The organism is Microcoleus harperi Pol14_C6, from assembly GCF_036701295.1.
Taxonomy (GTDB): Bacteria; Cyanobacteriota; Cyanobacteriia; order Cyanobacteriales; family Microcoleaceae; genus Microcoleus.
Genome location: NZ_JAUBQN010000038.1, coordinates 1 through 57,671, shown reverse-complemented (window position 1 = coordinate 57,671; position 57,671 = coordinate 1). Strand labels below are relative to the sequence as shown.

At 44.6% G+C, this 57,671-nt stretch carries 50 protein-coding genes (1 of these 50 running past the window's edge); 27 read left to right on the top strand and 23 right to left on the bottom strand.

From position 1 onward, the window contains the following. Both QUA27_RS21870 and QUA27_RS21865 read right to left on the bottom strand, forming a co-directional pair. Positions 1 to 101: the 5' portion of an N-acetylglucosamine kinase gene (locus QUA27_RS21870; RefSeq protein WP_333070454.1), read on the bottom strand. Its footprint begins 865 nt before the window's first position; 101 of the gene's 966 nt are visible here — the first part of the coding sequence; its start codon is at positions 99 to 101; its stop codon lies beyond the left edge, outside the window. Positions 102 to 302: 201 nt separating this feature from the next. Further along, the gene (locus QUA27_RS21865) at positions 303 to 659 is read right to left on the bottom strand and encodes a zinc ribbon domain-containing protein (protein WP_333070452.1); all 357 of its coding nucleotides are present in this window, start codon (positions 657 to 659) and stop codon (positions 303 to 305) included. Between the two features lie 215 nt (positions 660 to 874). On the opposite strand from QUA27_RS21865, the gene QUA27_RS21860 reads away from it, so the two are divergent. Then, positions 875 to 1,201 (top strand): phasin family protein, encoded by a 327-nt coding sequence (locus QUA27_RS21860; protein ID WP_006634797.1) that lies wholly within the window; start codon positions 875 to 877, stop codon positions 1,199 to 1,201. Positions 1,202 to 1,479: 278 nt separating this feature from the next. Continuing rightward, the gene (locus tag QUA27_RS21855) at positions 1,480 to 2,067 is read left to right on the top strand and encodes an FKBP-type peptidyl-prolyl cis-trans isomerase (RefSeq protein WP_333070450.1); all 588 of its coding nucleotides are present in this window, start codon (positions 1,480 to 1,482) and stop codon (positions 2,065 to 2,067) included. 94 nt (positions 2,068 to 2,161) lie between these two features. Here QUA27_RS21855 and QUA27_RS21850 read toward each other — a convergent pair whose 3' ends face one another. The 4 genes from QUA27_RS21850 to QUA27_RS21835 all read right to left on the bottom strand — a co-directional run bounded on the left by QUA27_RS21850 (position 2,162) and on the right by QUA27_RS21835 (position 10,976). After that, the gene (locus QUA27_RS21850) at positions 2,162 to 4,777 is read right to left on the bottom strand and encodes a replicative DNA helicase (RefSeq protein ID WP_333070447.1); all 2,616 of its coding nucleotides are present in this window, start codon (positions 4,775 to 4,777) and stop codon (positions 2,162 to 2,164) included. A 166-nt stretch (positions 4,778 to 4,943) separates the two neighbouring features. Further along, positions 4,944 to 5,402, bottom strand: coding sequence for a 50S ribosomal protein L9 (gene rplI, locus QUA27_RS21845; protein ID WP_006634794.1), 459 nt, complete (start codon positions 5,400 to 5,402; stop codon positions 4,944 to 4,946). 243 nt (positions 5,403 to 5,645) lie between these two features. Continuing rightward, positions 5,646 to 10,745: a PAS domain-containing protein gene (locus QUA27_RS21840; protein WP_333070444.1), complete on the bottom strand. Its 5,100-nt coding sequence runs from the start codon at positions 10,743 to 10,745 to the stop codon at positions 5,646 to 5,648. A 21-nt stretch (positions 10,746 to 10,766) separates the two neighbouring features. Next, positions 10,767 to 10,976 carry a hypothetical protein gene (locus QUA27_RS21835; protein ID WP_333070442.1) on the bottom strand — a complete coding sequence of 70 codons (210 nt, stop codon included), beginning with the start codon at positions 10,974 to 10,976 and terminating at the stop codon, positions 10,767 to 10,769. A 388-nt stretch (positions 10,977 to 11,364) separates the two neighbouring features. Here QUA27_RS21835 and QUA27_RS21830 point away from each other — a divergent pair, with 388 nt between their 5' ends. Beyond that, entirely contained in the window at positions 11,365 to 12,204 is an 840-nt protein-coding gene (locus QUA27_RS21830; RefSeq protein WP_333070440.1) for a glycosyltransferase family 8 protein, read from the top strand. A gap of 2 nt (positions 12,205 to 12,206) precedes the next feature. On the opposite strand, the gene gloB is transcribed toward QUA27_RS21830, so the two are convergent. Next, positions 12,207 to 12,980: a hydroxyacylglutathione hydrolase gene (gene gloB / locus QUA27_RS21825; RefSeq protein ID WP_333070437.1), complete on the bottom strand. Its 774-nt coding sequence runs from the start codon at positions 12,978 to 12,980 to the stop codon at positions 12,207 to 12,209. 224 nt (positions 12,981 to 13,204) lie between these two features. On the opposite strand from gloB, the gene QUA27_RS21820 reads away from it, so the two are divergent. The 12 genes from QUA27_RS21820 (at position 13,205) to QUA27_RS21765 (ending at position 26,573) form a co-directional block, all read left to right on the top strand. Beyond that, complete coding sequence (locus QUA27_RS21820) at positions 13,205 to 13,408, top strand: hypothetical protein (RefSeq protein ID WP_190659093.1); 204 nt, start codon at positions 13,205 to 13,207, stop codon at positions 13,406 to 13,408. 200 nt (positions 13,409 to 13,608) lie between these two features. Continuing rightward, a complete protein-coding gene (gene galE / locus QUA27_RS21815; RefSeq protein ID WP_333070435.1) occupies positions 13,609 to 14,610 on the top strand; it encodes a UDP-glucose 4-epimerase GalE in 1,002 nt (333 codons plus the stop codon). Positions 14,611 to 14,702: 92 nt separating this feature from the next. Continuing rightward, a complete protein-coding gene (locus QUA27_RS21810) occupies positions 14,703 to 15,632 on the top strand; it encodes an alpha-1,2-fucosyltransferase (protein WP_333070433.1) in 930 nt (309 codons plus the stop codon). Positions 15,633 to 15,644: 12 nt separating this feature from the next. Then, positions 15,645 to 16,481 carry a hypothetical protein gene (locus tag QUA27_RS21805; protein ID WP_333070432.1) on the top strand — a complete coding sequence of 279 codons (837 nt, stop codon included), beginning with the start codon at positions 15,645 to 15,647 and terminating at the stop codon, positions 16,479 to 16,481. Between the two features lie 279 nt (positions 16,482 to 16,760). Further along, a complete protein-coding gene (locus QUA27_RS21800) occupies positions 16,761 to 17,912 on the top strand; it encodes a glycosyltransferase family 4 protein (protein WP_333070430.1) in 1,152 nt (383 codons plus the stop codon). A gap of 92 nt (positions 17,913 to 18,004) precedes the next feature. Further along, positions 18,005 to 20,008: an ABC transporter ATP-binding protein gene (locus QUA27_RS21795; protein WP_333070429.1), complete on the top strand. Its 2,004-nt coding sequence runs from the start codon at positions 18,005 to 18,007 to the stop codon at positions 20,006 to 20,008. Positions 20,009 to 20,071: 63 nt separating this feature from the next. Continuing rightward, positions 20,072 to 21,313: a glycosyltransferase family 4 protein gene (locus tag QUA27_RS21790; RefSeq protein ID WP_333070427.1), complete on the top strand. Its 1,242-nt coding sequence runs from the start codon at positions 20,072 to 20,074 to the stop codon at positions 21,311 to 21,313. Between the two features lie 57 nt (positions 21,314 to 21,370). Beyond that, positions 21,371 to 22,336 (top strand): glycosyltransferase family 10 domain-containing protein, encoded by a 966-nt coding sequence (locus tag QUA27_RS21785; RefSeq protein ID WP_333070426.1) that lies wholly within the window; start codon positions 21,371 to 21,373, stop codon positions 22,334 to 22,336. Then, positions 22,333 to 23,442 carry a formylglycine-generating enzyme family protein gene (locus QUA27_RS21780; RefSeq protein ID WP_333070424.1) on the top strand — a complete coding sequence of 370 codons (1,110 nt, stop codon included), beginning with the start codon at positions 22,333 to 22,335 and terminating at the stop codon, positions 23,440 to 23,442. Before QUA27_RS21785 ends, QUA27_RS21780 begins: the two co-directional genes overlap by 4 nt. A 107-nt stretch (positions 23,443 to 23,549) precedes the next feature. Next, positions 23,550 to 24,524 carry an Npun_R2821/Npun_R2822 family protein gene (locus tag QUA27_RS21775; protein ID WP_333070422.1) on the top strand — a complete coding sequence of 325 codons (975 nt, stop codon included), beginning with the start codon at positions 23,550 to 23,552 and terminating at the stop codon, positions 24,522 to 24,524. Beyond that, positions 24,521 to 25,393, top strand: coding sequence for an Npun_R2821/Npun_R2822 family protein (locus QUA27_RS21770; RefSeq protein WP_333070420.1), 873 nt, complete (start codon positions 24,521 to 24,523; stop codon positions 25,391 to 25,393). Before QUA27_RS21775 ends, QUA27_RS21770 begins: the two co-directional genes overlap by 4 nt. Positions 25,394 to 25,550: 157 nt before the next feature. Beyond that, on the top strand, positions 25,551 to 26,573 hold the full coding sequence (locus QUA27_RS21765) for an Npun_R2821/Npun_R2822 family protein (RefSeq protein WP_333070418.1): 1,023 nt from the start codon (positions 25,551 to 25,553) through the stop codon (positions 26,571 to 26,573). Positions 26,574 to 26,576: 3 nt separating this feature from the next. Here the strand turns inward: QUA27_RS21765 and QUA27_RS21760 are convergent, their stop codons facing one another. The 4 genes from QUA27_RS21760 to QUA27_RS21745 form a co-directional block, all read right to left on the bottom strand. Then, complete coding sequence (locus tag QUA27_RS21760) at positions 26,577 to 27,527, bottom strand: NAD-dependent epimerase/dehydratase family protein (protein WP_333070416.1); 951 nt, start codon at positions 27,525 to 27,527, stop codon at positions 26,577 to 26,579. Between the two features lie 194 nt (positions 27,528 to 27,721). After that, positions 27,722 to 28,096, bottom strand: a complete 375-nt coding sequence (locus tag QUA27_RS21755; RefSeq protein WP_333041041.1) for a hypothetical protein — start codon at positions 28,094 to 28,096, stop codon at positions 27,722 to 27,724. Positions 28,097 to 28,244: 148 nt separating this feature from the next. Beyond that, the gene (locus tag QUA27_RS21750) at positions 28,245 to 29,921 is read right to left on the bottom strand and encodes an ABC1 kinase family protein (protein ID WP_333070414.1); all 1,677 of its coding nucleotides are present in this window, start codon (positions 29,919 to 29,921) and stop codon (positions 28,245 to 28,247) included. A 416-nt stretch (positions 29,922 to 30,337) separates the two neighbouring features. Next, positions 30,338 to 31,495, bottom strand: a complete 1,158-nt coding sequence (locus tag QUA27_RS21745) for a DegT/DnrJ/EryC1/StrS family aminotransferase (protein ID WP_333070412.1) — start codon at positions 31,493 to 31,495, stop codon at positions 30,338 to 30,340. Positions 31,496 to 31,622: 127 nt separating this feature from the next. Here QUA27_RS21745 and QUA27_RS21740 point away from each other — a divergent pair, with 127 nt between their 5' ends. Both QUA27_RS21740 and QUA27_RS21735 read left to right on the top strand, forming a co-directional pair. Then, complete coding sequence (locus tag QUA27_RS21740) at positions 31,623 to 32,402, top strand: ABC transporter permease (RefSeq protein ID WP_190742169.1); 780 nt, start codon at positions 31,623 to 31,625, stop codon at positions 32,400 to 32,402. 181 nt (positions 32,403 to 32,583) lie between these two features. Further along, a complete protein-coding gene (locus QUA27_RS21735; RefSeq protein ID WP_333070409.1) occupies positions 32,584 to 33,222 on the top strand; it encodes a Uma2 family endonuclease in 639 nt (212 codons plus the stop codon). A 59-nt stretch (positions 33,223 to 33,281) separates the two neighbouring features. Here QUA27_RS21735 and QUA27_RS21730 read toward each other — a convergent pair whose 3' ends face one another. From QUA27_RS21730 to QUA27_RS21710, 5 genes are all read right to left on the bottom strand, one after another. Then, positions 33,282 to 35,171, bottom strand: coding sequence for a hypothetical protein (locus QUA27_RS21730; RefSeq protein WP_333070404.1), 1,890 nt, complete (start codon positions 35,169 to 35,171; stop codon positions 33,282 to 33,284). 159 nt (positions 35,172 to 35,330) lie between these two features. Next, the gene (locus QUA27_RS21725; RefSeq protein ID WP_333070403.1) at positions 35,331 to 36,005 is read right to left on the bottom strand and encodes a nitroreductase family protein; all 675 of its coding nucleotides are present in this window, start codon (positions 36,003 to 36,005) and stop codon (positions 35,331 to 35,333) included. A 148-nt stretch (positions 36,006 to 36,153) separates the two neighbouring features. Continuing rightward, a complete protein-coding gene (locus tag QUA27_RS21720) occupies positions 36,154 to 37,137 on the bottom strand; it encodes a GntR family transcriptional regulator (protein ID WP_333070401.1) in 984 nt (327 codons plus the stop codon). A gap of 208 nt (positions 37,138 to 37,345) precedes the next feature. Continuing rightward, positions 37,346 to 38,908, bottom strand: coding sequence for an adenylate/guanylate cyclase domain-containing protein (locus QUA27_RS21715; protein WP_333070398.1), 1,563 nt, complete (start codon positions 38,906 to 38,908; stop codon positions 37,346 to 37,348). A 184-nt stretch (positions 38,909 to 39,092) separates the two neighbouring features. Then, positions 39,093 to 40,502, bottom strand: coding sequence for an aminopeptidase P family protein (locus QUA27_RS21710; protein ID WP_333070396.1), 1,410 nt, complete (start codon positions 40,500 to 40,502; stop codon positions 39,093 to 39,095). A 396-nt stretch (positions 40,503 to 40,898) separates the two neighbouring features. Between QUA27_RS21710 and QUA27_RS21705 the strand changes: the two genes are divergently transcribed. Together QUA27_RS21705 and QUA27_RS21700 are read left to right on the top strand one after the other, a co-directional pair. Continuing rightward, positions 40,899 to 41,342, top strand: coding sequence for a DUF4332 domain-containing protein (locus QUA27_RS21705; protein ID WP_333070394.1), 444 nt, complete (start codon positions 40,899 to 40,901; stop codon positions 41,340 to 41,342). A gap of 78 nt (positions 41,343 to 41,420) precedes the next feature. After that, the gene (locus QUA27_RS21700; RefSeq protein ID WP_333070392.1) at positions 41,421 to 41,780 is read left to right on the top strand and encodes a Spx/MgsR family RNA polymerase-binding regulatory protein; all 360 of its coding nucleotides are present in this window, start codon (positions 41,421 to 41,423) and stop codon (positions 41,778 to 41,780) included. A 2-nt stretch (positions 41,781 to 41,782) separates the two neighbouring features. On the opposite strand, the gene QUA27_RS21695 is transcribed toward QUA27_RS21700, so the two are convergent. The 4 genes from QUA27_RS21695 to QUA27_RS21680 form a co-directional block, all read right to left on the bottom strand. Further along, entirely contained in the window at positions 41,783 to 42,211 is a 429-nt protein-coding gene (locus QUA27_RS21695; protein ID WP_333070391.1) for a GNAT family N-acetyltransferase, read from the bottom strand. Further along, positions 42,201 to 43,811, bottom strand: coding sequence for a cyclic peptide export ABC transporter (locus tag QUA27_RS21690; protein WP_333070389.1), 1,611 nt, complete (start codon positions 43,809 to 43,811; stop codon positions 42,201 to 42,203). Before QUA27_RS21690 ends, QUA27_RS21695 begins: the two co-directional genes overlap by 11 nt. 144 nt (positions 43,812 to 43,955) lie before the next feature. Beyond that, entirely contained in the window at positions 43,956 to 44,561 is a 606-nt protein-coding gene (locus QUA27_RS21685; RefSeq protein ID WP_333070387.1) for a Uma2 family endonuclease, read from the bottom strand. Between the two features lie 143 nt (positions 44,562 to 44,704). After that, complete coding sequence (locus QUA27_RS21680) at positions 44,705 to 46,276, bottom strand: NAD(P)H-quinone oxidoreductase subunit N (RefSeq protein WP_333070385.1); 1,572 nt, start codon at positions 46,274 to 46,276, stop codon at positions 44,705 to 44,707. Between the two features lie 41 nt (positions 46,277 to 46,317). Between QUA27_RS21680 and QUA27_RS21675 the strand changes: the two genes are divergently transcribed. Genes QUA27_RS21675 through QUA27_RS21640 form a run of 8 tightly spaced genes read left to right on the top strand, consistent with a single transcriptional unit; the run spans position 46,318 to position 52,389 of the window. Further along, positions 46,318 to 46,527 (top strand): hypothetical protein, encoded by a 210-nt coding sequence (locus QUA27_RS21675; protein WP_333070383.1) that lies wholly within the window; start codon positions 46,318 to 46,320, stop codon positions 46,525 to 46,527. Positions 46,528 to 46,541: 14 nt separating this feature from the next. Continuing rightward, on the top strand, positions 46,542 to 46,787 hold the full coding sequence (locus QUA27_RS21670) for a class I SAM-dependent methyltransferase (protein WP_333070381.1): 246 nt from the start codon (positions 46,542 to 46,544) through the stop codon (positions 46,785 to 46,787). Between the two features lie 5 nt (positions 46,788 to 46,792). Further along, positions 46,793 to 47,773 carry an ABC transporter substrate-binding protein gene (locus QUA27_RS21665; protein WP_333070379.1) on the top strand — a complete coding sequence of 327 codons (981 nt, stop codon included), beginning with the start codon at positions 46,793 to 46,795 and terminating at the stop codon, positions 47,771 to 47,773. A 9-nt stretch (positions 47,774 to 47,782) separates the two neighbouring features. Further along, entirely contained in the window at positions 47,783 to 48,757 is a 975-nt protein-coding gene (locus QUA27_RS21660) for an ABC transporter substrate-binding protein (protein WP_333070377.1), read from the top strand. Positions 48,758 to 48,766: 9 nt separating this feature from the next. Further along, on the top strand, positions 48,767 to 49,744 hold the full coding sequence (locus QUA27_RS21655) for an ABC transporter substrate-binding protein (RefSeq protein ID WP_333070376.1): 978 nt from the start codon (positions 48,767 to 48,769) through the stop codon (positions 49,742 to 49,744). A 9-nt stretch (positions 49,745 to 49,753) separates the two neighbouring features. After that, positions 49,754 to 51,847 carry a SpoIIE family protein phosphatase gene (locus tag QUA27_RS21650; RefSeq protein WP_333070375.1) on the top strand — a complete coding sequence of 698 codons (2,094 nt, stop codon included), beginning with the start codon at positions 49,754 to 49,756 and terminating at the stop codon, positions 51,845 to 51,847. A 24-nt stretch (positions 51,848 to 51,871) separates the two neighbouring features. Further along, positions 51,872 to 52,024 (top strand): hypothetical protein, encoded by a 153-nt coding sequence (locus tag QUA27_RS21645; RefSeq protein ID WP_333070373.1) that lies wholly within the window; start codon positions 51,872 to 51,874, stop codon positions 52,022 to 52,024. Then, the gene (locus QUA27_RS21640) at positions 51,979 to 52,389 is read left to right on the top strand and encodes a helix-turn-helix domain-containing protein (RefSeq protein ID WP_333070372.1); all 411 of its coding nucleotides are present in this window, start codon (positions 51,979 to 51,981) and stop codon (positions 52,387 to 52,389) included. The genes QUA27_RS21645 and QUA27_RS21640 overlap by 46 nt, the downstream gene beginning before the upstream one ends. Positions 52,390 to 52,620: 231 nt before the next feature. Here the strand turns inward: QUA27_RS21640 and QUA27_RS21635 are convergent, their stop codons facing one another. The 3 genes from QUA27_RS21635 to QUA27_RS21625 all read right to left on the bottom strand — a co-directional run. Continuing rightward, positions 52,621 to 53,619: an alpha/beta hydrolase family protein gene (locus QUA27_RS21635; protein ID WP_333070370.1), complete on the bottom strand. Its 999-nt coding sequence runs from the start codon at positions 53,617 to 53,619 to the stop codon at positions 52,621 to 52,623. 231 nt (positions 53,620 to 53,850) lie between these two features. After that, positions 53,851 to 55,227 carry a hybrid sensor histidine kinase/response regulator gene (locus QUA27_RS21630; protein WP_333070368.1) on the bottom strand — a complete coding sequence of 459 codons (1,377 nt, stop codon included), beginning with the start codon at positions 55,225 to 55,227 and terminating at the stop codon, positions 53,851 to 53,853. After that, positions 55,224 to 57,671: PAS domain S-box protein (locus QUA27_RS21625; RefSeq protein ID WP_333070366.1), on the bottom strand; the 2,448-nt coding region annotated here is incomplete at its 5' end. The genes QUA27_RS21630 and QUA27_RS21625, both read right to left, overlap by 4 nt.

Below are 57,671 nucleotides of genomic sequence, written 5' to 3'. Positions count from 1 at the left end.
GACGGTCCTGCTTCACCGCGTCCTAAAACAAGGTGGTTGTCATCCATTAAAAGGCAGATAGTTTTAGTGCCGCCGCCGTCGATGCCGAATACGTAGCTCATGAATAATTTAGAGAATAATAGAGCAACCCAGATTAACAGAGATATCTCTATTCTAGGCTTTGTACAATCCGAGTGAACAGAGATGTTGCACCATTGTCAATAAGCCTTTTATGAACAGGCAAGATGCCTGTGAAGCGAGAAAATCTACTCTTTGTGGAACAGGCATCTTGCCTGTTATTGAAAATGGTGCAAGATGTGAGATTAAATCGACAGAGCAATGCTAATAATAATTAAGCCTAATAAAGCTAACCAAACGAGATGGCGCTGACACCAATTTTTGATTGATTGCGGCCAGCCGCTGCTGATATAATGGCTTGTCTGTGGCACAAGTGGCTCAGCTCGATCGTGATAAAGCGTGCATTCTTTGGCAAACGGACGCTGCGGGTAGTTGCAAGTGTCGTCTTCGTGATAAATACAGGTAGGGCAGAGAAATTCTTCGGGTTTTGATCGATAAAGAGGGATACCCGGATGACCGAAAGCTTTGAGGGGGATTTTGCAGTGCGGACAGGCAAGCGCTTGGGCGTCTACAGGTTGGTGACAGCGGGGGCAATCAGGCATAGACAGCAAGGTTATGGGGTAATGTGGTGGGTAGGCTCATTAGCGGGTTTTCCGAACGCCGATTAGCGCGATCGGCTCGCCATCAGGCGGCTGGATGCTCCAAAATAGAAAGGTAGGTGTGCGCTGATGTAACTTTAAGTTTACAGATGGTTTCGCAGCGACAGCAGGCGACCTGAGCCGATCGGGCATGAAAGGGCAAACATTAGGAAAAATCTATGGATAACAATAGCAACTTACTCAAACAACTGGTAATGCTGGGCATTGGTACTACCTCTCTCGTAGCCGAGAAATTGCAGGAAGCTAGCGAGCAATGGGTCAAAGATGGCAAAATCAATCCTGAGCAAGCCAAAACCTTTGTCGATGACATGACTGAGCACCTCAAGTCTGAACAGGGCAATTGGGATACGCAGTTGCAGCGGCAATTGCGGAATATTCTCCAAGATATGGGAGTTCCCCGACAGTCCGAAATGGATGAGTTGCGGGGAAGGCTCGATCGTTTGGAACGTCAGATGCGGGATTTAGAAAACCGTAACTGGCGCTGAGTTCGATCCTCTTCGAGGGCTTCGCTAACGCCCGCAAGGAGTTCGCTGCTATCTTGTGATAAAATTGTCACCCGAAGGCTGAAGGCTAAAAAAGGCACTTATGTAGAAGCCATTTATGTAGAATTACAAACATTCTGACTTCATACTTTTGCCTTTAAAATTATCTGGAATCTGCCGTTTTTTGGTGGAAAAGTTCAGATAACATTTGGTAGTTCTTGTTGTACTAGATGTCTTAGATATCTGAGATATCACGGTTAAAAGTATTAGGAGGATTAATTTTGCGAGGAGTTCTAGTCAGCTTGGGAGTAATGCTGGTTTGCTTTGTGTTTTTGATAGTCGCTCAAATGGGCGGTTCTGGGTCCCAAGCAGTTGCAGCCGAATTGAACAATCTTTTACCAGAGACTGCTATTGAGAAGTTGTCAGCGCAGTCTTTGAATGAAAATAACTTGCTAGTAGCTGATGCTACTTTACCGGAGGTACCAGCTACTATCGCTGGCAATAACATGACTGATAATACTGAGAAAACTGTCACCACAGATTCAGGTCTGAAATATGTGGAATTGAAAGAGGGTGATGGGGCGACTCCAAAAACCGGGCAGACGGTTGTGGTACATTACACTGGGACTTTGGAGGATGGCACGAAGTTTGACAGTTCGCGCGATCGCAATTCTCCTTTTCAGTTCAAAATTGGCGTAGGTCAAGTAATTAAGGGTTGGGATGAAGGTGTCGGTACGATGAAAGTTGGAGACCGTCGCAAGTTGATTATTCCCCCTGAACTCGGTTACGGTGCTCGCGGTGCGGGCGGGGTCATTCCTCCTAATGCTACGCTGATTTTTGATGTGGAATTGTTAAAAATTGCTGGCTAGGTAGGTCAATCTAATTCAACGTAAAACTTTTACGGTGTTTAGAAACCCGGTTTTTTTATTAAGAAACCGGGTTTCTGTGTATGTCCTGGTTGATTTACGATCGCTTCGGAGATGCCAGATTGCGAAAGCAGGTATATTGGGCGTCAAATAATAGTTTGATGATTCCTGTGGGGCCGTTTCTGTGTTTGGTAATAATTACTTCTGCAATTCCGCGATCGGGGGAATCAGGGTTATAGTATTCATCGCGGTAGAGCATAATTACTAAATCTGCGTCTTGCTCGATACTATTATGAGCGTACAATCCTTGTGTAACAAAGTTTTCAACTTTCTCTACCGTTAGATCGTAAACCATTTCTTCGCCGATGAAATGAATTTTTTTTATTTTATCCCAATAGATATCGCTAACAGCAATTTTCAGGATTTCTTCAGATTCTAGAAGAGTAGCTAACTGCATAGCTCGTTCTCGACTGATATCACATTGATAGGAACTGTCGCCACAATAGCGCACGCCCAAACTTGCTTGAATTTGTTTAGTTGTTAAACCCAAACGTTCTCTGGCCATATTAACTTGGGTTCGCCAAACTTGGTTGGGAATTAAATCTCGGTTGGTATTAGCCCCTCCCGCTTTTTCTAGATATATTTTGACTGCGGCTAAACTTTCTTGTTTATAATTGCCAACGGCACCAATCCGATATACAAATTTTTCTAGCTCTTGCTTCCCACCTACCCATACTTGATATTGAGTTCGTCCTTTATTTCCTTGGCCAATGGATTTCAAAGAGGCATTAATATTCAATTTTAATAATAACGCTCGAACTCCCCGCGCTAGTTTTTCGCTACTAGATCCATAGTAAACACTGGGATAGTGGGAATTGTCTTTACTCGTGCGGATACAACCATCCGTTGCCCATAGGTGTCGAAGGAAAAGAGCGATCGATTCTTGCGGTTGGGTAAATACTAAACTGGGAATAAATTTTTCATAGGAACGTAAACCAAATATTTCTAATTGTTCGAGCCATTTAGTAATCGGATTTTTAATATTGGGAGCGAGACTATAACTAGCGGGGAGATAAACTTGATACCAATCGCGTTCCCGTTTAATGCGGGGATTAATTTTATCACCAAATACTTCTCGCGCCAAATGTGCAACTAATTCAGCTAAATCTAATTCTCGCGTCGTGTACTGAATAGTATGTCGGGGTAAAGTACAACCATCACCAATTAAATGTCCTAGTAAAGCTAATTCAGCATGACCCATCGTCTGCACTTCAGTACAAGGAATTGAGCGAGGTGTAGCAATTCGATCGCCTATTTTTAATTCATCTAAACGCTTCCAACCATCTGATGTAAAGAACTTATGATTGCCTGTTGCTGTAATCGAATTTCCCAAGCAAGTCGTCATCTCCCAGACGGGCTTGACTCCAGTACAAAAAGCATTAGTCACCATCGCTTTTTCCTGTTTCAGGGTATCTGAATTTAATCCCCAAACAGCAAAGCCAGATTTGCCGACTAAATCACGGATCGGGACTTCTAATCCACTATCCGCCAGGATAACTAAACTATCGCCACCGAGACATCCGCTTTCTCTCAAATCAGACATCATCGGTCGCTTGTTTGTCCTCGCTTCCACACCCCGACTCAACTGAGATAAGGCAATAATCGGCACGTTGAGTTCGCGGGCTAAACCTTTAAGACTTCTGGTAATTCGAGATAGTTCTTGCACGCGGTTGTCGCTGGTACCTTCCATTAATTGCAGGTAATCTAGCAAGACTAATCCTAGGGTTCCGCCTTGTTCTGCTTGGAGGCGGCGGACTTTCGATCGTATTTCTGTGACGGTAATATTTGGAGTATCGTCAATAAAGAGTGGTAGTTCTGATAAATTGCCAATGGCTGTACTGATTGGTTCCCATTCGTTTTGACTGATTCTACCCGATCGCAACCTGTTACTTTCTATTTTGGCTTCGCTGGACAGGATACGCTGCACTAGCTGTTCTTTCGACATTTCTAAGCTGAAAACGGCAACCGGCAATTTTTGCTGTCCGGCGGCGATGTGGTGGGCGATATTGGTACAAAAGGCTGTTTTGCCCATCGCCGGCCTAGCTGCAACGATGATTAAATCCGATCGCTGAAAGCCTCCTGTCATGGCATCTAAGTCATAAAAACCGCAGGGAATACCGGGAAGTGTCAGGCCTTCATTGCGATTTTCTAGGTCTTGAAATGTTTGGTTTAGTGTTTCGCCGATCGACACTAAATCCTGTTGCGGGCGTTCTTGAGTTATGCTGAAAATTTCTTGTTCGGCGCGGTCTAAGACTGTTTCTAGTGGTGTTGCCGTCTCGTAGCCTAATTGTACTATGTTGTTGCCAGCTTCGATTAATTTGCGGCGCTGATATTTGTCTTCAACTAAAACTGCATATTGGTCGATGTTGACTGCGGAAACTGTGCGATCGACTAATTGTGCTAATTTAGTTAGTCCTCCTACTTGCTCTAACTGGTTGCGGTCGGTTAGCGCCGTTGTTACCGTCATTAAATCGGTAGGTTGACCCTGTAAAAATAGCCCTAATGCCGAGCGATAAATGACTTGATGAGCGGTGATGGCAAAAAACTCCGGTCGCAGCAGTTCGGCAATTCGGGAAATAGCTTCGGGGTCAATTAAAATCCCGCCCAAAATTGCTTCTTCTGCCTCTATATTTGTCGGCATCAAATCGCTCATTAGTCAATTGTTCTCTGTCATTAGTTATTAGTTGCCACTTATTAGTAATCAGTTCTCAATGTCTAAGTTAGCGTAACTCACTTTTCAAGTTAGCAGTGCTTAGTTGTTAGCTAATGACTAATGACTAACAACTAATGACTGATGACTGATGACTGATGACTCTTAATTACATCGGAACAACTTGAATATCAACTTCGGCGGTAACTTCTGCGTGTAGTTTGATTTCAGCTTTGTATGTACCAGTTTGGCGAATTTCGGGCAGAGTGATGCCGCGCCGATCGACTTCTTGACTGGTAGAGTTGAAAATCAGTTCTGCTACTTCTTGGTTGGTGACAGTACCAAAAATCGCGTCAGCTTCGCCAACTTGCTTGGAGATGATAAAAGGCCCAGCCGATTGGAGGGCGGTTTTGCGGACTTCAGCTTGCTGCTTGAGCTCTAGCTGGCGCAGTCTTTCTTCTTCACGGCGGCGTTCTGCTTGCTTGAGAATGCCAGGAGTGGCTCTAAATCCCATTCCTTGGGGTACTAGGTAGTTGCGGGCGTAGCCCGGGGCTACTTCTACTACGTCGCCAGCTTTACCGAGTTTGCTGACATCTTTATTTAAAACTAATTGGACGCGCTTGGCCATGATCGTGGGTTGTGGGGTTTTAACTGCAACTTTTTATAATAGCGAAGTTTGAGGGGCGATCGCAAGGAAGTTCGGCAACGGATGTAACGGATGTAACGGATATAACGGATGGATGTTGAGATTGGAGGTTCTAGGGAAGAAACAGGAATAATATTTTTAACGGGCAAATTCAGTTTGAAATTACGCAAAAAGGGGGTGCTGTAATGAGCCAAATCAACTACAGTGCCATGTATTACGGAGCACTCAGGCTTTATTTTCAAGGCGCTTGGCGGTGATCGATCGCGCTACAGTAGCAACTAACTGGGTCGGATCGATCGGCTTGGCTAAGTGTTTGTCAAATCCGGCTTGTAAAACTTGGCGCTGGTTCCCTTCTCCAGCATAGGCCGTTAAGGCGATCGCCAACAACTGCCGATACTCAGGCGCAAGCTGAGTGCGGATGCGATTTATCAACATATAGCCGTCCATCTGGGGCATTCCGATGTCGCTGACGAGCAAATCCGGTGCAGTTTGTTTGATCGACTCTAGAGCCTCAGCACCAGATGACAGGGAAATCACCTCTGCACCCGCTTCCTCAAGCACGAAAGCGACAAAATCTCGCGAGTCGAGTTCATCATCTACCACCAAAATTCTCAATCCACCTAGCGGCAAGAATGGCATATCGGGACAAGCATCCCCATGACGTTCTTCCTCCTCCTGCCTTCTAGAACCATCATTTAATAGCGGTAATCTCACCGTAAACGTCGTTCCTTGACCTTCTCCGGCGCTTTCTGCAAACACCGTTCCGCCGTGAAGTTGGATCAGTTGGCGGACGATCGCCAATCCCAGTCCCAAGCCACCAAATTTACGAGTTGTGGCGCCATCTTCTTGTCGAAAATGGTCAAAAACATAAGGTAAGAAATCGGGATTAATGCCTTTACCAGTGTCTATGACTTGAATTTGAGCTTGGTGTTCGGCTTGCTCTAATCGAACTTCAACTCGGCCGCCTTCGGGCGTGAATTTAACCGCGTTTGACAGCAAATTCCAGACAATTTGTTGCAAGCGACTTGTATCGCCTACAACTTGGCCGACATCGAGATTTAAAATTATTTTAATTTTAATTTGTTTAGCTTCTGCTGCTAATTGTACGGTTTCCACAGCAGACGGAATAATGCTTGCCAGATTCATCGGAGCGACATTCAATCTGAGTTTTCCTTGCAGAATCCGAGACACGTCAAGCAAGTCTTCGATTAGTTGAGATTGCAGTTTGGCGTTGCGCTCGATCGTCTCAAAAGCCTTGGCACTTTGAGTCGCGCTCAGCTTGCCGCCGACGAGGAGTTGCGACCAGCCTAAAATCGGATTTAAGGGCGATCGCAACTCGTGAGAAAGCACCGCCAGAAACTCGTCTTTAATGCGGTTAGCTCGCTCGGCTTCCGTGCGGGCAGTTTGTTCTAATTGCAGAACCCTATCGCGCTCAGTTTCCACTTGTTTGCGTTCTGTAATGTCGATAACAGAGCCGATATAACCCTCAAATTGTCCCCTTTCGGAAAATCTGGGAGCAGCCGCATCTATCACCCAAGAATATCCGCCATCCTTACGCCCGAGGCGAAATTCCACGCGGTACGATTCCTGGCGTTCGTTGGCGGTCAAGAACGCATTTTTGGCCTGTTCTCGGTCTTCTGGATGCAGCGCGTTAACCCAACCCAATCCCAAACCTGTTTCCTCACTTTGACCTGTGAATTCATACCAGGTTTCGCTCAAGAAATTGCAATAGCCTGTCGAGTCTGTTACCCAGACCATAAAAGGAGCATTGTTAGCCATATTGCGGAATCGTTCTTCGCTTTCTTGCAGCGCTGATAAAGCTTGTTTGCGTTCTGTGATATCCCGACAGACAATCACTCCGCCTGTGATTTCGCTGCTAGTATCAACTACCGGATAACCGCTGATACTGATCCAGCGATCTGCGACATCTTTGCGGCGCACAAATACCTCTACATCATTGACATATTCACCTTTGATTGCTCGGGCTATAGGTAGTTCAGCGTCGGGAAAGAGGGTTTTTTTGTCTGCCATAAATAGTCCGTAAGTTCTCGACCATTTCTCATGGGATTTTTCATTCGATAGCTGACCGAATATCCCCACGGCGGCTCGGTTAAACAACACAAACTGCCCTTGTTGGTTTGCCAAAATTAAACCATCACCAATGCTGTCAATGATGACTTGCAGTAACTTAGTTTGTTCTTGTAGGGCGACTTCCGATCGTTTGCGATTTGTGATGTCGTTGGAGATGCCAATCAAGCCGATGACTTCTCCCGCCTGATTGCGGTAGGGAGCTTTCATTGACACAAATGTCCGAATGCCATCGGGAGATTCTTCGACGACTTCTGTTTGTCCGGATTCCATAATGCGCCGATCGTTGCCCGTGACTGTGGCTCCAAGTTCTGCTATTGGGTATAAATCGCGATCGCGCCGGCCAATTACTTCAGCAGCAGGTTTTCCCAGTACGTCCAGCGTGGCTGGATTTGCATAAATAATCCGTCCTTCTCGATCTTTGACAAAAATTGGCGTGGGCGCTGACTCGTTAATTAGATTCAAAATCGCATTTTTTTGCCGCAGTTCTTCTTGGGTGCGTTTGCGATCGCTAATATCGCTCCAATAAACCGTAAGTCCTTCGGCCGCTGGATAGGCGCTCACTTCTATATACATTTGGAGTGAAGGCGAAAACTCTTCAAACTTGACAGAAACTTGCTCGTTAACGACTCGATGAAATTCTTGATATACCATCGAATTGGATTCTCCCTCGGCGGGGAATAGCTCCCAGATCGATCGACCTAACAAGTCGTTTCTCGATCGAGAAAGCAGTTTTTCAGCAGTGGCATTAACGTAGGTATAGCGCCATTGTGAATCGATTGCCATAAAGGCATCGGTAATACTTTCTATAATATTGCTAACTTGCTGGTTTGCAGCTTGCACCGCTAGTTCAGCGTTTTTGCGCTCGGTGATTCCTTCGGAAAAAATCATGATGCCGCCAATCTCACCGCTGTTGGTTCGCCAAGGGTGAATTTCCCAGCGCACCCAGTCGATCGAGCCATCAGCGCGGGGAAACGGATCTTCTTGGGACATTTCGACTGCTCCCGCCAGACACCGCTGGTGGATTTGTTTCCAACGATCGGGCAATTCCGGAAAGATGTCGTAGTGCGATCGGCCCACAATGTTTTGAGCACCGATCCCATAACTTGATACCCAGCGGTCGCTCACCAGCATATACCGCATCTGGCGGTCAAACATCGCCACTCCCGCAGGCGAATGTTTGACGAACAGCCGCAGTTGTTCTTCCTGTTGCCGCAGCCGATTCTCCGACTGTTTGCGATCGCTGATTTCTTTGAAAAGTAAGGCGACTTTTCGGCTCTGCGGCTCAGGAGTGCGGAACGCCGAAACCTCAAACCAGCGGTTCATGACTTCAGAGCCATGCTCGAAGCGCAAGGACTCCCCCGTCAGCGCGACTTTGCCGTACATCTCAAACCAATAATCTTCGAGTTCAGGAAGCATCTGTCGCGCCGTTTTACCCACAGCTTGTTCGAGTCCGGTTTGTTTGACAAAGGCCGGATTAACTTCCAAAAAGCGGTAATCGATCGGCTTTTCGTTGGCGTCAAACAGCATTTCGATGATGCAAAAACCTTCGTCTAGGGACTCAAACAAAGTGCGATAGCGTTCCTCGGAACGGCGCAAAGCAGCAATAGCTTGTTTCCGCTCGCTAATATCCATAAACGCCGCCACACAGCCACGAACTGCACCCTGCTCGTCAAATAACGGCACCGCATTCACCAACCAATCAAAGGCAACCCCGTCCTCGCGCACCATTTGAATTTCCATATCTCGCACTTGGACGCCGGAAGCCACGGCTAGTTGCATGGGCAGTTGTTCTCCGGGAATTTCTTCTCCGTTGCGGAATCGTCTAAACGGAAGGGCTGCAGCTTGCTCTCCGGTTCCAGAAACATTTGTATCGGGTGGCACTATCAACATCGACTGGGCAAACCGGTTAGCACGAATTACTTGACACTGTGGGTCGTCGGCGATCGTAATACCGACGGGTACAGCATCAAGTATCGATTGCAGTTCATTAACTCGTCGCTCTAGTTCTTGGTTGAGGCGTTGAATTTCTTTTTTGGTAGCTTTGCGTTCGGTAATTTCATGCACCGTTACATTCACGCCCAAAACGCGATCGTCCTCGGCTTTCAGCGGATAGAGACTCAACAGCCAATCCTGTTCTCCTCCCGGCTGTACTGAGTTAGTCCTCCGAACTTCGAGCTGTTTTAGTGGAACTTTAGTTTCAATAACTTGTCGGTAAAGCGGCTCTAAATCATCTGCCATTTCTGGCAAGATTTCGCGCAATGTTTTGCCGACGTGGGCGGCGGCTGGAACTCGGTTAATTTCTGCGAGGCGATCGTTGATGCGGACAAACCGCAACTCGGTATCAAGGAAGCAAAGTCCGATCGGCGCACTAGCATAAATCGCCTCGATTTCTGCTAGTTGTTGCTGCGCTGTTTGCGCTTGTTGAATAAAAGCAGCCCGATCCGCCTTCTGCTCGGTGACATCTTGAAAATAAACGGCAAGTCCCGATGGGATAGGATAAGCTCGTACCGCATACCAAGCATTGAGTGGCGGATAAAAAGATTCAAAACTAACTGTAACTTGGAAGGTGGCGGCGTGGCGATATTCCTGCTCAAACAAACTGCCCACTGATTCGGGAAACTCTTCCCAAATGCTGTGGCCAATCAAATCTTTCGAGGGTCGATTCAGCCACCGCGCCGCTTGCGAATTGAGGTAGGTAAATCGCCAGTCTCGATCCAAAGCAAAGAACCCGTCCGAAATACTTTCGAGGGTGTCTGACAGTTGTGGCGCGGGCGCATTACAGACTGGTTCGGGCTGAGGTTGAGCGATAGGAGTGAAGGTTGTTACTACCGCATAGGGAGTCGATCGATCTCCCTGAAATAAAGGTTGAGAATTGAGCGTCAACCAAATCAATTCTCCCTGTGGCCGATAAAAGCCCATGATGACATTTAAACATGGTTGCCCGGTTTGCAGCGCCACCATCGCCGGATGCGTCTCGCGGGGAAAATCCGAGCCATCTTCACGCACAGTCTGCCACCGACTGTTGATTGAAGTGCATAAGAGCATCTGTTCTGCTGTCATCCCCAACAGATCCTGGGCGTGACAATTGCAGCCCTGAATGCTACCGTCTGCCAATTGCAGAAGCATCCCTACATCGGTTGGCAAAGGCGCGGCTGGGTAGAACACTTTGTTAGAATCCGTTGAAACAGAGGGGTCGATTTTTGCTTGGGGTTCAGTATTGCGTGGGTTTTGCATCGGTTTCTAACAACGCTCATTTTACTTTTGGCAAAGCAAATCGCGATCGATAATAGGGAAATAAGCAGAGGAACTTTTGATTTGAGCAGGGTGACACTTCAAACCTAAGATGGATGTCGATCGTTGTGCGGTAATATCGATCTCTAGACAATTTATTTTATCGTAGAGTCCCACGTCTGAACCAGTTGCGGGATTCAGCACAGGCGACGGGGAATTTTCTGGCTGTTTCAAATGGCAGGTTAGTCCGTCTCATTATTTTTCGCGTTGCTGCATATTACCAATGGCTGTTGCTCGTTTTCGGGTGCGAACAGATGGTACTTGCACACAGATAAATAAGTAGATGAAGCTTGCAAATACATAACCCCTCTCTCGCAGCGAGTGAAACGAAGCAATCGCTCTTGTTATGCCCGCCTTACATTCTGTTACATGGTAAACTTTATTTGCGCCTAACTACTTAGAATCCCCGTTTGTTTGTGTAAATCTAACCGGAAATTTAGGCAAGATTTTGTTCGTCTCAACGGTAAATGGGCGATCGCATTTACCTCAATACAGGGTCGCCTACTTGCTCAATTCCCAACGTTTGTGTCACCTTTGCCGTTCATCTCACAAACTTAATCCTATGCACATATTCACAGCAGCAGATCGCACCTATATTCTCGGGTTAGCAGCACTTCTCAAGTCTGTAGATCTGAATGTTAGCCAATCTGGGAAGGAGCAGGTCAAAATTAGCGTTGTATCTACCAGGATATATTCACCGCAAAAGGAACAGTTACAGAATTGCTGCAAATACCAGATTGAATGGCAAGAATTGCAATCTAATTACGACCAACTTCTTTCGGTATCAGGTTCTAAACTTCCTTACGTTAAATTGGAGCCGCGAAAATATACTAAAGAAACAGAAAGGCTGATTTGGCTCGACAGCGATACGATCGTTCTGGGCAGCTTAAAGCCGCTGTGGAACCTAGATTTTCAAACTCTGCCGATAGCAGCCGCAGCCAACACCTGGGGAAATCCCAACAATTATCAAGATCGAAACCCTTATTTCAACAGTGGTGTTTTAGTTTACAACATGAAGCATTGGGAGGAAGAGCAACTGTCGGAAAAGTTGCTCCAAAATGCTAGAACCCACGTTTGGGGCGATCGCGATCAAGGTGCATTAAATTCAGTTTTAGTGGGAAGGTGGAAGCAATTAGAGCAAATTTGGAATAACCACAAGACTGATGATATGTCAAGTAAAGTGATGCACTTTATGTCAAGACCGAAACCGTGGGAAAGCACTGCCCCCAATCAATTATGGCTTGATATGTTGTCTCAGACACCGTTTAAGGACGAACTGGAAAAAATTCCAAATAAGTTTAAGGGGCTGTCGAGCTTTAACGTAAAATACAAAAGACTTGACAGGTGGTTGAGCGAACCGATACTCAAGTTTAAGAGTTACCTAAAACAACAAAAACGTTAAAGTTAAAATTGGTCTTTCATGCCGCGCAATCGAGCGAAGGTTTGCACTGGATCGCGGGTGTTGGCGGCTGATTGGATGTTGGGAAAATCCCAGCGCAAAAATGGGTTTGTGCTTTTTTCGAGCCCGATCGATGATGGTATTGTAGGTTGCGATCGACTCCGCGCTTCCTTGACTTCGGCGAAGCGCTGCTGTAAATCGGGATTGTGGCCATCCACACTCAAGGCAAATAGCAGGTTGTTCAGCGTGTATTCGTGGGCGCACCAGACTCTCGTACTATCGGGCAAGTTTCGCAGTTGCCCCAGAGAGGCTAACATTTGGGCGGGAGTGCCTTCAAATAGTCGGCCGCAGCCTCCGGCAAATAAGGTGTCGCCGCAGAACAATTCGCCGGTTTCCCCTGGGTTGCTGGGGGGGAAATAGTAGGCGATGTGAGCTTTTGTGTGGCCGGGTACGAAGAAGACTTCGGCGGTTCTGTTGGCAAAAGAAACTCGATCGCCCGCTTGTAAAAACACTTGCTGTCCGGGAATTCTGCCTCTATCTTCTGCGCCACCGTAAACTTTAATTTGGGGAAAGCGATCGATGAGTTCCTGATTGCCACCTATGTGGTCGCTGTGGTGGTGGGTATTGAAAATTGCGGTTAATTCGGCTCCGAGTGCTTGCAGTTGCTCTAATACTGGCTGCGACCGTGCTGGATCGACGACTGCTGCTGTGTGGCGATCGGGGTCGTGCAGCAAGAAAATGTAATTGTCGGACAGTACCGGAAGCCGATAAACCTGCATAGAAAAGTGCCTCTCTCGGAAAAATATTATATAATTAAGTTAGTCTGAACGCTATCCGAAGGCTGATTGCAGATTTATTAAGTCCGCATATCTATCTTGGGAAGTAAAACTCTGATACGTTATTTCTGCTATTGATCCAAGTGATTTACGGTTGGGTACGCAATATTTTTGGGTCAAGAACTGCAATCCACTTTAATTATTTTAGCGTAAAAGCGATCGAATAAATGCGAACATCTCACAACAAATCGAACTTAACAATTTCTCAAAAAGTCGATCGGATTGTAGCGTCTGGTAAGATTACTCGCCGGGAACATTTAGTTTTGACTTCGGCTATCCTGTCAGATGATAAAATTTCAGAAGAGGATCGACATCAGATTAATCGCATATTTGATTATATCCAAATTGGTCGCCTCAAGTTTATCGATTGAATAGAAAGACTTGCACAGTCAGCATCTATCTGGAGTGTAAAAAGCGTTTTTTAGGAGTGCGATCGTCCCGTCTCGCACAGCAAAGCCTATATATTTTGCTTTAATTCTCCGGCTCACGCGGAGCGTGAAAGCGTCAGATGTGGAAGTCTCAAATTAACAAGGCTATTGGCAATCCCAGCTACAAAAACAGGCAGAAGAAAATGAGTGCAGAAAAACAAACTATTTTGGTGACAGGCGGAGCTGGATATATTGGCTCTCACGCGGTATTAGCGCTGAAAAACGCCGGTTACGGTGTGGTGATTTTGGATAATTTAGTTTACGGTCACAGAGATTTAGTAGATCGGGCTTTGCAGGTAGAGTTAGTAGTTGGCGACACGAACGATCGCACTCTCCTAGACAACTTGTTTGCTACGCACAAAATTGATGCGGTAATGCACTTTTCTGCATACGCTTACGTGGGCGAATCTGTTACCGACCCCGCTAAATATTACCGCAACAATGTCATCGGTACTATTACCCTTTTGGAAGCAATGCTCGCTGCTGACGTGAAGAAATTTGTGTTTTCTTCTACTTGCGCGACTTACGGCGTACCGCAGAAAATTCCGCTCACCGAAGACCACCCACAAAACCCGATCAATCCCTACGGTGCTACTAAGTTAATGGTAGAGCGGATTTTGTCTGATTTTGACGCTGCGTACGATTTCAAGTCTGTTTGTTTCCGCTATTTTAACGCGGCTGGGGCCGATCCTAATGGGTTGTTAGGAGAGGATCACAATCCAGAAACTCACTTGATTCCGCTGGTGTTGTTCGCTGCTTTGGGGAAACGAGATTCGATCGCGATTTTTGGCACAGATTACGATACTCCTGACGGTACTTGCATTCGGGATTACATTCACGTTAACGATTTGGCATCTGCTCACATTTTGGGATTAGAATATTTGTTAAATGGTGGCAAATCTGATTTCTTTAACTTGGGAAACGGCGGCGGGTTTTCGGTGAAAGAGGTGATAGAAACGGCTCGTCAAGTGACGGGAAAAGAGATTAAAGCTGTTGAGTGCGATCGCCGTCCTGGAGACCCGCCTGCTTTGGTTGGCAGCAGCGAGAAAGCCATCAAAACCTTGGGTTGGTCTCCAGAATATCCCGACATTAAGAACATTATCTCCCATGCTTGGCAGTGGCATCAAAAACGCCACAGCTCTTAGTATGTATGGTGGGCATTGCACACCTTACCATTACAGCAAAGTTTGATTAAATTGTTGTAGGGTGGGCTTCCCGCCCGCCCCAAAAATACAATATGCTAATAATATCTGCTAAGTCGGGGCAACTCGGAAATCGACTGCTGCTTTTTGCTAATTTCATTGCTTGGGCGATCGAGCATAATTTGACTGTTCTCAATCCGGCTTTTGACGAATATGCAGAATTCTTTGTGGGAACCGCGGGGGATTTTTTGTGTTGTTATCCTCCTCCATGTTTTACCACAGCAGGCAACAACTTTGTCAGAAGTAAATATTATAATTTTATTAATTTATTAAGAAATAAAAAAATATTAAAAACGCAAGAAATAACCCGAAAAGAACCTTTTAGCTGGCTCAAATATCAGGAGAGAGAACAAATCAAGCAGGGTTCAATAGTTTGTTTTCAAGGCTGGCTGTTTCGAGATGGCTGGTTTGTAGAAGATGTTTCCAAGTTACACAAGTACGCCGACCCGATTAGAGCCTACTTTGAACCATTAGAGCGATATAGAATCAATGTAGATCGTTTGATATTGAATTTAAAAAAGAACTCTGATATGCTCGTCGGAATTCACATCCGCCAAGGGGATTATGCTCAGCATCAAAAAGGGAGGTACTTTTACACAACTGAGCAATATTTACAAGTCATGAATTCTGTGGTAAGGCTATTTGAAGGAAAAAAAATTAAGTTTTTGATTTTTTCTAATCTTCCGCAAAATCAGAGTTTATTTGATAATTTTAACTGTGGATTTGGCAGCGGTCATTTAATTGAAGATATGTATGCTCTGGCTGAGTGCGACTATGTTGTCGGACCGCCTAGCAGTTATACTATGTGGGCTTCTTTTTATGGAGATAAACCTCTTTACATGATCGTAAATGTCAATAAAACAATTAACCTGAAAGATTTTGTACATTTTTATGAATGGCAAGGAATTTTTCACTATCGAGATGACTGGAGTGAGAGCTTTTGGGAGTGGACCCACGCTCGGTAAATAAGTAAATCAATGAATTCAAATAAATTAGCAGTCAAGGGATTTATCACTATTTTAACCGGTCTTTACTCTTTCCAGGATTGCGTTCATTTTCTGGCGTCTGTCAGGAAGTTTCACCGCGAACCCATTATTATTTTAATAGATAGAGTACCTCTAATTTTATATCCTTTACTTCAGGTGTTTGGAAATGTCATATTGAAACCTGCACCGTCTCACGAAAACCCTGTTTTAGCGTCGCGGCAAGCTAAGCTGGCTTTGTACGGGGAATCTTTATTTGAGAAAACTATTTATATGGATTGTGATATTTGTTTGCTGTCGCCAATAGATGAGGTATTCGAGTTTCTTGATGGGGTGGATTTGTTGGTGACGGAAGATGTGCAGCCTGCGATTGCTAAAGCTGCAAATTTATTAAGAGTCAAGCAGGATATTCTGTCAACTTTGCAGTCTGTCGGGTTGCCGCTAAACGAAAATAGCATTCAATACAATGGCGGATTTATCGCTTTTACGAAAAGCAGTAAAACTCAGGAATTGTTCACAAACTTTAAGAAATATTTCGATATGGTAGTAGCGCATCAAAATGTGTTACTCTTGAAAGATCAGGGCGCTTTTGCGGCTGCTGTTGAATCGGTGAAACCGAAAATGACAACTTTGTCCCCGGTTTACAACTACTTGGATAAGTGGAAAGATGTTTATACGATCGACAAACCGATTAAAGTAATGCACTGCACTTATCCTTACCGTCCTCAGTACGCCAAAAACGTAACGCGATCGCTCTTTACTAGAATAGTCGATCGCACGGCTAAAGTATTTTTACCAAATCAACTTAACAATCCCTGGCGTTTAAAATAATTAAAGTTGCTTGGCAAACTGCATTAAAAGCAATAAAAATCCGCCCCAAGTAAAAAAATTAGCCTCTACATATCCGAAAATTTACCTAGAAGAATTATTGCTGGTCTGAATAACAGTCTTGGATTCATTAGTGTGTTTTTTTACCAAAATACTTCGTTGCTGCCCTTTGCCCTGGTTAAAAACCTGGTTGCTGTGGTCGGGAGTACGTGAGTCCCCATCGCCTTGACAAAAGCTCGCTTAAGCCGGAAAATTAAACAAATGTTTTAAACAAAATACTCAGTGAAAGTTTCATTAGTAGTGAGCGATTTGTCAGGAGGAGGTGCAATTCGTGCTTTTTTATTAGCTCAAGTCTTGATAGAGCTTAAATGTGATGTAGAAGTTGTTGGATTTCAGTTTGGCAAGGAATTGTATGCTACTCCTCCCAGAGATATCCCGGTATGTGCGATACCGGGTAAAAATTATCCGGGGTTTTTAATGGATGCTCAAAAACTTTGGAAAAAAATAGATGGGGATATTATTTATGCAGTCAAACCTAAACCGACAAGCTTTGGGTTATCACTGCTAAAAAAACTGGCGACTCGCCACTTTATAATTTTAGATATAGACGACTGGGAACTGAGCTGGTACGGTGGAGATGAATGGAAATACCGTCCCTCTTTCAAACAACTTTATCGAGATATTTTTAAACACAACGGTCAATTAAGAGAACCAGATAATCCCCTCTATCTCAAGTGGATGGAAAGTCTCATTCACAATGCTGATGCAGTCACCGTTGATACTGAGTTTTTAAAACAGCGTTTTGGTGGTGTATATTTGCCTAATGGTAAGGATACTGCAATGTTCGACCCTGCTAAATACAATCCTGAATTGAGCAGACAGCGTTACGGCTTGTCCGGGTATAGAGTTTTGATGTTTCCGGGGGCACCGCGACCTCATAAAGGCGTGGAGGATGTTTTGATGGCCCTCGAACAGTTAAATGAGCCCGATTTAAAATTAGCGATCGTCGGCGGGAGTCCTTATGATGATTATGATGATAAACTTGTGAAACAATGGGGGCGTTGGATTATTAAACTGCCAAGGTTTCCAGTGGAGAAGATGCCGTCCGTTGTAGCGGCGGCTCATGTTGTCGTTGTTCCTCAGCGAGAAACTCTCACAGCCGTGGCTCAGTTTCCGCTCAAGCTGACAGATGGCATGGCAATGGCTAAGCCTGTTTTGTCTACGCGAGTGGGGGATATTCCAGAAATTTTAGGGGGAACGGGTTATTTAGTCGATCCGAGTTCTCCCGCTCAAATTTCACAAAAGATTCAATGGATATTTCAAAATTGGACAGCGGCTAATTTACAAGGAATGAAAGCTCGGGAAAGATGTGTAAAAAAATATAGTATTCAAACAATGAAACCCATCCTTTCAGATATAATCGCAGATATGTAAATGTTATTTTAAAACAACTCGCGGGAGGACGAAAAACTGGCTGTTATTAAAGAATATTTTGAGATGCCGTACTGTTTAGCTGGGAATGCTTCATGTCTGCCAATAAGCTACTCCTAAAATTTGCCAGACGATATCCCGGCAGGATTCTCTTAACTGTGATGCTGGGCTTTTCTGGCGCTTTATTTAACGGTATCAGCACTACTATGATTGTACCAGTGCTTTTAAGTTTTTTAGAGGAAGCGATCGAGCTGCGCGGCGCTCCACCTCTAATTAAAACTTTGATGTATCCCTTTGAGGGAATGCCCGGAAATCAGCGTTTAATGCTGATGACCGGGGCGGTTGTGCTGGCAATTTTTTTAAAAAATGTTGCGAGTTATATCAATACTTTAGTAGCTACTTCTCTGACGCGCTCTCTAACTTTTGATTTGCGAGAAGCCGGCTTGCGGTTGTTGTTAGAAGTAGATTTAGATTTTTACTCTAAAACTAAAGTCGGGGATTTAATTAATAGATTGGGCGGAGAGATTGGTCGGACTGCTAGTGCAGTTGGTACGGCCATCGGAATGTTTACTACCTCAATCACGGTTTTGGTGTTTGTGGGTCTGCTACTTTCGATCTCGTGGAAACTGACGGTGACAGCTACAGTTTTGCTGGCGTTAGTTGCTTGGACAAATCAATATATTATTAACCGTTCCAAGCATTTTGGCCACCTGCTTTCTGAAATGTCGAAAGATTATTCGGTGAGGGTGCTGGAAACGATTACTGGGATTCGGCTGGTTAAGTCAACGGGGAACGAGGAAAGGGAGTATCAGCGGATCAAGCATTTAATTCAAAGGCGAGAACAAGCGGATTTTCAGGCTCAGGTAAATTATGCGGCGATCGCTCCAATTAACGAAGTTGTTAATTTGATAGTTATAATTTTGATTGTATTCATAGGTCGCACAATATTTGCGAATGAGATAGAGTCTATTGCGACAATTTTATTAACCTATTTATTGGTACTGTTTCGATTGATTCCTTTAATTTCACAGTTAAATAGCGGGCGCAGTCAATTTGCAAATACGTCGGCTAGTGTAGAGGTAGTTAATGATTTTTTGAGCTGCGAGGACAAGCCATTTATGCTGAACGGTTCTGTGCCTTACACTCATTTGCGATCGGGAATTCATTTTAATAAAATATCTTTTAGTTATCCTAACCACAAAAATTTAGTTTTGCAAGGAATTGATTTATTTCTACCTCACGGCACTACTTTGGCTTTGGTAGGAACTTCGGGTTCTGGCAAGTCAACTTTGGCAGATTTACTGCCGAGATTTTACGATCCTACTGAAGGTAATATCTCGATCGATGGCAGGGATTTGCGCGAATTCGATCTAAAAAGTCTCAGACAAGCGATGGGTATTGTTAGCCAAGATACGTTTTTGTTTAATGCTTCAGTGCGCGAAAATATTGCTTATGCTAGACCCCAAGCGACTGAGGAAGAAATTGTGGAAGCGGCGAAGGGAGCGAATGCTTACGAGTTTATCCAACTATTGCCGGATGGGTTGGAGACTCAAATTGGCGATCGGGGCGTGATATTATCGGGAGGGCAGCGTCAGAGAATTTCAATTGCTAGAGCCCTGCTGCAAAACCCGGAAATCTTAATTTTAGATGAGGCAACGAGTTCGCTGGATACGGTTTCGGAAAGGTACGTGCAAGCGGCGATCGAGAAATTGAGTTGCGATCGCACAACCTTAGTCATCGCCCACCGCCTCTCCACAGTCCAAAAAGCCAACAAAATCGCTGTGATCGATCGCGGACAAGTCGTAGAAATGGGTTCCCACGAAGAATTGCTAGCAAAAGGAGGTTACTACACTCGCTTGTATTCAGTGCAATTTGCCGAAGAAACCGCTCGCGATGAAGCTCTAATTAGAGGTTCTTACGAAATTCGCACTCGCCTGACTCCTATGATAGCTTACCTCAAAATGCTAGTAGATGAAATGGTAGACTCTCCCGAAGAAAGAGACGAGTTAATCCGAGAATCATTTCACTCTGCTGCTAATATTTTCACTACTTTAGAATTTATAGAAAACACTATTAAGCGTCAGGCTGTTAAAAAGTAGTCAGTTGGCAGTATTCATTAGTCAAATGTCTGCACAGCCAACAATTACCAATCACCAATTACCATGTCTAAATATTATGTATTTTTTACCAGAAATATCTTACCGCAACCCAATGTAGCGAGCTTAGTTCAAGTTGCACACTCTGCAAATGCCACAGCAAATCTCGGTTATCCAGCAGTTTTGGTATACCTCCGTAAAGGCTGGGGTGCTTTAAATCCGGTTGATTTGCTGTTTCCTTTTCAACCGAGGAAACCCGATGACAAACTTGCCAATATTTACAATATTCAAGATAAATTAAAAGTAGCAGATTTGCCGATGCCGTGGCCGATCGACCTTTGGGACAGCAAGTGGACGAGTTCTAGTACAATAGTATCAAAATACTACTTACCGATTCACCTGCTTAAATCCACTAAAATTGTCCATACCCGCGACTGGAACTTTGTCAAAGCAGCAGTTAAAAACGGAATTCCCGCTATCTACGAACAGCACCACCATGAAAACAAGCAATTTGAATCAGAAACTGTCCGCAATCCTCTGTTTCAGATTTCCGTAACTGTTGCCGATACAGTACGAGACAGCATGATTTTGAATGGGATGCCGCCGGAAAAAGTAATTACGCTGCACAACGGTTTTAACCATTTGTTTCTCGCGAGACAAACAGAAGCTGCACAGAATTGGCGACAGCAATTATTAGAAGATGACAGACAGCATTTAGCAGTTTATGCAGGCGGACTTTACCCGTTTAAAGGTGTTGATATGTTGGTGGATGTGGCTAAGGAATTGCCGCTGGTTCAATTTGCGATCGCGGGCGGTGATTCATCCCAAGTAACAGCCTACCAGCAGTTAGCCAAATCCCAGCAAGTTAACAACATTAAATTTCTCGGCTACCTGCCTCAAAATCAACTGGCTAGCTTGCTGCAAGCAGCCGATGTTTTGACTCACCCGCACTGTTTGACAGAGGCCGCGACGTTCACATCTCCTTTAAAATTTTTTGATTACATGGCATCGGGAACTCCGATTGTGGCGACGGAGATTGCATCTTTAATGGAATTTAAATCGGGAAATATAGCAGCAACTTGGTGCGAACCGGATAACCCGCACCAGTTCGCGGAAAGCATTCGAGATTGTTTAACCAAATATCCGAGGAAAAGCGAAGGCTATGCAGAAACAATGGATTTTGTCAAGCAATTTTCGTGGGAAAATAGGATACAGAGAATTTTAAGTTATGTGGATCGGCAAGTGCGATATTCGATAATTCAAAATTCCGTAGGGGCGGGTTTTACCAACAATCATCGCCTCAAATAAATAATCTCATAAACCCGCCCTGCCTGCCAAACGCAAAAACCACATTTATTATTAAAAATGAACCCACAAATCATCAGCACAATCACCACCTATCCAGGCATGAGTCAAAGCGACTGGCTGTGGCAACAAACCCCCCAAAACTTCGGCAAATGGGGAAACATTCAAATGCTAGCCAACCACCCAGAACCAGACTTTTTACTGATGTATCAATTCGACTTTCCCCGACCTTCCAAAAAGCAATCTTGGATCGACAAAATTCGCCGTCCAAGCCCCAAAAATCCCGAAAACGACATTCGAGAAAAATTTTGCGGTGTCCCCAAAGAACGCATAATTTACCTGATCCGCGAGCCACCATTACCAGAAGTTATTGAAATTACCAAAGCCAACTACGAACAAGCGAAACTTTATTGCGGTTACGTTTCCGGGCCAGACGATTTCGCACCAAACCCCAATTATATGCCCGCGATTTGGTATCACTCTAACTCGTTTCGAGAACTCCATGAAATGCCTGCGCCGCCGAAAACTAAATCCTGTTCTTGGATTACTTCAGGTGTTAGCCGCAGCGCCAATCACCGCCAGAGATTAGACTTTATCAACTTGCTGCGATCGCAAGAATTCGATTTTGACCTTTACGGGCGAAACTTGCCAACTTGGGCGCGCGGGAACGGCACTATGAACAATAAATGGCACGCCGTCGCACCATACTATTACAACTTAGCTATTGAAAATTATGCAGAAAACGATTGGTATGTCAGCGAGAAGCTTTGGGATGCTTTGTTAGCTTGGTGTTTGCCAATTTATTACGGCGGTTTGGCGGCGGATAAGTTGTTGCCTGCAGGGAGTTTTCTGCGGCTGCCGAGTTTGGATGAGAAAGGAGTAGAATTTATTAAAGAGGTTGTGGCTAATGCGGATTATTGGCATGAAGCGAGGGATAAAATTGCTGAAGCTAGACAAATCATTCTCCACGAATTGAACTTGCTCAATTGGCTATCTAAGTTTGTCTCTCAGGAAATAACATCATGACAGAAAACCTAAATCAACCCAGAGAATACGATGCCGTACTCGGCGCCCAATCTCAAGTGCCATTTGGTGCGACTGTCTTAGGCGGGATTCCTGGTGTTAAGAGTCGGTTAGCTTCACCGATGGTCGAAGTCAGAATCACCGCACTGTATGAAGCGTTGAAATATGGAGAAGCTGGTTTAGACTTGATAATTCCGGCATTGCAGGATGAATCAATAAAGGTGAAATTGGCTGCATATTCGTTGCTGAAGGAGAGAGATGAACCAAATATAAAAGAGAAGTTCCAAAAATATTCGCCTATTTTTGACTTTGATGTGATCACTGTTGATGCTGAAGGAAAAGAAAACTGTCGCCGCGGTGATTATGCTCACTTCTTGCGCGAAGATTTAGGGAATCCAGTTGTGCTGGAAATGGTTTATATTCCCGGCGGTACATTTATTATGGGTTCGCCAGCAACAGAAAAAGGTACAACATATGATGAAAGTCGGCAGCATCAAGTAACAGTACCCGCTTTTTATGCAGGCAAATACCCCATCACCCAAGCACAGTGGCAAGCAGTGATGGGAAATAACCCATCGTGGTTTCAAGGTGAAAAACTTCCTGTAGAAAAAGTATCGTGGAATATGGCAGTCGAATTCTGTGGCAAACTATCGCAAAAAAACGGGAAAAAATATCGCCTCCTGAGTGAAGCTGAATGGGAATACGCCTGTCGTGGCGGTACAACAACCCCTTTTCATTTTGGGGAAACTATTACCCCGGAATTAGTCAACTATAACGGACACAAACCCTACGCAAACGCCTCCAAAGGACTTGGCCGCGGAAAAACAACCGATGTCGGGAGTTTTCCTCCCAATGCCTTTGGACTGTACGATATGCACGGCAATGTTTGGGAGTGGTGCAGCGATAAGTGGCACCGTAGCTATGAGGGTGCACCAAGTGACGGAAGTTCTTGGGAAGAAACTGGTACAGATAATTTCCGAGTGCAGCGTGGCGGTTGCTGGGCCAGCCATGCGGTGAGTTGTCGCAGTGCCTATCGTGTCAGGGGCCCGGCGGACGATAAGTGGGGGATCACGGGTTTTCGCGTTGCGGTAGCGTCGGTTTCTCCCTAGTCCGAGTTTCCCCCCGATCGCCCTTTTCTACCCTTTTACCCTTTAGATAATTCGGCGGTTGAAACCGCAACGACACAAACAAAGTCCGCCTACGCGGACTAATAGATATGAATGGAATTTGCACGCTAGCCAACGATACAGTTTACGACCAACTAATTGCCTTGCTCAACAGTATTGAAGTTATCTTAGGCTCAAATACTCCAGTCTGTATTTATCCTTTCGACGACCAGGTAGAGCAAATCAAAGCTGAAATTGTTAACCGTCCCAATGTCTTTGTTTATGAAGATAGCGCATCCATTCAGCGATGGGATGAATTCATGGAAGCAGCCGCACCAGAGCGTTTGAACCGCAAAAAATTCCGGCTTTACGGCGCACACCGGCGCTTTTGCGCTTTCGACGGCCCGTTTGAAAAGTTTATCTATATGGATGCGGATACTTTGGTGATGAATTCCCTTGATGCGGTTTTTCAGAAGTTAGAGGAATCGGATTTTGTGGTTTATGATTTTCAATTTCGCGACCCAAGTAAAGTATACAATATTCAGTCACCAAAACTCCTCGAAGTTTTTGAGCAAAATCGCATCGATTCGGAAATATTTTGTTCTGGATTTTACGCCAGCAAGCAAGGATTGTTTGAGCAAGATACTAGGGCATGGCTGTTAGCTCAACTGCAATCTGGCGAGGCGGAAATTCTCTATGAAGGTGCGGGAGAACAGCCGTTGCTAAATTATATGGTGATGAAAACGGGGATGAATAGCTATAATTTTGCTTATAGCCTCCCGGATGGCGAAAAAACCGGGTGCAGCGTCACTTCTAAACATTTTGAAGAACGCGATAGGATTTTGTACGACAAGGGAAACCGACTTACTTACGTTCATTATATTGGTGTGCCTCCGGATTTAATTCGGAGAGTTTGTGCGGGCGAAAATATTGAGTTTCCCTATCGCGATTTGTTCCTGCATTACCGCTATCTCCGGGAACCGTCCAAGCGTCCGATTTTTGCCCAAGCGCCAAAGTCTTATACTGAGGTTTCTGCGCCGAATTTGTTAAAAAGAGTGTTGAGAAGGTTGAGGATAAATGTATGAATCGCGGTATTTATATTGTTGCGAATGATAAAGTGATCGAAAGTGCGATCGCCCTTTTAAACAGCATACGTCTGTACAATTGTCAAGTACCTGTTTTTCTGATTCCCTTCGACGACAATTATCAGCAAGTCGCAGCCGCACTCAGCCGTCTCCACGGGGTGCGATTGTTCCCAAATCAGGAGTTTGTGGAACAGTTTACCAGAGAAATTGGCCAAACGTTCGATCGCAACTTTTTAGCCCTCCCCAACAAAATGCGAAAACTCGCCGCCTGGTTTGGCCCCCTCGACGAATTTCTGTACATCGATACCGATATCATCGTCTTTGAAGACATCGCAGCCAACCTCAACAAACTATCAGAAGTAGACTTTTTTTGCTGCGACTACCACCACCTCAGCGAAAAACTGCGAAATGTATTTTCACCCGCTGTAAAAGAACAGAATATCTTTACCGACTCACAGCTTCAAGATGTATTCAACAGCGGTTTTTGGGCTTCTAAAAAAGGAACTATTACAGAATCGCAAATGTATGAAATTTTGCGAGAATGTTCGCAGCATCGAGAATATTTTGACTTTACTCAAAATGTCACAGACCAACCTATATTAAATTATATCATTCTTAAACTGATTCCCAAGCGCTGCAATCTTGTTAAAGATTCAGCAACCGAACCTGGAAGCTGGGCTGGTTCCAAGCATTTTCAGGAAAAAGATTATGTTCTTTATGACAAAGGCAAAAGGTTAAAATATATTCACTGGGCTGGAATCCCGATTAAATCGGGTAGCCCTTATTGGAAACTTTGGAAACATTATCGTTATCTCAATGAAGTTAAACCAAATTTAGTAGAGTTTTTTTTTGGGGCTTTCAGTAGGTGAGGATAAGCTCATATGTTGTATCATTATCAACAAGCTTTGAACAACAGGCCAGATGCCTGTTCCACAATCAATAAATTTTATTTCTTGTGGTGTGGGCATCTTGCCAGCACCTAAAAAGCAATATATATGCCCTGGGTTACTTATTAAATAAAATCCGATGACTGATGGCATTTATCTTCTAGCAAACGATGTTGTATTCGACCACTTAGTTGCTTTATTGAACAGTCTCGAAGTCAATGGGGCAAAAGATATTCCTGTTTGCATCATTCCCTATGATGATAACTTGAAAAAAGTGCGATCGCACATTTCCCGCCTACACAATGTCACCCTGTTTGAAAATACCGATTCCATCCAGTTCTGGGAAGACTTTGCGACTCAAGTTTGGAAAACTCATGCAAAAGCTCAAAAAGTTTGGCAGTCTCAAGGTTTGAAACCTGTTCAATGTTTGGAAATGCACAGAAAATTATGTTGTTTCGACGGCCCTTTTGATAAATTTATCTATTTTGACGCAGACACTCTGTTAATGGGTTCTCTAGATTATATTTATCAAAAGCTTGATGATTTTGATTGGGTAGCAAACGATTTTCAATACAAATCAGACCTCAATTATATATTTGATTTTTCCTCCCCCAAATTACCTCAACTTTTAAATATTGACGAACTGCAATCTCATACTTTTTGTGCGGGTTGGTATGCGTCAAAAGCCGGGGTTTTTAATCGAAACAATTGCTCTCAATTATTAGAAAAATTAACATCAGGAGAATCGGAAATTATGTCTTTACGGGGCGCTGACCAATCTTTACTTAACTATTTAGTCGCCCGCAGCAATATCTCTTTTTACAACTTTGCATACGCTGAACCCGAACAGGTAACGGGAAATCATTGGTCTTCTCAATTTGATGTGATAGATTATGTTCTATATGACAAAGGACGACGGTTGACTTATTTGCACTACATGAGTATTTCGGCTGCAAAGTTTACTCGATTGTGTGCTGGCGAAGATGTTGAGATTCCTTACCGAGACGTATTTCTGCACTATCGCTATTTGAATTCGCCGGAAACACAGCCAAAACTTGCGCCTCCAAATTTGTTGGTTCGCTTGGGGAGAAATCTCAAAACTTGGGGAAGTCAAAAAGTTAACAATGTTCAATTTAAGCTGCGGAATTTCTGGGATAGATAGCATCTAACTGTACAAAGACTGAATCCACTCCCATTCGCGCCTTAAACCTTCTTCTAAAGCAACCTGCGGCTGATAACCTAAGATTTTCTTGGCTTTAGACACATCCGCGCTAGTGTGCCGCGCGTCTCCCCTCGCAGCTTCGGTAAAATCTATCCGAATAGGTCGATCGACAATTCTCTCTATTGTATCAATAACTTCTTTTAAAACTACCCGACTTCCCCCACCAATATTAAAAACTTCCCCCGCAGCTTCCGCAACCTCAGCCGCCGCTAAATTCGCCGCAACGCAATCGCTGATAAACGTAAAATCCCGCGTTTGCAATCCGTCGCCGAAAATGGAAATCGCCTCGTCAAACAAAATCGACTTAAAAAACTTGTGAAAAGCCATATCGGGGCGCTGTCTCGGCCCGTAAACGGTAAAATAGCGCAGCGAAGTAGTTGGAACGCCAAAATTCTGGTAATAAAGTCCGCACAAACGTTCACCGGCTAATTTCGTAATTCCGTAGGGAGAAACCGGCTGCGGACAAGCATTTTCACTCGTCGGGAAAGCTTCAGCATTTCCATAAATTGAAGAAGAAGAAGCATAGACAAACTTTTGCAATCTTGGCGCATCTTTGGCCGCTTCTAACAATACTTGAGTGCTGTTAATATTCCGTTCTGTATAGCTGCGAAAACCGTCGCCCCAGCTAGCACGAACTCCTGCTTGCGCCGCCTGATGAAATATTACCTTAGCATCGGATAAAAGACCTCGCCAATTTAGAGACAAAATATCGCCTTCCACCAATTCAAAACCCGGATACTTTTCAAATCGTGCAATATTCTTGCGCTTGAGAGCCGGATCGTAATAATCGTTGAACTCATCAACACCGATAACCGTGTCCCCTCGATTTAAAAGAGTTTCTACTAAGTTAGAGCCAATAAATCCTGCCGCACCCGTAACAATTAAAATACTCATTCGATTTTAGATTTTAGATTTTAGATTTTAGATTTAAAAATTTTTACACCAATTATTGCAGAAGTTGTCCTCTTCTTCTTTCTCTTCCTCTGCGTTTTCTGCGTTCTCTCCGGTTCAAAAAGCATCAAATAGGATAATCTTAGAGAACTATCAACCCCATTCCTTCTGATAAAAAGAGGTTGATAGTTAACCTTTCATTGCTCAAAAGAATCTAAATCCAGCGCTTGGGAACCTCCCCGTTCTAACTCGATCAAAAGCTTACCCAACTGAGTCCAAACTAGCCAACCAGTGAGTACCGTCAATGGCAAAGCTAGGGCATAAGAAAGTAGTTTTGGGAAGCCAAAAATCTCCATTCCAGAAGCTAAAAATACGCAAATACCGCCAGCCATTCCCAGAAAAGGTATGACCAATTGCAGCCTTGGCAGGTTAGCCAAGGTGCGAGTAGAACGATTTTTAGACCACTGTTGTACGGATTGTTTGAGAGTTGCTTCAAATGCTACGCCGGAGGCCATACCTGCTAGTAATCCAGCCGACATTAAAAAATAGGGAGGTTCTGGAAAATAATACACGAATAATTCCTTAATTTGGGTAATTGAGAATTGGGAATTGGGAGTAGGTAATTGAGAATTGGGAATTGGGAATCGGTAAAAGTAGAATTATTTTTCTTTCTTCTTCCCTCTTCCTTCTTCCTTCTTCCCTCTTCCTTCTTCCTTCTAATTAAAACCGAGTTAGCGCCGCTGCTCCTGCTGTGGAAAACTCCGTCAAAGCGCCTAGAGCAACGTTGAAAAGGCGACCGGGCTGCAAATCTTCCTTGACTAAGTTCCACAGGCTGCGAACTTCTTCGGTGTGGATTCGATCGTCCTCAATCAAAGCTAACATTAGCTGGCGTCTCAAAAACGACCCTTCCTCTGACAGCAAAAATTGCAAGCCTAGTTGTGCTGTGGGTAGCAAGTCGAAACTACGATCGGATCGGGCGATCGCGATCATGTCCTCTAACCTGTTCCACTGGAATTTGCCATCTTTGAATAATACCTCAATCAGACGCCGCCGCAGTGCCGGGGATTCTCCGTTCAACAAACGCCGCGCTACATAAGGATACGCCACCTCGACTATCTTGAAATTCGGATTCAGCGTCAGGGCCAAACCTTCTTCTGTCACCAGAGAGCGAATAATTAAGGCAAATTTCGCCGGCACCCGGAAAGGATAATCGTACATCAACTCCGAAAACTGGTCTGTAATCGTCTTGAAGTTAAAATCTGACACCTTTTCGCCGACGATATCACCCAGTACAGATTCCAGCGCCGGGACGATCGGCATAATATCTGTATCTGGCGTCAAAAAGCCAAGCTTGACAAAATCCTTGGCTAACTCTAAGTAATCTTTGTTGATTAAGTGAACGACAGAATCCACCAAAGTTTCTTTAGTTGTTTCTTCCATCTGATCCATCATCCCAAAATCAATGTAAGCCATGCGGCCGTCCGCTAAGGCAAACAGATTTCCCGGATGGGGGTCAGCGTGAAAAAATCCGTGTTCCAGCAACTGCCGCAAACCGCTGCGGACTCCGACTTCAATTAAACTATCGGTATCCAAACCTGCGGCTTTAACACGTTCTATATCTGTCAGCTTGATGCCGTCAATCCATTCGAGAGTGAGAACGCAGTTTGAAGTATAGCGCCAGTAAATGCTCGGAACTTTTACGGTCGGGTCGTCGGCAAAATTTGTAGCAAATTTCTCGGCGTTGCGTCCTTCATTGAGATAATCAATTTCCTCGAACAATTTGATACCGAATTCATCGACTATCAAACAAAGGTCGTGACCGAGATTCAGCGGCAACAAGGGGCCCAACCATCCAGCGGCCCAGCGCATTAAATAAAGATCCAGGCTCAAGACTGGCAGCAAATTCGGTCGCTGAACCTTGACTGCTACTGCTTCCCCGGTGAGGAGGCGAGCTCGGTAGACTTGACCGAGACTTGCCGCGGCGACAGGTTCGGGAGAGATTTCGCTGTAGGTTTCGCTAATTTTGCGATCGAGTTCTGCTTCAATAATCTCGAAAGCGCGCACGGAGTCAAACGGCGGCAATTGATCCTGAAGTTTGATCAATTCTTCGAGAAAGTCTTTGCGGATCAAATCCGGTCTGGTAGAAAGGGCTTGGCCAACTTTAATGAAAGTGGGGCCCAAGCGAGTGAGTATTTGTCGCAGGTGGGCGGCCCGTTCCGGCTGGTGTACTGCGACTTCGTGCTGCCAACTATCCCACAGCATCCCCAGCACGAAGCCCGCAAAAGACCAAATAACGGTAATTGCGCGCCAAATTGCTTTCCAAGGACGGTTGCGGTAATACTGAGCGATCGCTTGTGGATCGTAGCGTCTAGCCTGAGTGAATTGATACTGAGGCACTCGTTTATTTTCCTCTTATCTTATGAAAATTACAGGTTAAATTGAGAATTGGGCATCGGGCATCGGGCATCGGGCATCGGGCATCGGGCATCGGGGATGGAAGTCGAAAGTTCAAATATTATTTATTCTTCGTTCTTCGTTCTTCGTTCTTCGTTCTTCCCTCTTCCCTCTTCCTTCTTCCTTCTTCATCATTGACCGATCGCATTGCAAGGTTTAGGCGAGCGGAAAATGCACCCGTTCGAGGCGGATTGCTAGCCTAAATTTGTTTCTTTTCATTAAATATAGTACATAAAAGTACAAGTGATCGGTCAAAATACTTAACAGCTCTCCCTGAACCCTGCACATTCTCACAGCACTGCAACCCTGCAATTCTTTTCTCCTCCTGCATTTCCCTCGCTTATGCCATCGCGCCAAAGCTACCGGATGCGATCGGCCTTTGCCAAGCAATCTTTCAGCCCATAAATCGTCCGCTCTTGTTGATCCCTCGACAGTTCCGGGAACATCGGCAAAGACAAGACTTCGCGACAAACTTGCTCAGCCTTTGGCAACTGACCTGCTTGATAACCCAAAGATTTGTAAACAGGTTGCAGGTGCAAAGGTAACGGATAGTAAACCATCGAACCGATGCCAGCTTCCTGCAACTGAGCCCGCATCCCATCTCGAAAATTGCCAGAGGGATTTTGCGCCTCTTCAGGACTTGTCAGCCGGATCGTGTATTGATTCCAAACTCCTTTTGCTTCCGGCAATTCTTTGGGGACGGCAACTCCGGGCACGCGGGAGAGAAATTCGCTGTAAAGTGCAGCCTTCTCCTGGCGCTGGGCGTTCCAACTGTCGAGATACCGCAATTTAATGCTGAGAATCACCGCTTGCAGGGCATCTAAACGGCTGTTGTACCCGATTTCTTCGTAGAAATATCTAGAAGACTGTCCGTGTTCTTTGAGCACTCGCATCGAAGCTGCGAGGGCTGGATCGTTTGTCGTCACCGCGCCACCGTCACCGCAAGCGCCTAAATTTTTGGTCGGATAAAAACTGAAGCAGCCGACATGACCAATGCTGCCGACTTTTCGAGACTGCCACTCGGCCCCCACAGACTGGGCGCAATCTTCTATTACGGCTAAGTTGTGCCGAGTCGCAATTTCCATCAACCGAGTCATGTCTACCGGTTGGCCGAAGATGTGCACTGGCATAATTGCCTTGGTTTTGTCGGTAATTGCCGCCTCCAGGAGTTCGACATCCAGATTAAAAGTCTCGCTGTCAATATCGACAAATACTGGAGTCGCACCGACGGCGCTAATTGTCTCAGCCGAAGCAAAAAAGGTAAAAGGAGTGGTAATGACTTCATCGCCGGGGCCAATTTTGAGAGCACGCAAAGCCAAAATCAGCGCATCCGTGCCGGAGTTACAGCCAACGCACTCGGAAACTCCAGTGTAGTCGGCGAACTCTCGTTCAAAACTCTTCACGGCCGGGCCGCCTACGTAGCCGCCAGAGGCAAGCACTTTTTGCACCGCAGCGGTTATCTCGTCGCCAATCTGGGCGTATTGGCGGGTTAAGTCGAGGGGGGGAACATTATTCACTCTTCACACCATAAATTTCAAGCATTATCAAAGCAAATTCTTGCAGCAAAACTGTTTCTCAGAAACCTTTATTGCAATATCTTATATTTGGACAGGCAAACAATCACATTATCGAAAGGGTGGGCCGGTGTTAATTCTGCTAGATTTTACAGATTTGGGTTGGGCTTTGGGGATGGTGGCGATCGCGATCGGGCTTTCGGCGTGGCAGGGATTGGGGCTGGAGGGGGCGATCGCGATCGCGGCGGGGCGCACCCTGATCCAGCTAATCTTAGTCGGATACGTGCTCGCAGTCGTATTTGACCCGGAGGGAAAAAATCCTTGGCTGGTTTTAGCAGTTTTAGCAATCATGCTGACAACAGCTAGCATGGTTGCCAGTAACCGCATCAGCAAAAAAATCAAGAACTTACTGCCCTTAGTTTGGGGCTCAATTTTTATCAGTACGGCCTTGACTCTCGCCTATACAAACTTGCTAATTTTGCAACCTGACCCTTGGTACGAACCCCAATACCTGATTCCCTTAGCGGGTATGATATTGGGCAATGCCATGAACTCTGGGGCGATCGCCGGCGAAAGACTTGTGAGTACAGTTAACAGCAGCCAGTTAGAAATAGAAACCCATTTAAGTTTAGGTTCGACGCCGCAGCAAGCAGTAAAACAGTACCGCAAAGATGCCATCAAAGCTGGATTAATCCCGCTCTTAAATACAATGACGGTGGTAGGAATCGTGACTTTACCCGGGATGATGACAGGTCAAATGCTGAGCGGTGTCAGTCCTCTCGATGCAGCATCTTACCAGATTTTGATTATGTTTGTGTTAGCGCTGGCAACTGTAATTGCAACTCTGCTGTTGACTGAGGGATTGTCTCGGAAGTTTTTTAATCAAGATGCACAATTGATAAAATGGTAATTGGGAATTGGGCATTGGGCATTGGGCATTGGGCATTGATAATTGGTAATATAATGTAGGTAGGAACTTGCATTTAGCCTTATTTTATTGAACAGGCTTTCCGGCCTGTTCCACACAGAGTGAGTTATCTTGTGGGGTGAGCCGAATAGCCCGCCCCAGTCATCACTAAGGAGAAATAGCCATGATTCAAATAGCAGTTAAACGGCTAACTTTTGAAGAATTTGCGGAATGGAAGCCCGAAAATGCCCGTTATGAACTGCACAATGGAGAGATTGTTGAAATGTCACAGCCATTAGGAGAGCATGAAGAAGTTATCAGTTTTTTAGGTTCAGAGTTAAACGCTGAGTCTAGAAGGCTCAAACTTTCGTACATTTTCCCCAAACAAGCATTAGTTAAAAACCTCGAAAACGACTCTGCTTATTCTCCAGATATTCTGATATTAAATCGCCCAAATTTAGCGTCCGAACCTCTGTGGCAAAAGTTCTCAACTGTGACTCAAGGCGCATCAATTCCGCTTGTTGTTGAAGTCGTTAGCACGAATTGGCAAGATGACTATATCAAAAAAGTAGGCGAATACGAACTAATCGGGATTCCTGAATATTGGATTGTGGATTATCTCGGTTTGGGGGGTCGCAGGTTTATTGGCAATCCCAAACAACCAACGATATCGGTTTATCAGTTGGTTGAGGGCGAGTATGAGGTGAGTTTGTTTCGGGGAAATGATAGGATTGAGTCGCCAACTTTTCCAGAGTTGAATTTGACGGCACAACAAGTTTTTCAGGCGGGATTGACTGGGGATGAAATTGCGGGCGATGCGTGAGTGTAACTATTTCGATCGCTCGGACAGATTTTTCGCCCTCACGCACCCTACAACTACAACTACTTCGGTTCGTGACTCCCTATTCGCTGGCCTTCGCCATCGTACACCTGCATCGGGATTTTGGCGTTTTCGGCGATCGCCTCCAAAGCTTTTTGCAATGTTTGAACGTGCTTTTCTACAGCTTGACGAGTCTTCACAGCATTGTTGTTGTTTGCTTGGATGAAGGTTTGTTGCAGTTTCTGCACGTAACCTGGAGTCATCTGCACCGCAATCAAATCTTTGCTAACAGTATAGTCGCAAATATTGGGGTTGCCTTTACAAGTTCTATCTAAATCGGTGCGGGCTTTTTGCAGGTTCCTTTCTTCCTGCAACCTTACTTCTGCTTGCTGCAAGGAAGTTTTGTAGGAAGCGATCAGCGGTTGGGCTTTCTGAGAATAGGAAGTTGCCGCCGGCACTTGCTCCGCATAACTCAAAGCTCTTCGCCAGGATTCAGATGCTTTAAACCAGGCGTTTTTGCCTTCAAAAATTTGAGCTTCCGCTGCTAAAGTCACAGCTTGAGTATACGCATTTTCCGAAATTCCTTCGACATTTTTGCGCTCGCGAGCTTCTGAAAGTTTGGTTTCGTATTTGGGAACTAGCAGTTTAGCTTGTTGGTAAGATGTCGTGCTCGTGGGGATTGCTGATAGGATGTCGAGAGATTCTTCCCAACCTGATTGCACTTGAGCCCAAGTCTCCGCTGTGTGAGCTACTGCTTCGCGAGCTTCTGCTATTTGGGCTGTATTTTTGGCTGCGAGCAGTGTTTTTTCGGCTTGTTTCTCTGTGCTTAACTGCCGATTTCCAGTTGCTAAATTTTTCCGGTATTCTTTTGACTTTTTCTGAGCAAATGGATAAACAGGGCTGTCTTGGGGAATTTCTCCGAGTTCGGCGATCGCACTTTGCCACAGAGCTTGCGCTTCCTGGCCGTTCTCGGCAGAATAAGGCGGATTTTGGGTTTTGTGAGTTGCTGACTGTGCGAGGCGCGCTGCATCGATCGCAGAGTTTAAATTCTGATTTTGCTTCCGGTAGCTTTCCAGGGCGCTTTGAGCTTCACCGCGATGAATTGACCAGGAGGGAATCGGTTCCAAAAGGGCGATCGCCTGTTTTAACTGTCGCTGCGCTTCTTGGGGGCTGTTGGCAACTTTTGAAGTTTTTAGCGTCTTCGTCGAATTCTCGCTCAACTGTTTGGCATTAGCTAAAGCACTACATCCTCCGATGACGCAGGGGCGGCTCAGCATATAATAACCGCCTGCCAAAACTAGCGCGGCGACACTGATGATTCCTGCAGCAGCCAGCATCGCAAACGGTGAATGCTTGGGTTTTTGGGCAACTGTTACCGCTTCCATATCCAGCGGATTGAAAGGATTGTCTGCAATATCTGTCGGTATGGCAGCTACTTTAAAGGCGATCGGCTCGGAATTGCTGGAACTCTCAGACAAATTGGGGAAATATTCTTCATCCCACGCATCTTGCCCATCCGTTTCTAACGGTATCTCCTCCTCTACATCCGCCGTCTGAGCCACATTTTCTGTTAAAACTATCCCGGTTTCTGCTGCGGGGGTATTCTCTGTTTTTTTGAACAACTGCACTGTTTTTGGTCTTGACAAAACAGGCTGGTGCATGGTAAAAGAATGGAAAGCATAAGGCTGTTTTTGCCCGGTAATTTTTAGGCAAAGTCCAATCTGTTGAATAGATTCGGGTTCTATTTCAAGAATTGCTGCTTCTAGCACCGCAAAAGTCGGTTTGGCTTTGAGAACTAAACTGCGCGGGTGTTCTCCCACAACCGTTAAAGATTCATCTCGAAAATCGCAACTAATATAAAGCGGTAAGTTTTTAAATCCGGCTGCTTGCAAGTGTTGCTGCAATTTTACTTCGAGAATTTGTGCGTTGCTTTGTCGCGTTGCTGCTGTCATATTTTCTCCTCTGTCTGAACTCACCACTTTCGATTTTAGATTTTGAATTTTAGATTTTAGATTGCAGAACTGTCGGGATTTTTGATTGGTTTGAACTTTGGCCTCGATTCATTCCAAGCCTTAACTCTTAAAATTCAAGTTGCAACAAAATCTTAACTCTCAAATCTCAGCTTGCAAAGCCTGCCCATAACTTTCGCTGTAATAAACTTGAGTAACCTCAAAACGTCCGCCATATTGTTTGAAAGGTTCTGCTGCATAACCAAGTGGCAGCAAACAGCAAACATCTACTTCTTCGGGAATTTGAAAGGCTTCTTTCACCTTAGCGCTGACAAAACCTTCCATCGGACAACTGTCTACCCCAAAACTTTTAGCTGCAATCATTAAGTGGGCTACTGCGAGCATTGTATGTCTGTTTGTCCAAGCTTCTAGGGAGTCGAAGCAGGGACGGTTCTCGAACAATTGCGGGATTGCTTGTCGCATATAACCGGCTAAATTGTCATTCATTGCCCCTGTGACTTTGCCCAATTCGATGACAGCTTCGGTGTTTTTGGACCCGGCAGCGCGTCGATCGCCACAACAGATTAATACTACTGGGGCTTCTACCACTTGGCGCTGATCGAAGGCGCAAGCTTTTAATTTTTGTTTGCTGGCTGGGTCTTGAAGTACGATAAACCGCCAAGGCTGTAAATTGTAACCAGAGGGCGATCGCACTCCCAATCGCAAAATCTCTGCCAATATTGCTGGGGGAATCGGATCGGGTTTGAAGCTGCGGGCGGCCCGGCGGCTTTCGATCGCGGTTTTAACATTAATTGAAGGTTGGATTTCAATTGTCATGAATAATCCTCATGGGTAATGGGTAATCGGTAATTGGGCATTGGGCATTGGGCATTGGGATTGGGGCATTTGGCATTGGGATTGGTAACTTAAAAAAGTTGAATTGTTTTTCTTCCTTCTTCCTTCTTCCTTCTTCCTTCTTCCTTCGTCATCCCAAGCCCAACTCGCGCTTGAGCAAATTAATCGACTTAGAGCCGATGTAATTTTCGGAGCATATCAGTTGCGGGGGACGAATAATATCTTCTCTAGCCGCATTGATGGCAGCTTTTACTGTAGCAAAACTCGGTTGGTCGCAAAAAATTGTTCTGGCCGATCGCACGATCGAGTTAATCTTGTACTCGTCTGACACCAAGGCCGTCATTACCAGCAAATCCTCTCCCCGGATGCTGTGGATGATGACTTCGGTCGATCGCAGCATTCCCGGACTCAGGCTAACAAGACCCAAATAACTGTCTTTCGGCAAACCCCCGACTAGCTGGATTTCCTGGCTGTAGTCGTAGATGTCTACGGGAATAACTCGCACCGAACGCGGTGCCGAAATAGATTCTGCTTCTCCGATAAAATACCGACTCGTGATCACAGTTCCCGAAGAGATTTGATCCAAAAAAGTACCTAGCTGTTCCATCGGCACTAACTGTATGGGAATGCGGAGAGCTTGTTCGAGTTCTTTCGCCATCAATTCACCCACGCCGATGTCTTCTGTGGGAGCTGTGACGACCACTCGGGCGCTGCACCTGAGCCGCCAGTCAATTTCGGCCAAAAATAATTCCCTAGCTTGGTTGAGCGTACAGCCCTGTCCCAGCAGTTGATCGATACTTCCTTGCACTATTTTGTTGGCAAGGGGATATTCTTCGAGGATCGGAGATTTGAGTTTGTTGCCACCTTCGTTGCCTTGAGCACGGACGTAAATGCCCGATCCTGCTTGGGCTTCTACGAGTCCGGTATTTTCGAGCTGGCGGTATACTTTGCTGATGGTGTTGCGGTGCAAACCCGTCTGCATGGCTAGCTGTCTGGTGCTGGGCAAGCGGTGTCCGGGCGGAAATTGTCGCGAGGCGATCGCAAACCTGATTTGATTGAATAGTTGGGTGGATGCTGGAATATCGCTATCGGTTTGAATATGAAATTGAACCATTATTAAAGGCTCCGACGACTTCAACTTAGTATTTTTATAACGTCGAGTACCGCGCATAGGATTGCTCGGATATCTCTGTCTATAGCATAATCTTATTTTGCTGCTCTGCTGCAGCCATTCTGCCACAGGGCAATCGCGCCCAAGAGGCGATCGATCGCAGCCTCCGGCATTTCCTCAACAATCAGGTACTTTCAAGTCTTAGTTTTATTTACTCTGCAATTTTGAGATCGCTTACTGTTTTTCTACCATTCAGAAAATAAGTTTGCATTTCCCCTTTACCTTTAATCTCGATCTCGCCGCGATATTCAAATTCATATTTATCCTGCAGCAACTTATAAGTATAGTGGCTTACTTGAATGCGGCCTGTTATGCCGTGAGATTCCATACGGCTGGCTGTATTCACGGCATTTCCCCACAAATCGTAAATGAATTTTTTAGTGCCGATTACCCCTGCTACCACCGGGCCGCTATTAATCCCGATGCGGAGGTCAAATTTCGCGTCTAGCTTTACATTTAATTTCTCAATTGCTACTAGCATATCCAGCGCCATTTCGGCGATCGCCTCTGCGTGGTCTGGGCGTTCAATGGGAATGCCGGCTGCTACCATGTAAGCGTCCCCGATCGTCTTGATTTTTTCTAAGCCGTGCTTGTCACTGAGTTGGTCAAAAGCTGAGAAAATTTCATTCAGCAAGTACACTAATTTAGTTGCGGACATGGTGGTAGAAATTTGGGTAAAATTCACCAAATCAGCAAAAAGAATTGTTGCTTTTTCAAACTTGTCTGCAATTACCCCCGGTTCGTGCTTCAACCGATCGACGATCGCTCCCGGCAAAATATTTAGCAGTAAACTTTCAGTTTTTTTCTGTTCTTTCCTGAGTGCAGATTCCATCTTCCTGCGTTTAGTTATATCATGAAAAAACACAGAAATGCCGTCGTGAGAAGGAAAGACCCTGACTTCTAACCACACTTTTAAGGGATCATAATATTTTTCAAAAGCCACTCCAATTTGTTTGGCTACAGCTTCATGATACTCTTTATAAAAATCAGAGTTTACAAATTCTGGAAACTCTTCCCAAAAATTTTTACCATAAAGTTCTTCCTGCGAGCGCTTCAAAAATTGCGCTCCTTTGTAATTGACGTAAGTAAATCGCCACTGGGTGTCGAAAGCAAAAAAAGCATCGCTCATTCCTTCTAAAAAATTGACAATTTGCTCGTCTGTAGAACGGAGTTTTTCTTCTACTTGTTTGTTCTTGATCTGTGCGCGCTTTAATTTAGTTATATTTATTCGCAACTCCATGTGGTTGATAATTTGCCGTCCTAAAGTCCGCAGCGCTTCTAGCTGTTGTGGGGTGAGATTACGAGGAACTGTATCTATCGCGCACAAAGTGCCGATCGGATAACCGTCAGGAGTTACTAGCGGGGCTCCAGCATAAAACCGAATATTTGGATCGGAAGTTACTAGCGGATTGCCCACAAAGCGATCGTCATCTAGAGCATTGGGTACAACTAGCAATTCGTTGGGATTTAAAATAGCGTGGGCGCAAAAAGCTGACTCTCTCGGAGTTTCGGGCGCTTCCAAACCTACTTTGGATTTAAACCACTGTCGGTTAGAATCTATTAAGCTTACTAAAGCAATAGGAGTGCCGCAAATATAGGATGCTAAAGCTGTTAGATCATCAAAAGCTGCTTCGGCCTCTGTATCGAGAATATTGTAGCGGTAAAGTGCTTCTAGCCTCTCTTCTTCGTTGCTGGGCAAAGGTGCAGCTTGCATAGGAGGCCGCGAGGATATAGGTTTACTCACAATGCGTGGAAGTATTAGTGCTGCGAATTTTCTGACTTGCGATCTCACTTTTTTAACTAATATCAAAAGACTTGTTTGCCAACCTTTATTCATTTTTATTTATTTTTTTTCACCCCTGATGGAACTGCGTATGTGCGATCGAACTCGGCTCTACTTACGTATTTACCGCAACTAACTCCTCAATCTCCGGAGCTTTTGTGGGCAATTCGCCTGTCAATACTTCTCTACCTTCATCGATGACAAGTATATCATCTTCTATGCGTATCCCCCGCACATCGGCAAATTTTTCCAACTCCTCCCAGTTTACGAAATCTTCATATTTGGCGCGGTTTTCTGGGTTATTTAAGATTGCTGGAACTTGATAAAATCCCGGTTCAATCGATACCAGCATTCCCGGACGCAAAACTCGATTCAACCGCAAAAATCCCAACCCAAACCGACTGCTTCTTGTTCTTCCTTGTTCATAGCCAGCCAAATCGCCTAGATCTTCCATATCGTGAACATCTAAACCGATTAAATGTCCGATACCATGTACAAAAAATAGCGCGTGAGCATCCATTTCTACCAAATCTTCAACATTGCCCCGCAAGATACCTAAATCAACCAATCCTTCCGCCATAATCCGAGCAGCTAATAGATGAATATCTTGATATTCCACCCCCGGACTAACTTTATCAATACAAGCATCGTGTGCTGCCAAAACTACATCATAAATTGCTCTTTGAGTCGGAGAAAACTTGCCAGAAACCGGCCAAGTGCGAGTCACATCAGCCGCCCATCCCGTTGATGTTTCCGCACCAACATCTGCTAACAACAAATCTCCGGTTTGTAGGGAATTGTGATAATGTTCGCTGTGCAGCACTTCTCCATGCACCGTCACGATACTAGGATAGGCATAGGTCATATTTTCCGAGATGATGACACTTTCCATTGCAGCGCGCACCCCTGCTTCAATTTGAGCATTTCGAGTTGCCGCCATTCCCGCTTTGTGAGCTTCTACGGTGACAGCCGCAGCTTGACGCAATTCGACCAAACTGGCTGCATCGTGGCTCAGGCGCAGAGATACGATCGCCTGGGTTAATTCTAGGTCGATTCCGGTTGGCGAGTTGGGCGGTGCCAGAGGGCCATGGCGTCCCGCCCCGCAAGCTACGAGAATTTGAGACTGTTGCAACTGAGTCCAAGAATCCTGAACTGCGATCGTTGCTGCATTTGTTGAGCGCGCTTTCAATTCTGCCATTGGGAAAGCAGCATCAGCCCCAATTAGTTCGGCAATTTCTGCTCTTTTCGGCATTTCTCCGTGCCAAAGAGTGCTGCTAGCAGGTGCGTCATCTAAGAACAATTCTAATTTGCCCGATTCTAAGCGAATGGCAGCATTTTCTAAGGGTAAACCAGCAAAATATAGAAAGTGACTGCTGGCACGAAACGGATAAGTAAGTGCCGGATAATTGCGAGGAATGCTGCGCCCCGACCATAAAATTACCGGAAAATTAATTAAACTAGCCAGTTTTTGCCGCCGTTGGTGTAGAGTATTAGTTAACAAATTATCACCGTGTGTAATTGTCATGGGTAAAAACCTATAATTTTGAGTTGGGTTTGCAGTCAGCCACAAGTTTTTGCATTCTCAGCATTAAAGCACTAAAATTCGGACTGTAAACTTGGCAGGCATTTTTGAGAAAATTCTCATCTGTAACTTCTTTTTTGCTAGCATTTATAGGCTGTCTTTTTTATAGTCTTTGTCGTCATCGCCGCGATGATTTGGTTAAGCAGTAAGCCTGATACCCAGGCAGGAAAAACAGGCTGAACCTGCTACTCCCTCGGCAATTAGCTGAAATGTCACAATACCCGCCATTAGTAGAATTCGTTTGTCTGGTTTTTGTTGATTTTGTTACATGAGCGATCGCCTCTATTGACTGTTTTATATTTTAGACTTTAAAGTATAAGTAAAATTCACTGAAAAAACATGAAAACTGCTCATAAAGCTCCTCAAACTTCCTTGCAAGTACGCGACTGGCCGATCGCACATTTACCGGGATTGAGCAAGGAAAACCAATCTCAACTGGAAGAGTGCAGCATCACCACAACCGGACAACTAATTCGCATGACGAAAACGCAGGCGGCGAAAGTGTTGCTAGCCAATCAATTACAGATTAACATTCAATATGTTAATAAATGGGTAGCGATGGCAAATTTGGCTCGAATTCCAAGTGTAGGGTGTCAGTATTGCGGGCTGTTACTTCACGCCGGCGTTGCTTCTCCGGCTCAATTGGCTCAAATGCCCGTGGAGAGATTGCACCAACAAGTGTTAAGGCTGCACGTAGCGACAATGCAGCGCAATGACTTGACTCCTTCAGTCGATTGCGTGCAAAAATGGGTTCAACAAGCTAGATTAGTCAGTAGTCAGTAGTCAGTAGTCAGTAGTCAGTTGTTAGTTGTTATTAGCAAACAGTCAACAGTCAACAGTCAACAGTCAACCATCATTATTATGTCAATTCAAGTTTACGGAATTCCGAACTGCGGAACCTGCAAAAAAGCTTTCCAGTGGCTGAAAGATAGCGATGTTAATTACGAGTTCATTAACACCAAAGAACAGCCGCCGACTCGCGAAACAATTCAAAGCTGGGTTGCTGCTTTGGGTTTTCAACCCATGCGAAATACTTCCGGTCAATCTTACCGCGCTTTGGGCGAGGGCAAGAACAATTGGACTAGCGAACAGTGGGTGGAGGCTTTTGCAAAGGATGCGATGCTGCTGAAACGTCCTCTTTTCGTTAAAGATGGAACGGCTGTTTTAGTAGGTTTTAAAGAAGACGCAATTAGAGAACAATTGGGGCTTTCAACGGGCTGAGTTCAGCCTGTTGTTCGCCGCATAAACTTCATCTCGCCCACATCATCTGTGAAACCCCAACGCTCGTAAAACGGCATCATGTTCGGCAAACAGTTAAGAGCCAAGTTCTCGACAGCTTGCAATTCAGGATGATTTAAAACTGCATCCATCAACTTCGCACCGAGTCCCATCTTTCTGTGTGTCGGCTTGATAATGACATCAAAAATCATGGCTCTGTATACGAAATCGGTAATGACGCGGGTAAAAGCAATTAGCCGATCGCTCTCATCGACAAAACCAATGATAACATCAGTCGCCGCCAGCATTTTCACAACATCCTCCCGCGTCCGCTTGTCGCTCCAAAACTCGTTTTTGTACAAATCCATCAAGTCGGAAACCTGGCTGTCATTCAAAGTTTCCACAATTCGGTAGTTATCGATTTTATCGGTCATACTCTACTTTACCGTAATCTAGTTTAATTGCGCGATCGGCTAAATCAAAATAGCGATCGTCGTGACTAATCACAAACACCGTTTTCCCCCGCCGCTTCAACTCCGGTAGCAACTGCTTGTAAAAAATATCCCGGAAAAACGGGTCTTGATCCGAAGCCCATTCATCAAACAAATAAATGGGTCTATCTTCCAAATACGCCGTCAGCAAAGCCAGCCGCTTTCGCTGTCCCTGAGACAAAGCCGTAGTTGACAAAACTCCATCTTTCACCTGAACTTTATTCTCCAAATGAAACTCTCGCAAATATTCAGCCGCCTGCTTGTCCAAGTCGTGATTAGTCAGACCCAAAAGCCTTTCAAACAGATAAAAATCAGAAAAAATCACAGAAAAGTGTTGCCTGTACCACTCTCGATTTTCCTCAGTAATTGGCTGTCCATCTAATATAATTTCTCCCGATTCAGGAATGTACAAACCAGTGATTAGCTTAGCTAAAGTAGACTTGCCGCTGCCGTTACCGCCAATTATAAACACCAATTGACCCGGATGAAACTTCAAATTAAGCTCGCCCAAAATAAAATTGCTGTCTTCTTTTTCTCCGGGATAGCTGTGAATTACTCGATTTAACTCCAGCGTATCCCACTCAGCAGTTTGAATCGCTTTAACCGTTGAATTTATCTCAGCTTGACTCGCCAAAGCCAATCCCATTCTCTCTATTTTTTCCACAGAAGTATTAGCACGAAAAATCGCCGGCAACCTTTGCAAAATATTCTGAAACGGAGACATTAAATAGGTACTGGTCAGAATGTAAGCTGACAAAACAGGTGTAGAAACTGGCACAAATTTCGGCAAAGCAAACAGCAGCAAACCCATCAGCATAAAAAATAGCAACTGACCCACTCCAATCGCAACTGCACCAGTATTCAAAGCAGTCACGTTATAATCGCGGGAAGCATCAGCACTCACCTGCAATTGTTCCGTAAAAAACTCTTGGCGGCGCAAGGAATGCAGTTTAAGTTCCTTAATCCCATCAGTAGTACTGCGAAAATGCTTAAATAATATATCTTGTTCTTCTCTGGCTAAATCGAAGAATTTCCGCATTTTGTTGAGCAACAACTGCACCGTGCCAATCATCAGCACCAAAAAACCAAAGACAACAACAAAAACAGTCCCAGAAATCGTGCTTAAATAAGTTAAACAGCCCACGACAACGGCAATATCAACACAAAGAAAAGGAATCAAAAATATAGTATTAGAAAGCGTTCCCACATCATCAGTCAGAGTTGCCAGCAAGCGGTTAGGGCCCAACTCTTCCAAATTTCGCAAAGGAGTAGACAAAATTCCACGGCTCAAACTCAGCCGCAGATTGTAAACCGCTTCTTGAGAAAGGTAGATTAACAAAAATTGGGATACAAAGCCACTCAAAAGAGCTAAGATTGCTAATCCCGCAAAATACCAGACTAAATTACCATTGGAATTGTCGCTGATTGCACGGTTAATTAGGGAAATTAACATAGCGCTGCAACCGCCGCTGATTAAGCCTGTGAGTATGGCAATGGAAACATTTAACCAAGAAGCTTTTAATAGTAACCAAATTACATTCATCTAATTTTACTCTTAATTTAACTTTTGAAACTCGGCTGCAAAAGAACCCCATCCCCCACTTCTTGGTAACAATTTCGATTACTTACTACTGAATAAATTTGATTCAGCAGTCGGGTTTCTTGATATTCGCATCCCCCCATAGCATTAACTTTCTTCTTGTATTTCTGTTTCCTGGGTTTCAAATACGACCAGCTCATAAATATCGAGCATCGACATTTGCACTTCCACTGAAGCGAAGGAAACTATTGCTGATTCTCCCTCATATTCGCGAAACAACCATTCATTTGATTCTGTTTTAATATATTGTGCGACTAAAAACTCAGATTGATTGACTAACACATATTCACGGAATTCAGGAATCGATCTATAAAACCGAAACTTATCCTCCCGATCGAAATCCTTGGTAGACTTAGAAAGCACTTCCACAATCAGCACAGGATTGAGTATTTCATCTTTCCGTCCCTCTGTGCAAACTAATTCTCCTTCAACTACCATTACATCTGGATAAGTCCCACGTCGATACCGAGGAATCCACAACCGCAAATCACTCATAAATGGTCTGGCCTTCTTTCCCCGCAAAGCAGATTTTAAGAACGCATAAATATTACCGATTATCTGGCTGTGATTAATACTACCGCCCGTCATTTGTACAATTTCTCCATCGCGGTATTCATTTCTAAACTCAGCAGTTTCCTCTAACTCCCGGTACTCATCTGGAGTATAAAACTTTTCCTTACTTTGTACTAACATTGTTGCCTCTGTACTAACTTTTATCTGCGTTTATCTGCCTACATCTGCGGTTAAAAATCATAATTAACAGTATATCACAACAAAAAAGAAACGCCCAACTTCACAGAGTCAGGCGTTTTCCACTATTTCAAAACCAGGAAAAATTAATCCCGGCGAGACAAGAAATCCGATTCTACTTTTGCAGCGACCACAGGTTGCACCTGACTCAAGGCCGACTGCAACATCGGAGTTTTGGTAATAGCATCATTAGCCAAATTAAACAAAGGGTTCGACAAAATTCCGGCCAATGTTGTCGCCACCAAAGTGAGTACAACGCTGACCTGCAAAGGCCGCATTCCCTGAAGGTTCCAGCGAACTTCGGGATAATTTTTCACCGCGTCAGACATTTCTTGTGGTTCTTTTACTACCATCATCTTGACAACGCGGATGTAGTAGTAAATCGAAACTACGCTGGTAATTAATCCCAGAATAACTAAGCCGTAAAGTCCTGCTTGCCAGCCTGCCCAGAACAGATAGATTTTGCCGAAAAATCCAGCCAGGGGCGGAATTCCACCGAGAGAAAGCAGGCAAATACTTAAGGCTAAAGTTAACAGCGGGTCTTTTTGGTACAAACCTGAGTATTCGCTAATTTGGTCGGTTCCAGTCCGCAGCGAGAACAGGATGATGCAGGCGAAAGCACCCAAATTCATAAACAGGTAAACCAACAGATAAAATATCATGCTGGAGTAACCGGCTTCTGTTCCTGCAATCAAACCCAGCATTACAAAACCAGCTTGGGCGATCGACGAATAAGCCAAAAGCCGCTTCATGCTAGTCTGGGCGAGAGCAACCACATTTCCCAACACCATGCTGAGAATGGCTAAGGCCGTGAACACGAACTGCCACTGTTCGATAAGTGCGGGGAAAGCACTTGTTAACAAGCGGATTGCTAGGGCAAAACCGGCTGCTTTGGAACCGACAGAAAGGAAGGCAACAACGGGTGTAGGAGAACCTTCGTAAACGTCAGGAGTCCATTGGTGGAAGGGAACCGCAGAGATTTTGAAGGCGATTCCGGCGATCGCAAAAACCAAAGCAATCACCAAACCGAGAGATTGACCTTCATTCACAGTAGAAAGGTTAGCCGCGATCGTACTCAGCTTAGTTTCGCCGCCAGACAACCCGTACAGCAGCGAAAGCCCGTAGAGAAACACTGCCGAAGAAGACGACCCAATTAACAAATATTTCAAAGCAGCTTCATTGGAACGCGGGTCGCGTTTTGTGTAACCCGTCAGCAAATAAGACGAGATACTCAGAGTTTCCAACGAAATAAAAATCATCACCAATTCATCAGCGCCGCTGAGGAACATTCCCCCCAAAGTAGCGGTCAGCAAAATGCCGATAAATTCCGCTAAAGCAGTACCCGTTTGCAGTACATAGCGGACGGATATCAAAATAGTGACAGCCGTACTCAAAGCGATAATTCCGCGAAACACTAAACTCAAGGCATCGCTGTTAAAACCGCCCAGAAACGAGATGGTATCCGTGTTATCCCACTGCAAACACAAGGCAGCGACGGCGGCCAACAAACCCGCAACGGCAACGTAGGGAGTCCAACCCGAGGAACTGCGGCCTACGATTAAATCGCCGACGAGAACCACCAAGAGGGTGATGATGACAATTCCCTCTGGCAAGATAGTTCCAGCATTTAGCTGGGCAGCAAGAGTAGCAAAATCCATATTTTCAGGCAGGTTGGGTAGTACAAGCCGCAAAGGCTGTAATGGGCTGTGAACTTGTAAAAATTCTTTACCAAACACAGATTGTAGCGGATTACAGCTTCGCGATCCCACTTGGGCGGGTGTTTGTTGCCGGAGAGTGGATACTCGGTAGCCATTTTGCTGACATTTGCGGGCATTTTAGAGATTGCCGGCTGATCTCACCTGCTGCTATCGTCGCGATCGACGATAACTGGCACAATGTAGAAAGTTAAACCAGTAATTCGGCATGACTGACTCGCTAAGTGCCTACAAACAGCAGATTCTCAATGACTTCAACAACCGCCTCGACTACGAGAATGAATTTCACAAACAGGCTGCAACTCGGTTAGTAGAATTGGCAACAGTGCGATCGGGCCAGCAAGTTCTAGATATCGCCACCGGAACAGGTTTAGCGGCGATTGCGGACGATGCACTTAGGTCGATCGGGTTCAAGATAATATCAGTCGCCTTTTCTACACCAGGAATGCTCTAGCTAGTATGTCTAAACTACTCAATTACATCTCTATATTTATTATTATCGGCTGGTTGCTGTTTGCTTGTCATTCCCCGGAATCTCTAAAAGTAAAACGTCCTCCCCTAAAAGTATCTTGTGTTCCTTTTGTTGGCTATACACCTCTCATCATTGCTCAAGAGAAAGGATTCTTCAAAGCACAAGGGGTAGACGTGGAACTCAGCTATTTAGACTACTCACAATTCCAAGACGCCGATTTCAGTGCAGGGAAGTATGATGGGATCGGATTGACCTTGGGCGATTTGGTGATATTGAGTGCCACAAATCCTGATATGCAAGCTGTGATGGTTTTGGATGAATCCACAGGTGCAGATGTGGTAGTCGCGCAATCAGAGATTAAAACAATCCCTAACTTGAAAGGAAAAAAGCTTGGTGCAAATCTAGGCAGCTTTAGCGAACTTTTTGTTACTGAGATGTTGAAAACCTCTCAACTGACGAGCGATGATGTTAGTCTGGTTAAAGTCGAGGCTCTAGAAGTTCCCAATCGCTTACAAAACAATGCTATCCAAGCAGGACACACTTGGGAACCGTATCTTTCTGAATCATTAAAATTAGGCGCACATATCCTGTTTACAAGCAAACAAACCCCAGGCTTAATTTTGGATTTGGTCGCGTTTCGGGGGGAGGTGATACGCGATCGCCCCGAAGATATTCGCGCCTTTGTGCGAGGCTGGCTTCAAGGCTTGTCATATTGGGAAGCCAATATTTCCGAAGGAAACGAGCTCGTGAGCAAAGCGTTAAATATTCCCCTCAAGGCAATCTCTTTCGAGGGAATAGACCTCACTGACCTTGCAGAAAATCAAAAGTTCTTTCAATCAGACAGTCCTAATTATATCTTCAAAACCGCCAAGAAATATGCGGACTTTTTTATTCGCGCTGGCAATGTGACGCGCCTTCCCAATCTAGAAACCTTGTTCAATTCTTCTTTCTTAACCCCCCCCTCCTAGTCTGAAACCATGAAGCGCTCGTTTTTCAACAGCCTCTTTATTATTACCTGCTGCCTGCTGTTTGCTTGTCATTCTCCGGAATCTCTAAAAGTAAAACGTCCTCCCCTGAAAGTAAGTTGTGTCCCTTTTATTGGCTATATACCTGTCATCATTGCTCAAAAGAAAGGATTCTTCAAAGCGCAAGGGATAGACGTGGAACTGAGCAATGTAGACTACTCAATGCAACAAGCGGATTTCAGTGCAGGGAAGTATGATGGCATCGGATTGCCCTTGGGCAATTTAATTATCTTGAGTGCCACAAATCCTGATATACAAGCTGTGATGGTTGTGGATGAATCGACAGGTGCAGATGTGGTAGTCGCGGAATCGGATATTAAAACAATTCTTAACTTGAAAGGAAAAAAGCTTGGTGCAAATCTAGGCGGCTTTAGCGAAGTCTTCGTTACGGAGATGTTGAAAACCTCTAAGCTGACGAGCGATGATGTTAGGCTGGTTAAAGTCGATGCTTTAGAAGTTCCCGAGCGCCTACAAAACAAGGCTATCCAAGCAGGGCACACTTGGGAACCGTATCTTTCTGAATCATTAAAATTAGGGGCACATATCCTGTTTACAAGCAAACAAACCCCAGGCTTAATTTTGGATTTGGTCGCGTTCCGGGGTGAGGTGATACGCGATCGCCCCGAAGATATTCGCGCCTTTGTGCGAGGCTGGCTTCAAGCCTTGTCATATTGGGAAACAAATATTCCCGAAGGAAACGAGATCGCGAGCAAAGCGTTGAATATTCCCATCAAGGCAATCTCTTTCGAGGGAATAGACCTCACTGACCTTGCAGAAAATCAAAAGTTCTTTCAATCAGACAATCCTAATTATATCTACAAAACCGCCAAGAAATATGCGGACTTTTTTATTCGCGCTGGCAATGTGACGCGCCTGCCCAATCTAGAAACCTTGTTCAATTCTTCTTTCTTAACCCCCCCCTCCTAGTCTGAAACCATGAAGCGCTCGTTTTTCAACAGCCTCTTTATTATTACCTGCTGCCTACTGTTTGCTTGTCATTCTCCGGAATCTCTAAAAGTAAAAACTCCTCCACTGAAAGTCAGTTTGATCTCTTTTGTTGGCCATAGACCTGGCATCATTGCTCAAGAGAAAGGATTCTTCAAAGCGCAAGGGGTAGACGTGGAACTCAGCTATGTAGACTACTTACAATTGCAACAAGCGGATTTCAGTGCAGGGAAGTATGATGGAATTGGATTGACATTGGGCGATTTTATGATCTTGAGTGCCACATATCCTGATATGCAAGCTGTGATGGTTGTGGATGAATCCACAGGTGCAGATGTGGTAGTCGCCCAATCCGACATTAAAACAATCCCTAACTTGAAAGGAAAAAAGCTTGGTGCAAATCTAGGCGGCTTTAGCGAAGTCTTCGTTACTGAGATGTTGAAAATCTCTAAGCTGACGAGCGATGATGTTAGCCTGGTTAAAGTTGATGGTTTAGAAGTTCCCAATCGCTTACAAAACAATGCTATCCAAGCAGGGCACACTTGGGAACCGCATCTTTCTGAATCATTAAAATTAGGCGCACATATCCTGTTTACAAGCAAGCAAACCCCAGGCTTAATTTTGGATTTGGTCGCGTTTCGGGGTGAGGCGATACGCGATCGCCCCGAAGATATTCGCGCCTTTGTGCGAGGCTGGCTTCAAGCCTTGTCATATTGGGAAGCAAATATTTCCGAAGGAAACGAGCTCGTGAGCAAAGCGTTGAATATTCCCATCAAGACAATTTCTTTCGAGGGAATAGACCTCACTGACCTTGCAGAAAATCAAAAGTTCTTTCAATCAGACAATCCTAATTATATCTACAAAACCGCCAAGAAATATGCGGACTTTTTTATTCGCGCTGGCAATGTGACGCGCCTTCCCAATCTAGAAACCTTGTTCAATTCTTCTTTCTTAACCCCCCCCTCCTAGTCTGAAACCATGAAGCGCTCGTTTTTCAACAGCATTCGTACAAAGTTAATCGTGTCGTTTCTCCTCGTTGCTCTAATTCCGTTGCTGTTGTTAGCATTTATCAACAAGCAGACAACTCAAAAGGCATTGACCGACAACGCACGACAAGCCCTATCTGCGGCGGCTAACGAAACCGCTAACAGAATAGACGGGTTTATCGATGCAAATCTCAATGCCGTGCGCGTAGAAGCGATTTTACCAGGTTTGTCTGCCTATCTGGGCCTACCTCCAGAACGGCGAAATGGTAGTCCCCAAGAGATGTTAGCAACTGAAACCTTAACCCGGCTCAGTCGCAAAGATATGCTTAATATTATCTCCTATGCCTTGCTCAACTTAGAGGGACGGAATGTACTCGATACGAATACACCGGATGTTGGACGAGATGAATCCGGTCAAGATTACTTCCAAGAACCGCTCAAAACTCAACTATCTTTTGTTTCTAGTATTAGGCAATCGCCGACAATTCCCAAGCTCGTGACGCTCTTCTTTAGCAGTCCTGTTCGCGATGCGAAGGGAAATATATTGGGTGTATTGCGGGTGACATACAATGCCACATCTGTCCAGCAGTTGGTGACTCGGCAAACTGAACACGCAGGTGCGAAATCGTTAGGAGTTCTTTTAGATGAACACTATATCCATCTGGCACATAGCACTACACCTGAACTCCTTTTCAAATCGATTGTGCCTTTGCCGCCCAATGTTGTAGCGAAACTGCAACGCGAAGGGCGTTTGCCTAAGACTCTAACGAAAGAACTTGCAATCAATTTGCCCGACCTCAAGCAAGCTTTAGACACTAAACAGCCTTATCTAACCACACGATTGGCAGCTACGGGTAATAATGAGTTGAGCCTCTTAGCGATCGCCCGCCTGAAATATAAACCTTGGTCAGTTCTTTTCGCACAGCCGATTGCCGTTGCCCTAGCACCTGTAGAAAAACAAATACGTGATGCACTTCTTTTATTAGCAATCATCGCCACAATTGTAACTATCATCGCTTTGGCGATCGCACAACTATTAACAAAGCCTGTGATTTACCTCACCCAAGCGGTTGCCCAGTTTACAGCGGGTCACTTAGATATGCGTGTGAAGATGCGATCGGGAGACGAAATTGGTCTGCTAGCACGATCCTTCAACAGCATGGCGAGGCAAATCCAAGAATCCTTTGAAACCCTCGAAGACAAAGTTAAAGAACGAACAGCAGAACTCGCTAATGCTAATCAGGAAATCATTACCCTGAACGAAAAACTCAAAGTAGACAACCTCCGCTTAGGTGCAGAAGTGAATGTGGCGCGTCAGATCCAGCAAATGATTTTGCCTAACCCTGAGGAACTGGAAATTGACGGACTAGATATCGCCGGATACATGGAACCCGCTGATGAAGTAGGAGGTGACTACTACGACGTGCTACAGATCGATGGTGTTGTCACACTGGCGATCGGTGATGTCACCGGACACGGCCTGGAAAGCGGCATTCTGATGCTGATGGCGCAAACCTCAGTTCGCACCCTGCAAGAGATTCGTGAACTAGACCCCGTTCGATTCTTGGATGTACTCAACCGTACCCTCTACAAAAACGTACAGCGCATGAACTCTGAGAAAAGTCTGACGCTGGCGATTTTGAGCTACTCCGAAGGACTCATCAGCATCAGCGGTCAGCATGAAGAAACGCTAGTTGTGCGAAAAAATGGAGATGTTGAGCGCATCGATACGATGGAGTTAGGCTTCCCGATCGCTTTAGATGATGATATCGCAGACTTCATCAGTCACATCCTGATTCAGCTAGAACCTGGGGATGGCGTGGTGCTTTATACTGATGGCATTCCAGAAGCCTATAACATCCGCAAAAAGCAGTATGGACTGAAGCAATTGTGTCAAGTAATTAGTCAAAATTGGCACAAGTCTGCAGCAGGAGTGAAGGATGCGGTGATTCTAGATGTGCGGCAACATATAGGTAAGCAGAAAGTGTTTGATGATATTACGTTGCTAGTCTTTAAGCGGCAGGCTGACGTTAGTGAAAATGGAAATTTTAATAAAATTAGGTCTGCCAAAGAAATGCTACAATGAAGAACAAAGTCTGAGGAATACTTTATGAAAGTCAACTACCAAGAAAGAATTTATTTAACAGCAGACGAGTTAAAAATAATTCTTTCGGATCAGCGAACTCTACCTAATAAACAAAAAATTCAGGCACTTTATTGGTTAAAAACAGGCGGGAGTCAAAGCCTTACAGATGTAGCGTAGATGAACGTTTAGGTGTACATAGAATTACTGTACATCGATGGTTAAAACAATATATTGCTGGCGGTCTGTCAGAACTGTTAGAAATACGGCAAGGAACTGGTAGATACCGAGTAATTCCCTCAGCGGTAGTATCCGGAATATCAGAAAAATTAAGTGAAGAGTCCTGTGATTTTAAGACTTATAAAGAAATTGGTCAATGGGTAGAAGAGAACTATCAAGTCTCAGTCAAATATCAAACATTACACAAGCAAGTACACTATCGCATGAAAGCCAACTTAAAGGAACAAAAGCCTGTGAGTAACGAAAAAGCTCAGGACATAGGCATCGAGTTTAAAAAATCAAAAAAATTACTCAAAAACAATTGAAAAGAATAAAATTACAGCTTTTGGACTAAAAATTATAGGTAAAGTAAAAGGGAATTTCAAAGCTTATGATTTAGATAGCTATAGCAATCCTAAATCATGTGTGAAATTATTACTCCGTCCCCTTGATAAGGGGAGAGTTGGGGTGGGGTAAAAAAATACGACTAATTTAGTATTGCTATATTAGCTTTAATCTATCTGACGTTTTTTGAGGTGGAGCTACTTAGAAGATGGTTAGGGAACTGCAACGGTGGTAACACGGACATTCGGATCGAGGCCGTCACCTTGAGAGTAAATATAATCAAATGCCGATCGATCTTTAAGCATATTTGCCCGCAAAAATAGCGCGCTCCAACGGGCGATCGTTTCAATCCCCACGGCTCGCTCTAAGGTAGCAGTATTGCGATCGGGGTTCGCACCAGCGGGGTTATTAACATCGGTAATGCCGAAGTGATTTGCACCCATAACAGTAATCAAAGCTTTGGGTGGTGTTTGAATTTGGTCAAAGGTGCTTTGAGATCGATCGGGCAGGGCGACACCATCGATAGATCCTTGAATCAACGCCACTGCAATGCCATCATTAGCGATGGGTACAAATTCATTAGCAATGGGATTCCGCAAGTTAGCGCCAAAAAATGCACCCGCTAATAGTTCTTTCGGGCGCGTAAATGGCTCTCGACACAAATACAATTCTGGGAGGCATTTATTAGCAATCACCGATAACCCTACTGCACCCCCAAAAGAATGACCCAATAAACCAAGGCGCTGCGTATCGAGAACAGACGCAATCGGAGATGTGGGGTTTGTGTTTTCGATCGCCATTTGCGACAAAACCGCCGCAATTTGCGAAGTTTCCGACGCCAAATTAGGCGGTAAAGTGGGATTGAAGGGCGAAGGGCGCAAATGGTTCGGAACGACTACCACAAAGCCGTACCGCGCCACGTGGCTTGCGTAATCTGAATAAAATGATTTATCTACAAGCGCACCTTGCAATAAAAGTACAATGGGGAAAGAGTAATTACCCGAATTAAGATCGGATAGTTTAGGATAATAAATGTCAGCTAAATCGTTATTAGCAGATATCATCGTACTGTAAAAGCTGGTTTCTTTAAATGGCGGTGCATAATCGATTGTTGTGGCAAAGACTTTGCTAGCAAGGACAACAAACGCAGCAATTGCACAAACAATTGCTAGGGTTGTTGCCGAAAAAAAATGAGGGTGGAAATTCATCATTATTATTATTTTTGGTCTGAGAGTGCGTGCATAAGCTACGGAAAAAAACAAGTCGGTGACTGTTGGCAATTTAAGGAGCGTTGCCGGAAAATATTTCGGACTCTGTGGCTAACAGTATCAACTTGTGATTAATAGAAACTTGTGTAAAAATTGCAAATAAAGTGACTCATAAATTAACACGATTTACCATTTATTTGACACCATTTTTGAATATTTAGAGTTTAGTGTGGCTTATAACCCGACTCCATCTTCTTTATAAAAATCTTTTTTAGATTGGTGAATCGGAATTTCGATGGCTAATGTTGCCCCGTGATCCGGTATCGAAAAACAACGGAGCTGCCCGCCGTGGTCGTCCACTACAATAGTATAGCTAATCGATAACCCCAAACCCTTTCCTGTACCCACTTTCTTCGTTGTAAAAAATGGCTCAAATATGCGTTGTTGAATATCTTCGGTTATGCCCGGCCCATTATCAGTAATATAAATACCCACTTGAAAGTCGGAGAGTAACTTCGTGCAAATAGTAATAGTAGGAATTGGGCTGCTATCATCTACATCATTTGCCCAACGTTTTGGGGATTGTAACGCTTCAATCGCATTAGTCAGAACATTCATAAAAACCTGATTAATTTGCCCCGCGTAGCATTCTATCTTTGGCAAAGCCTCATACTCTTTTACCACTTTAATTATCGTTTGATCTGCTTCATCTTTCAGCCTATGCTGCAAAATCATCAGCGTACTCTCAAGTCCTTCATGGATATCCACCGCTTTTAACTCAGCTTCATCGAGTCTGGAAAAATTCCGCAGCGATTGCACTATTTCTTCGATTCGGTCAGCTCCTATGCTCATAGAAGCAATTAACTTCGGCAAGTCTTTCCTGAGAAAAGTGAGATCCATCGCCTCTAGTTGTTCCTCGATAGCTGCTGTGGGATTGGGGAAATCTTCTGCGTAGAGTTGCACCAGCCTCAGCAAATCTTCAGTGTACTCCCTTACGGGCGAGAGGTTCCCTTTAATGAAGCTAATCGGGTTGTTAATTTCGTGAGCTACCCCTGCTACGACATTCCCTAAACTTGACATTTTCTCGCTTTGGATTAGTTGAGCTTGTGCATTTTGTAACTGTTGTAGAGCCAGCTCTAGTTGTTGGGATTTCTGCCGCTCTTTAGCCTCGGAATCCTGCAATCGCGCATTTTGCTCGTGCATTTTTTTTTGCAACCGCTGAATAGTTAGTTGATTTTCGACACGAGCTAAAACTTCTTCTAAATCAAATGGCTTAGTGATGTAGTCTACTCCTCCAACAGCAAATGCTGTGACTTTATCCAATACTTGATCTAAGGCGCTCAAGAAAATAACTGGAATACCCGAAGTTCTGCCATCCGCTTTTAACTGTTGGCAAACTTCGTAGCCGTTCATCTGGGGCATCGTGATGTCCAGCAAAATCAAATCTGGCGGGGTTGAACGCGCTGCTTTTAATGCCATTTCCCCGTTTATCACCCCCCGAACTTTATATCCTTTGTCGCTTAGCATAGTGGATAAAAGACGCAGGTTGTCTGGGGTATCGTCAACCACTAAAATATTGGCAACATAAGATTCTAATTTCTGGGTGTTCATGGGATAAATTTTTCTGTTAAGTCAGTAATTTTATCATATCTAAAATTATGAATCCAATCGGTGATAATCTCCGCAGAAGAAGTATTGGATTCAGGAATTGTGGCGACTAAACTTAAAATCAGGTCAGTATCTGCATCGATAGCTCCATGATGTAACTGTATCACCCACTCCGTAGGCATTGTCGCCAAAGTTGTCCTTAAAATTTCAGTTTTTTCCCCTTCTTTTACACTCAAGTCTTGACCCTCAAGCTGAGATAATGTAAAGTTCGGTAAATCTTCATAAAGATACTGTACCCCTAAATGTTCAGCCATTTTGGCAAAAATAACTTCTTCTTGGAAAGGCTTGCTCACAAAATCGTCACAGCCTGATGATAAAACAATGGCTCGCTCTTCCTCAAAAGCGCTAGCGCTCAACGCAACAATCGCGGTAGCCTTATCTTGAATCTTGGCTTTAATTTGTCTGGTGGCCTCATACCCGTCTATCACAGGCATTTGCATATCCATCCAAATTAGGTGAGGTTTCCAAGTTTCCCAGATTCTAATAGCTTCTTGACCATTTACTGCTTCGCGCACCTCCAAGCCAAGCGGTTCGAGAAGATGAACCAATAGCAAACGGCTCTCCCATTTATCATCAACCACCAAGATGCGATATGAGGGTTGGTTGGGTTGTAAACCAATTACCCGCCTTCTTGATTGTCGAGGTTGAACTTCAGCCATATCAGGGGAGCTAATTTGGATATCAAAACTAAAAATTGTTCCTCGATTCAAGGTACTGTTGACGGTAATGTCTCCTCCCATCAGTTGTACGAATTGTCGGCTGATGGGTAAACCCAAGCCTGTTCCTTCTTGAGATTTCCGACCTGCGTCAGTCTGCACAAAAGCCTTAAATAGAGAATCTAGCTCAGTAGGAGCAATGCCGTAACCAGTGTCTTCCACTTCAAACGTAATAGTCCGTGGTTCGTTGTCTATGGCGGACTTTTGTTTCGCACTAATTGCTGCAACCCGAAGCGTTACACTTCCCTTCGTAGTAAACTTAATCGCATTTCCTAACAGATTAATCAAGACTTGACGCAATTTATTTTCGTCAGTTTTTACATACTGAGGAATGTTAGAGTTGATGTGCCAACTGAGCTGTAAACCTTTAGAATCAGCTTTGAGTTTGAGCATTTCTTCGAGAGAATGGAGCAAATGATACAGGTCAAAGCTAGTAGGATTTAAGGTAATCCGACCGGCCTCGATTTTAGACATTTCCAGCACGTCATTAATCAGCGTCAGCAAATGCTCGCCAGAACGACTAATGATGCCGATCTGTCCCTGCTGTATGTGAGAAAGGGATGAGTCGCGCGCCAGCACTTGGGTAAAGCCGAGAATTGCATTGAGGGGAGTTCGTAATTCGTGACTCATTTTTGATAAAAATTCGCTTTTAGCCTTATTAGCTGCATCTGCAACTTCTTTGGCTTTTTGTAAGGCCGCCTCTGCTTTTTTACTTTCCGTAATATCGCTTGCTGTGCCAGTTATTCCTAGAATATTTCCCTCGGAATCTCGCACTACAAGTGAATTAAACCGGAGATTGATAGGTCTACTATCTTTAGCTAATTGTATGGTTTCATACTGAAATACGGACTCTCCATTCAGCATACGTTGGAATATCTCGTTATCTTTGGGAAGTTGTTCAGGGATCTGAAACTCACTGAATTTTCGCCCTATCATTTCTTCAGGGCTGTAGCCAAAAATCTGTTGGACGGCAGCGTTGACGAAGGTATAACGCCCTTCAACATCAACTGACCAAATCATATCCTGCGATGTTTCAACTAAGTCACGGTATTTAGCCTCGCTTTCTTTGAGCGCTTCTTCTACCCTTTGACGTTCGGTAATGTCGTTAGTGACTAAGAGAATACACGCTTCTCCACCCAGCTCAATAATATCTGCTGATACCAGCATCTTCCTCACCTCGCCTGATGAAGTACAAAAATCAAATTCCTGATTCCGAAGCACTCCTGATTCTTGCAAGAGCTGGTTGTATCTGTCACATTCTTCTAAATTAACCCAAAAATTCAACTCAATTGCTGTAAAACCAATTACCTGTTCGCGAGAGTAACTAAAAGTGCTGAGGAAACTGTCGTTCACTTCGATGTAGCGTCCATCTGAAAATCTGGCGATCGCGATCGGGTTAGGACTGGAACGAAAGGCTTTAGAAAACTTTTCTTCAGACTTGCCCAAGGCTCTTTCTGTCTGCATTCTGACAGCCATTTCTTGTTGCAATTCTTGCGTTCTTTCTATAACCTTACATTCCAGCGTTCGCGAGTATTCGCCTAATTGCTCGTAAAGTTGAGCATTTTCAATGGAAATAGCAATTTGGGAAGATAAAAGTTTTAACAATTCTAGGCGATCGGTAGTAAAAGCCCCTTCAGTCAGGTTATTTTCCAAATAAAGAAGGCCAGTCAG

Bases quoted from the DNA above. Each gene is read 5' to 3' on its own strand.
- QUA27_RS21685 (WP_333070387.1), bottom strand. From the start codon at position 44,561: ATGTTAGTACAAAGTAAGGAAAAGTTTTATACTCCAGATGAGTACCGG.
- QUA27_RS21710 (WP_333070396.1), bottom strand. From the start codon at position 40,502: ATGACAATTACACACGGTGATAATTTGTTAACTAATACTCTACACCAA.
- QUA27_RS21795 (WP_333070429.1), top strand. From the start codon at position 18,005: ATGTCTGCCAATAAGCTACTCCTAAAATTTGCCAGACGATATCCCGGC.
- QUA27_RS21690 (WP_333070389.1), bottom strand. From the start codon at position 43,811: ATGAATGTAATTTGGTTACTATTAAAAGCTTCTTGGTTAAATGTTTCC.
- QUA27_RS21675 (WP_333070383.1), top strand. From the start codon at position 46,318: ATGGGCTGTGAACTTGTAAAAATTCTTTACCAAACACAGATTGTAGCG.
- QUA27_RS21645 (WP_333070373.1), top strand. From the start codon at position 51,872: ATGAAAGTCAACTACCAAGAAAGAATTTATTTAACAGCAGACGAGTTA.
- QUA27_RS21670 (WP_333070381.1), top strand. From the start codon at position 46,542: ATGACTGACTCGCTAAGTGCCTACAAACAGCAGATTCTCAATGACTTC.
- QUA27_RS21725 (WP_333070403.1), bottom strand. From the start codon at position 36,005: ATGACAATTGAAATCCAACCTTCAATTAATGTTAAAACCGCGATCGAA.
- QUA27_RS21760 (WP_333070416.1), bottom strand. From the start codon at position 27,527: ATGAGTATTTTAATTGTTACGGGTGCGGCAGGATTTATTGGCTCTAAC.
- QUA27_RS21680 (WP_333070385.1), bottom strand. From the start codon at position 46,276: ATGGATTTTGCTACTCTTGCTGCCCAGCTAAATGCTGGAACTATCTTG.
- QUA27_RS21810 (WP_333070433.1), top strand. From the start codon at position 14,703: ATGCTAATAATATCTGCTAAGTCGGGGCAACTCGGAAATCGACTGCTG.
- QUA27_RS21735 (WP_333070409.1), top strand. From the start codon at position 32,584: ATGATTCAAATAGCAGTTAAACGGCTAACTTTTGAAGAATTTGCGGAA.
- QUA27_RS21765 (WP_333070418.1), top strand. From the start codon at position 25,551: ATGACTGATGGCATTTATCTTCTAGCAAACGATGTTGTATTCGACCAC.
- QUA27_RS21770 (WP_333070420.1), top strand. From the start codon at position 24,521: ATGAATCGCGGTATTTATATTGTTGCGAATGATAAAGTGATCGAAAGT.
- QUA27_RS21785 (WP_333070426.1), top strand. From the start codon at position 21,371: ATGAACCCACAAATCATCAGCACAATCACCACCTATCCAGGCATGAGT.
- QUA27_RS21865 (WP_333070452.1), bottom strand. From the start codon at position 659: ATGCCTGATTGCCCCCGCTGTCACCAACCTGTAGACGCCCAAGCGCTT.
- QUA27_RS21805 (WP_333070432.1), top strand. From the start codon at position 15,645: ATGAATTCAAATAAATTAGCAGTCAAGGGATTTATCACTATTTTAACC.
- QUA27_RS21650 (WP_333070375.1), top strand. From the start codon at position 49,754: ATGAAGCGCTCGTTTTTCAACAGCATTCGTACAAAGTTAATCGTGTCG.
- QUA27_RS21860 (WP_006634797.1), top strand. From the start codon at position 875: ATGGATAACAATAGCAACTTACTCAAACAACTGGTAATGCTGGGCATT.
- QUA27_RS21730 (WP_333070404.1), bottom strand. From the start codon at position 35,171: ATGACAGCAGCAACGCGACAAAGCAACGCACAAATTCTCGAAGTAAAA.
- QUA27_RS21655 (WP_333070376.1), top strand. From the start codon at position 48,767: ATGAAGCGCTCGTTTTTCAACAGCCTCTTTATTATTACCTGCTGCCTA.
- rplI (WP_006634794.1), bottom strand. From the start codon at position 5,402: ATGGCCAAGCGCGTCCAATTAGTTTTAAATAAAGATGTCAGCAAACTC.
- galE (WP_333070435.1), top strand. From the start codon at position 13,609: ATGAGTGCAGAAAAACAAACTATTTTGGTGACAGGCGGAGCTGGATAT.
- QUA27_RS21635 (WP_333070370.1), bottom strand. From the start codon at position 53,619: ATGATGAATTTCCACCCTCATTTTTTTTCGGCAACAACCCTAGCAATT.
- QUA27_RS21660 (WP_333070377.1), top strand. From the start codon at position 47,783: ATGAAGCGCTCGTTTTTCAACAGCCTCTTTATTATTACCTGCTGCCTG.
- QUA27_RS21665 (WP_333070379.1), top strand. From the start codon at position 46,793: ATGTCTAAACTACTCAATTACATCTCTATATTTATTATTATCGGCTGG.
- QUA27_RS21780 (WP_333070424.1), top strand. From the start codon at position 22,333: ATGACAGAAAACCTAAATCAACCCAGAGAATACGATGCCGTACTCGGC.
- QUA27_RS21630 (WP_333070368.1), bottom strand. From the start codon at position 55,227: ATGAACACCCAGAAATTAGAATCTTATGTTGCCAATATTTTAGTGGTT.
- QUA27_RS21840 (WP_333070444.1), bottom strand. From the start codon at position 10,745: ATGCAAAACCCACGCAATACTGAACCCCAAGCAAAAATCGACCCCTCT.
- QUA27_RS21700 (WP_333070392.1), top strand. From the start codon at position 41,421: ATGTCAATTCAAGTTTACGGAATTCCGAACTGCGGAACCTGCAAAAAA.
- QUA27_RS21790 (WP_333070427.1), top strand. From the start codon at position 20,072: ATGTCTAAATATTATGTATTTTTTACCAGAAATATCTTACCGCAACCC.
- QUA27_RS21775 (WP_333070422.1), top strand. From the start codon at position 23,550: ATGAATGGAATTTGCACGCTAGCCAACGATACAGTTTACGACCAACTA.
- QUA27_RS21705 (WP_333070394.1), top strand. From the start codon at position 40,899: ATGAAAACTGCTCATAAAGCTCCTCAAACTTCCTTGCAAGTACGCGAC.
- QUA27_RS21820 (WP_190659093.1), top strand. From the start codon at position 13,205: ATGCGAACATCTCACAACAAATCGAACTTAACAATTTCTCAAAAAGTC.
- QUA27_RS21850 (WP_333070447.1), bottom strand. From the start codon at position 4,777: ATGAGCGATTTGATGCCGACAAATATAGAGGCAGAAGAAGCAATTTTG.
- QUA27_RS21715 (WP_333070398.1), bottom strand. From the start codon at position 38,908: ATGCAAGCTGCACCTTTGCCCAGCAACGAAGAAGAGAGGCTAGAAGCA.
- QUA27_RS21720 (WP_333070401.1), bottom strand. From the start codon at position 37,137: ATGGTTCAATTTCATATTCAAACCGATAGCGATATTCCAGCATCCACC.
- QUA27_RS21695 (WP_333070391.1), bottom strand. From the start codon at position 42,211: ATGACCGATAAAATCGATAACTACCGAATTGTGGAAACTTTGAATGAC.
- QUA27_RS21830 (WP_333070440.1), top strand. From the start codon at position 11,365: ATGCACATATTCACAGCAGCAGATCGCACCTATATTCTCGGGTTAGCA.
- gloB (WP_333070437.1), bottom strand. From the start codon at position 12,980: ATGCAGGTTTATCGGCTTCCGGTACTGTCCGACAATTACATTTTCTTG.